The organism is Bradyrhizobium sp. (assembly GCF_049519115.1).
Lineage (GTDB): Bacteria > Pseudomonadota > Alphaproteobacteria > Rhizobiales > Xanthobacteraceae > Bradyrhizobium.
In genome coordinates this window covers 1-57,201 of record NZ_JBEKRB010000030.1, presented here as the reverse complement: position 1 = coordinate 57,201, position 57,201 = coordinate 1, and the positions used below count along the sequence as shown (strand labels likewise).

51 protein-coding genes are annotated in these 57,201 nt (G+C 61.1%); 35 read left to right on the top strand and 16 right to left on the bottom strand.

Annotation, left to right across the window (positions count from 1 at the left end; translation table 11 throughout):
• The first annotated feature begins 40 nt into the window (after positions 1-40).
• Positions 41-211 carry a hypothetical protein gene (locus ABSE61_RS21520; protein ID WP_423873153.1) on the top strand — a complete coding sequence of 57 codons (171 nt, stop codon included), beginning with the start codon at positions 41-43 and terminating at the stop codon, positions 209-211.
• 373 nt (positions 212-584) lie between these two features.
• Here ABSE61_RS21520 and ABSE61_RS21515 read toward each other — a convergent pair whose 3' ends face one another.
• Positions 585-821 (bottom strand): helix-turn-helix transcriptional regulator, encoded by a 237-nt coding sequence (locus tag ABSE61_RS21515; RefSeq protein ID WP_423873152.1) that lies wholly within the window; start codon positions 819-821, stop codon positions 585-587.
• Between the two features lie 469 nt (positions 822-1,290).
• Positions 1,291-1,980: a Crp/Fnr family transcriptional regulator gene (locus tag ABSE61_RS21510; RefSeq protein WP_423873151.1), complete on the bottom strand. Its 690-nt coding sequence runs from the start codon at positions 1,978-1,980 to the stop codon at positions 1,291-1,293.
• Between the two features lie 1,004 nt (positions 1,981-2,984).
• On the opposite strand from ABSE61_RS21510, the gene ABSE61_RS21505 reads away from it, so the two are divergent.
• Entirely contained in the window at positions 2,985-3,116 is a 132-nt protein-coding gene (locus ABSE61_RS21505; protein WP_423873150.1) for a hypothetical protein, read from the top strand.
• Between the two features lie 30 nt (positions 3,117-3,146).
• On the opposite strand, the gene ABSE61_RS21500 is transcribed toward ABSE61_RS21505, so the two are convergent.
• A complete protein-coding gene (locus ABSE61_RS21500) occupies positions 3,147-3,332 on the bottom strand; it encodes a hypothetical protein (protein WP_423873149.1) in 186 nt (61 codons plus the stop codon).
• Between the two features lie 1,253 nt (positions 3,333-4,585).
• On the opposite strand from ABSE61_RS21500, the gene ABSE61_RS21495 reads away from it, so the two are divergent.
• Positions 4,586-4,717, top strand: coding sequence for a hypothetical protein (locus tag ABSE61_RS21495; protein ID WP_423873148.1), 132 nt, complete (start codon positions 4,586-4,588; stop codon positions 4,715-4,717).
• Between the two features lie 79 nt (positions 4,718-4,796).
• Entirely contained in the window at positions 4,797-4,961 is a 165-nt protein-coding gene (locus tag ABSE61_RS21490; protein WP_423873147.1) for a hypothetical protein, read from the top strand.
• A gap of 445 nt (positions 4,962-5,406) precedes the next feature.
• Here the strand turns inward: ABSE61_RS21490 and ABSE61_RS21485 are convergent, their stop codons facing one another.
• The 3 genes from ABSE61_RS21485 to ABSE61_RS21475 form a co-directional block, all read right to left on the bottom strand.
• On the bottom strand, positions 5,407-5,784 hold the full coding sequence (locus ABSE61_RS21485; protein ID WP_423873146.1) for a hypothetical protein: 378 nt from the start codon (positions 5,782-5,784) through the stop codon (positions 5,407-5,409).
• A gap of 56 nt (positions 5,785-5,840) precedes the next feature.
• Positions 5,841-6,500 carry an HK97 family phage prohead protease gene (locus ABSE61_RS21480; RefSeq protein ID WP_423873145.1) on the bottom strand — a complete coding sequence of 220 codons (660 nt, stop codon included), beginning with the start codon at positions 6,498-6,500 and terminating at the stop codon, positions 5,841-5,843.
• Between the two features lie 205 nt (positions 6,501-6,705).
• Entirely contained in the window at positions 6,706-6,969 is a 264-nt protein-coding gene (locus ABSE61_RS21475) for a hypothetical protein (protein ID WP_423873144.1), read from the bottom strand.
• 651 nt (positions 6,970-7,620) lie between these two features.
• Between ABSE61_RS21475 and ABSE61_RS21470 the strand changes: the two genes are divergently transcribed.
• From ABSE61_RS21470 to ABSE61_RS21455, 4 genes are all read left to right on the top strand, one after another.
• On the top strand, positions 7,621-8,424 hold the full coding sequence (locus ABSE61_RS21470) for a UDP-2,3-diacylglucosamine diphosphatase (RefSeq protein ID WP_423873143.1): 804 nt from the start codon (positions 7,621-7,623) through the stop codon (positions 8,422-8,424).
• 60 nt (positions 8,425-8,484) lie between these two features.
• Entirely contained in the window at positions 8,485-9,540 is a 1,056-nt protein-coding gene (locus ABSE61_RS21465; RefSeq protein ID WP_423873142.1) for a glycosyltransferase family 4 protein, read from the top strand.
• Between the two features lie 72 nt (positions 9,541-9,612).
• Positions 9,613-10,602 carry a threonine/serine dehydratase family protein gene (locus ABSE61_RS21460; protein WP_423873141.1) on the top strand — a complete coding sequence of 330 codons (990 nt, stop codon included), beginning with the start codon at positions 9,613-9,615 and terminating at the stop codon, positions 10,600-10,602.
• Between the two features lie 89 nt (positions 10,603-10,691).
• Entirely contained in the window at positions 10,692-10,994 is a 303-nt protein-coding gene (locus tag ABSE61_RS21455; protein WP_423873140.1) for an EthD family reductase, read from the top strand.
• A 26-nt stretch (positions 10,995-11,020) separates the two neighbouring features.
• Here the strand turns inward: ABSE61_RS21455 and ABSE61_RS21450 are convergent, their stop codons facing one another.
• The gene (locus tag ABSE61_RS21450; protein ID WP_423873139.1) at positions 11,021-12,193 is read right to left on the bottom strand and encodes a hypothetical protein; all 1,173 of its coding nucleotides are present in this window, start codon (positions 12,191-12,193) and stop codon (positions 11,021-11,023) included.
• 174 nt (positions 12,194-12,367) lie between these two features.
• Here ABSE61_RS21450 and ABSE61_RS21445 point away from each other — a divergent pair, with 174 nt between their 5' ends.
• Positions 12,368-13,732, top strand: a complete 1,365-nt coding sequence (locus ABSE61_RS21445) for an MFS transporter (protein WP_423873138.1) — start codon at positions 12,368-12,370, stop codon at positions 13,730-13,732.
• Here the strand turns inward: ABSE61_RS21445 and dgcA are convergent.
• Positions 13,702-14,697 (bottom strand): N-acetyl-D-Glu racemase DgcA, encoded by a 996-nt coding sequence (dgcA, locus tag ABSE61_RS21440; protein ID WP_423873137.1) that lies wholly within the window; start codon positions 14,695-14,697, stop codon positions 13,702-13,704. The two genes, ABSE61_RS21445 and dgcA, sit on opposite strands and share 31 nt — an antisense overlap.
• Positions 14,698-14,841: 144 nt before the next feature.
• On the opposite strand from dgcA, the gene ABSE61_RS21435 reads away from it, so the two are divergent.
• From ABSE61_RS21435 to ABSE61_RS21420, 4 genes are all read left to right on the top strand, one after another.
• Positions 14,842-15,975 (top strand): MlaE family ABC transporter permease, encoded by a 1,134-nt coding sequence (locus tag ABSE61_RS21435; protein WP_423873136.1) that lies wholly within the window; start codon positions 14,842-14,844, stop codon positions 15,973-15,975.
• Between the two features lie 2 nt (positions 15,976-15,977).
• On the top strand, positions 15,978-16,790 hold the full coding sequence (locus ABSE61_RS21430) for an ABC transporter ATP-binding protein (RefSeq protein WP_423873135.1): 813 nt from the start codon (positions 15,978-15,980) through the stop codon (positions 16,788-16,790).
• Positions 16,791-16,896: 106 nt separating this feature from the next.
• Positions 16,897-17,775, top strand: coding sequence for an MlaD family protein (locus ABSE61_RS21425; protein WP_423873134.1), 879 nt, complete (start codon positions 16,897-16,899; stop codon positions 17,773-17,775).
• 132 nt (positions 17,776-17,907) lie between these two features.
• Entirely contained in the window at positions 17,908-18,309 is a 402-nt protein-coding gene (locus ABSE61_RS21420) for a hypothetical protein (protein ID WP_423873133.1), read from the top strand.
• A 104-nt stretch (positions 18,310-18,413) separates the two neighbouring features.
• On the opposite strand, the gene ABSE61_RS21415 is transcribed toward ABSE61_RS21420, so the two are convergent.
• Positions 18,414-23,213 (bottom strand): apolipoprotein A-IV repeat region-like domain-containing protein, encoded by a 4,800-nt coding sequence (locus tag ABSE61_RS21415; RefSeq protein WP_423873132.1) that lies wholly within the window; start codon positions 23,211-23,213, stop codon positions 18,414-18,416.
• 419 nt (positions 23,214-23,632) lie between these two features.
• Between ABSE61_RS21415 and ABSE61_RS21410 the strand changes: the two genes are divergently transcribed.
• On the top strand, positions 23,633-24,010 hold the full coding sequence (locus ABSE61_RS21410) for an Hpt domain-containing protein (RefSeq protein WP_423873131.1): 378 nt from the start codon (positions 23,633-23,635) through the stop codon (positions 24,008-24,010).
• Positions 24,011-24,126: 116 nt separating this feature from the next.
• On the top strand, positions 24,127-24,447 hold the full coding sequence (locus ABSE61_RS21405) for a 2Fe-2S iron-sulfur cluster-binding protein (protein ID WP_423873130.1): 321 nt from the start codon (positions 24,127-24,129) through the stop codon (positions 24,445-24,447).
• Between the two features lie 7 nt (positions 24,448-24,454).
• Here the strand turns inward: ABSE61_RS21405 and ABSE61_RS21400 are convergent, their stop codons facing one another.
• Entirely contained in the window at positions 24,455-24,907 is a 453-nt protein-coding gene (locus tag ABSE61_RS21400; RefSeq protein ID WP_423873129.1) for an acyl-CoA thioesterase, read from the bottom strand.
• A gap of 162 nt (positions 24,908-25,069) precedes the next feature.
• Between ABSE61_RS21400 and ABSE61_RS21395 the strand changes: the two genes are divergently transcribed.
• Both ABSE61_RS21395 and ABSE61_RS21390 read left to right on the top strand, forming a co-directional pair.
• Positions 25,070-26,098 carry an NAD(P)/FAD-dependent oxidoreductase gene (locus ABSE61_RS21395; protein WP_423873128.1) on the top strand — a complete coding sequence of 343 codons (1,029 nt, stop codon included), beginning with the start codon at positions 25,070-25,072 and terminating at the stop codon, positions 26,096-26,098.
• Positions 26,099-26,257: 159 nt separating this feature from the next.
• Entirely contained in the window at positions 26,258-26,833 is a 576-nt protein-coding gene (locus ABSE61_RS21390; protein WP_423873127.1) for a DUF2147 domain-containing protein, read from the top strand.
• 35 nt (positions 26,834-26,868) lie between these two features.
• On the opposite strand, the gene ABSE61_RS21385 is transcribed toward ABSE61_RS21390, so the two are convergent.
• On the bottom strand, positions 26,869-27,966 hold the full coding sequence (locus ABSE61_RS21385) for a lysylphosphatidylglycerol synthase transmembrane domain-containing protein (protein WP_423873126.1): 1,098 nt from the start codon (positions 27,964-27,966) through the stop codon (positions 26,869-26,871).
• A 372-nt stretch (positions 27,967-28,338) separates the two neighbouring features.
• Between ABSE61_RS21385 and ABSE61_RS21380 the strand changes: the two genes are divergently transcribed.
• The 3 genes from ABSE61_RS21380 (at position 28,339) to ABSE61_RS21370 (ending at position 31,501) form a co-directional block, all read left to right on the top strand.
• On the top strand, positions 28,339-28,845 hold the full coding sequence (locus ABSE61_RS21380; RefSeq protein ID WP_423873125.1) for a YciE/YciF ferroxidase family protein: 507 nt from the start codon (positions 28,339-28,341) through the stop codon (positions 28,843-28,845).
• Between the two features lie 246 nt (positions 28,846-29,091).
• Positions 29,092-29,985: an acyl-CoA desaturase gene (locus ABSE61_RS21375; RefSeq protein ID WP_423873124.1), complete on the top strand. Its 894-nt coding sequence runs from the start codon at positions 29,092-29,094 to the stop codon at positions 29,983-29,985.
• A 103-nt stretch (positions 29,986-30,088) separates the two neighbouring features.
• A complete protein-coding gene (locus ABSE61_RS21370; protein ID WP_423873123.1) occupies positions 30,089-31,501 on the top strand; it encodes an MFS transporter in 1,413 nt (470 codons plus the stop codon).
• A 31-nt stretch (positions 31,502-31,532) separates the two neighbouring features.
• Here the strand turns inward: ABSE61_RS21370 and ABSE61_RS21365 are convergent, their stop codons facing one another.
• A complete protein-coding gene (locus ABSE61_RS21365) occupies positions 31,533-31,967 on the bottom strand; it encodes a hypothetical protein (RefSeq protein ID WP_423873122.1) in 435 nt (144 codons plus the stop codon).
• A 52-nt stretch (positions 31,968-32,019) separates the two neighbouring features.
• On the opposite strand from ABSE61_RS21365, the gene ABSE61_RS21360 reads away from it, so the two are divergent.
• Positions 32,020-32,454, top strand: a complete 435-nt coding sequence (locus ABSE61_RS21360; protein ID WP_423873121.1) for an anthrone oxygenase family protein — start codon at positions 32,020-32,022, stop codon at positions 32,452-32,454.
• Between the two features lie 36 nt (positions 32,455-32,490).
• Positions 32,491-33,075, top strand: coding sequence for a hypothetical protein (locus ABSE61_RS21355; RefSeq protein ID WP_423873120.1), 585 nt, complete (start codon positions 32,491-32,493; stop codon positions 33,073-33,075).
• Between the two features lie 134 nt (positions 33,076-33,209).
• Here ABSE61_RS21355 and ABSE61_RS21350 read toward each other — a convergent pair whose 3' ends face one another.
• The gene (locus tag ABSE61_RS21350; RefSeq protein ID WP_423873119.1) at positions 33,210-33,635 is read right to left on the bottom strand and encodes a universal stress protein; all 426 of its coding nucleotides are present in this window, start codon (positions 33,633-33,635) and stop codon (positions 33,210-33,212) included.
• 296 nt (positions 33,636-33,931) lie between these two features.
• On the bottom strand, positions 33,932-34,474 hold the full coding sequence (locus ABSE61_RS21345; protein WP_423873118.1) for a SixA phosphatase family protein: 543 nt from the start codon (positions 34,472-34,474) through the stop codon (positions 33,932-33,934).
• 99 nt (positions 34,475-34,573) lie between these two features.
• On the opposite strand from ABSE61_RS21345, the gene ABSE61_RS21340 reads away from it, so the two are divergent.
• The 8 genes from ABSE61_RS21340 to ABSE61_RS21305 all read left to right on the top strand — a co-directional run bounded on the left by ABSE61_RS21340 (position 34,574) and on the right by ABSE61_RS21305 (position 47,721).
• Positions 34,574-36,031 (top strand): NAD(P)/FAD-dependent oxidoreductase, encoded by a 1,458-nt coding sequence (locus tag ABSE61_RS21340; RefSeq protein ID WP_423873117.1) that lies wholly within the window; start codon positions 34,574-34,576, stop codon positions 36,029-36,031.
• Positions 36,032-36,155: 124 nt separating this feature from the next.
• Positions 36,156-36,656 carry a peptide-methionine (R)-S-oxide reductase MsrB gene (msrB, locus tag ABSE61_RS21335; RefSeq protein WP_423873116.1) on the top strand — a complete coding sequence of 167 codons (501 nt, stop codon included), beginning with the start codon at positions 36,156-36,158 and terminating at the stop codon, positions 36,654-36,656.
• 269 nt (positions 36,657-36,925) lie between these two features.
• On the top strand, positions 36,926-38,764 hold the full coding sequence (locus ABSE61_RS21330) for a flagellar hook protein FlgE (RefSeq protein WP_423873115.1): 1,839 nt from the start codon (positions 36,926-36,928) through the stop codon (positions 38,762-38,764).
• Positions 38,765-38,797: 33 nt separating this feature from the next.
• Positions 38,798-40,669, top strand: coding sequence for a flagellar hook-associated protein FlgK (gene flgK / locus ABSE61_RS21325; RefSeq protein ID WP_423873114.1), 1,872 nt, complete (start codon positions 38,798-38,800; stop codon positions 40,667-40,669).
• Between the two features lie 12 nt (positions 40,670-40,681).
• Positions 40,682-42,643: a flagellin gene (locus tag ABSE61_RS21320; RefSeq protein ID WP_423873113.1), complete on the top strand. Its 1,962-nt coding sequence runs from the start codon at positions 40,682-40,684 to the stop codon at positions 42,641-42,643.
• A gap of 303 nt (positions 42,644-42,946) precedes the next feature.
• Positions 42,947-44,581, top strand: a complete 1,635-nt coding sequence (locus ABSE61_RS21315; RefSeq protein ID WP_423873112.1) for a hypothetical protein — start codon at positions 42,947-42,949, stop codon at positions 44,579-44,581.
• On the top strand, positions 44,571-45,818 hold the full coding sequence (locus ABSE61_RS21310; protein WP_423873111.1) for an ATP-grasp domain-containing protein: 1,248 nt from the start codon (positions 44,571-44,573) through the stop codon (positions 45,816-45,818). Before ABSE61_RS21315 ends, ABSE61_RS21310 begins: the two co-directional genes overlap by 11 nt.
• Positions 45,819-45,984: 166 nt before the next feature.
• A complete protein-coding gene (locus ABSE61_RS21305) occupies positions 45,985-47,721 on the top strand; it encodes a CocE/NonD family hydrolase (RefSeq protein WP_423873110.1) in 1,737 nt (578 codons plus the stop codon).
• Positions 47,722-47,755: 34 nt separating this feature from the next.
• Here ABSE61_RS21305 and ABSE61_RS21300 read toward each other — a convergent pair whose 3' ends face one another.
• Positions 47,756-49,357 (bottom strand): ABC transporter substrate-binding protein, encoded by a 1,602-nt coding sequence (locus ABSE61_RS21300; RefSeq protein WP_423873109.1) that lies wholly within the window; start codon positions 49,355-49,357, stop codon positions 47,756-47,758.
• Between the two features lie 237 nt (positions 49,358-49,594).
• On the opposite strand from ABSE61_RS21300, the gene ABSE61_RS21295 reads away from it, so the two are divergent.
• From ABSE61_RS21295 to ABSE61_RS21280, 4 genes are all read left to right on the top strand, one after another.
• On the top strand, positions 49,595-51,154 hold the full coding sequence (locus ABSE61_RS21295) for a tetratricopeptide repeat protein (protein WP_423873209.1): 1,560 nt from the start codon (positions 49,595-49,597) through the stop codon (positions 51,152-51,154).
• Positions 51,155-51,262: 108 nt separating this feature from the next.
• Positions 51,263-52,042: a hypothetical protein gene (locus ABSE61_RS21290; protein ID WP_423873108.1), complete on the top strand. Its 780-nt coding sequence runs from the start codon at positions 51,263-51,265 to the stop codon at positions 52,040-52,042.
• Positions 52,032-53,291: an ATP-grasp domain-containing protein gene (locus ABSE61_RS21285; RefSeq protein WP_423873107.1), complete on the top strand. Its 1,260-nt coding sequence runs from the start codon at positions 52,032-52,034 to the stop codon at positions 53,289-53,291. The genes ABSE61_RS21290 and ABSE61_RS21285 overlap by 11 nt, the downstream gene beginning before the upstream one ends.
• Entirely contained in the window at positions 53,288-54,769 is a 1,482-nt protein-coding gene (locus tag ABSE61_RS21280; protein ID WP_423873106.1) for a pyridoxal phosphate-dependent decarboxylase family protein, read from the top strand. The genes ABSE61_RS21285 and ABSE61_RS21280 overlap by 4 nt, the downstream gene beginning before the upstream one ends.
• Before the next feature lie 40 nt (positions 54,770-54,809).
• Here the strand turns inward: ABSE61_RS21280 and flbT are convergent, their stop codons facing one another.
• A complete protein-coding gene (flbT, locus tag ABSE61_RS21275) occupies positions 54,810-55,241 on the bottom strand; it encodes a flagellar biosynthesis repressor FlbT (protein WP_423873105.1) in 432 nt (143 codons plus the stop codon).
• Positions 55,242-55,582: 341 nt separating this feature from the next.
• Here flbT and ABSE61_RS21270 point away from each other — a divergent pair.
• On the top strand, positions 55,583-57,201 hold a 1,619-nt coding region (locus tag ABSE61_RS21270), incomplete at its 3' end, for a DUF1522 domain-containing protein (RefSeq protein ID WP_423873104.1).

The window sequence follows — 57,201 nt, the reverse complement described above, 5'->3', positions numbered from 1 at the left end:
TTGTCGCAGGCAAAGATGGGCCCGGCTGTGGTCGTCCGACGTGTCATCGGCTGCAACGCGTCAGGCGATAGCGGCCTGTGATGGCGACGTGCGCGCCGCGCTCAAGGCGATGATCGTCGCCAACGAGTTTCCGGAATCGGAAGTCTGCGAATTGATGCAGGCCGTTTCCCAGGCCTACGTGCGGGGAAGGTTCAAAACTTACAATGGTTGACGCTTAGCAATTGCTGTGCAGTTGACACGAATTCCTCGATCTCGACTGATTTGCCCGTCGTGTTAATTCGCCGCAGATCACGCGATTGATCGTTTCGTCAAATCACCGGCAGAATCACCGCCGTCTGACCCGAGAGAGGGACGTTGGCTATCGTCACGAACGTTGGGCGGGATGCGGTGGACGCGGCAGCGTCGCAAGACGGGCGACTCTGAAGCGGACGGCGAAGTCGTGTGGTCCTGATTGTCCAGAACTTTTTCACCGATCATAAATCAGATAAAACGTATAAATCTCAATCCATTATCGAAACTTGTATTCTAAAGAAAAAGCCTGCCCAAAATCGGCAGGCTCTAATAGGCACTAATTTTCCAAGCAGTCACCGGCTTTCAGTTGCCTTCATCTGGCTGCGGCGTCGGCCATTGATCTCTTTTTGCCAAGTCGCAATTTCATCCTCAAACCATATCCTGCGGTCCGGGCTGATATAGGTCGATCTCGGAAATTCGCCGCGCTTATCCATTCGATAAAGCGTCACGGAGCTATAAGGGACGATCTCAAGCACCTGTTTTTCATTGAGCATGCGGCGTGGTCGCGAGCCCGTTTTGTGATCATCCATTTCGCACTCCGTTTCAATTAGCGTCCCGCATGTGACCGTCATCGATGCAATCAATTGTAAGCCATTCCCCGATAAACCCGGTGCTGCCAAAGTGTCTACGTCGTTTTGGCAAGATAAATATCTATCCCGTATAATTTCCATTGGTGTTTTGCAGACACTCCACGCCGCAGAACCGCTGCCTTGTCCCGTTCAATAGTTTTGCCGAGTAAGATCAGGCAGCGGCGTGAAGGCGCTGATCGCTGAAGATTGCCGTCGCAACCAGTCAAATTTTGCAAGTTAAGTTTGCCACAACCGTCCGGTTGGATTCCCGGCGCGACGGATTCCAAGCGAGTTCATAATTCGTGAATTGCATTATGCTTTTACAGATGCCGGTGATGTGAGGTACACCCAAGTGCCCGACATACTTCTCAATATAGAACACCCCTCTGAAATTATTTCGATCTGTGGAACGCTGGTTGGCGGCGGACCATTACTCGTCCTCACGTATCTGAGGTTTGTCCCGCAACACGGCGTCCAAAAGCGAGCGACGAACCTCGATTTTTCCGTTGTAATTTATGAAACCTTTTTTTCTAAATTTGTTCATGAAGAAGCTCACTCGTGATCGAGTGGTCCCGATCGTTTCCGCTAGCGTTTCTTGGCTGAGGGTCACCGGGATAGGCATTGGACCGCCTTCCTTGCCGAAGTTCGCCAAAAGCAGAAGAAGGCGAGCGAGGCGTCTTTCGCTAGAATTGAACAATTGGTCGATCAGATCGTCCTCGATCCGGCTGTTTCGCGCCAACAGATAAGTCAAGAAAAACGTCGAAAACTTCGGTTCTTTCGCTAAGGCCGCAAGCATTGCGGTCCTTGTTATGGATGTGATCACGCACTCTTCCATGGCGTGGCTCGTTGCGCCGCGTAATTTCGACCCGTCAAGACATCCTTCTCCGAAGAACTGTCTCTCTGTCAAAAAGCCGATGACGGCTTCCTTCCCGTGTTCGGATAAGACTGTGATCTTGACCTTGCCGCTACGAATGAAAAAGACCGCATCTGCAACGTCTCCTTGACTGAAAATCTTCTGATTTTTTCGGTATCGCTGGATTGTCCGTCCAGCCGCGGCCTTACTAAGAAAGGCTAGCGGATCGAACTCCTTCGAACCTTGGACATGTGGGGAGATGGACACCGTGCTGCTCCGTCATTTAAGGCGGGAGCACAACACTCTCTGTCACCGATGGAATACCGTGAACAGGGCGGCGATGTACGACAATACCGCTCTCGCGGAAAAGTTCCGATTATCCTACCGAAGCCCGACGGTGCCGCTTCGCTCAATATCGGGCGTGAAGGCCACTGTGATGTTAAACGGAGTTACCAGTCACGGGAATAGTCCGTTCGGTGACGGAGCCTCATCCCATGCGCTGGACCGTCACGGTAGTCACCAATGGTCGCGGTACGCGATACGATCCCGCGACGAACAGACACTAGGATAAAATTCTTAATCGATGATTCCGGTTAGTTTGAGGTTGGCCGAAGTGCGGGTGCGGCACGGTCCGTGCTTCCGCTTGACGAACCTCCTGCCGAAGGCGGAGCAATTCGGCGTACCTGACAGTTAAACTTTCCGTCTCTTCGGAGTTTGGTGTTGGGATCGGACTTTCTTTGGCAGCCACCGTCTCGCTCCTTTTTACCTGAACTGGTTGGTTGTCGTAACGAGCCGCATCCGGGTTCATGTTGGCCGTAAGCAAACCCTTCGCCGATGACTAGAGTTACTTCAGCGGTGATGAACGGCCGCCGCAGGAGCGGTTCATCTTCGGTACATTCTTGGCTCGAATTGGTCGGGGCCGCTTGGGTGTGGGGGAACACCCAGCGACCCCTCTCGCGGAAATCTGAAAAATGGCCGGTGACGGGGGGAGTCAGTCGGTCAAGATCGACGCGAGAAATTCACGATAACGTGCAGCCGCGACGGCACAATGAAAGCCACGCAGCGAGGCGCTGCGACTGTTACGACGCCGCCGAGATGCTGGCGTCCCTTTTTGTGCAGGATCGATCCCCGATTTCGTGCTTAAATCCCCCGGTGCTGCATCCAAGGGAGTTGCGTATGCGTCGGGGTTGGACCCCGTCAATCGTGCTAAACGGTAACGATCAAACCGTCTACCTCGTGCTCTGCGATTACGGCCCGTTGGGCCAATCCTATTGCGAGACCAACCCGAGCGGGCCGATCTGGAAACCACGATCACCGACCTGCTCTCAGGGCAATACGACAACCCTGTCAGCGTGGTCGCCTTCAACACGGCCGAGCGGTGGGCCAACCCGATGAGACAGTGAGATTTTGCTTCGATTAGTCGCCGCTCGGATTTACGCGTCTCCGGCTTGAACTCGCTGCGCGATAGTCGCCTCGATCTCGGTAGCGGCGGCACGAAGCTGGGCCGCCAATTTCTTGAATGCCTCGCGCTTGGCCGCGTTGGTGGCCAATCTGCCGATGAGGTCGCAGTCCTCAACATCGGTCAGGAGCTTTTCCAGCTGTATCTTTAGGTCTTTCATGTCGCGTGTTTACGAAATGATGGATGCATTGTCGCGCGTCGCCAATGGTCGCTCGATATCAGCGTTAACTCGGCATTCGTTTTTGCCCGTAAAAATACGGGTGCCGCTTGAACACCGGCATACCTCACTGGTTACGAAACCCCGCTCGACCACAACCCGAGCGGGGTTTTTCGTTGTCCTATTCTGCCTTCGGCGCGGAGAGGATGAGAGCGAATAAACCTCGTCATGCGCCACCGTTCCAAACAACTGTCGCTTAAAGACCGGCTCGCGCTATACGCAAATGAGGTTCGCGAGAAGGCTTTACTTTTGCCTCCGGGTGAAGAAAGCGCTGCTCACGAACGCACGTCAGGCGGAGGTCGCCTCCCATCTCGACGATTGGGCCAATTCCAAGGGATTAGAGCCGCCGGAATGAGGGTCGCCTCATTCGGAATTCTTCTATGCATCGCGTCGGATATTCTCCCTAGGCTTTGCGCAAGTGAAACGCTCCCGTGTGTGCACTGGTTTACATAACAAAGTCGGCTTTATTTGCCGACACGAGCAAAATTGAACAGGCGGACTTCCTAAAGCCCGTCTTAAGTTAGTGATGATGAAGATTCGTGGCCGGAGAAGCGAAAATGCTTACCGATGAAGAGTTCGCGTCGCTGCTTTTGATTGCTGCACCCTCTACGTACGGCGCCGCCCCGGCGACCCTCCCGAACATAGCGTCCGGCTGATCGCACTGGGCTATCTGGCCGATAATAAGGGCAGGTTCCGCATGACCACGCCGGGCCGAAACCGCTTAGCCGCTGAAATGTCTACCACGGAAGCGCAGGCCACCCTTTGAGGGTGGAACTTCCACAATCCTATCGACCCAAACTATGCTGGATTGCCTCCGCGTTTTCATGCACGGCCTTGTTCGCGAGGCTAATGAAGATCGGGATAGCGGCGATCAATAGTAAGCCCATCACTACACGCGGACGGCTCACAAGGCGCTTGGGGGGCTCGGGACGCGCGATGTAATGGACGTTTGAGCGGTCTGGGTTCTTTTCGTTTTCCATCGTTTCAGCCGTTGTAGGGTTTAAATCTTCCCCGAGCGTAGGCATGCGATGCAGCCTGCAGCGGATGCTGCTTGAGCAGCCCGAATGTAGGTAGTTTCCGAAGCTATCGTCGAATCCGCTTTTAGACGAGGCTTCGATCTCAACCTTGAAGACAAGGCCACTTTCGCGGTCTCGTTCGACCGAAACTCCGATCTTATTTGGTCGCGGAGATTAACAATGTCCGATGATGCTCTTGTTCACGTACAAGGCGATATAAATGGAAAGCTTGAAGCGTTCAATATCGCTTGGCTAAAGCTTGCGACCGCAGATTTCGAGCCGGAAGAACGACAAAAATACGGGACGGAATAACAACGGATGAGGATCAACTCATGGATTTGCTAGAGCGCAAGCTCACTCTTCGACGGAAGTAAACCTTCGAGGTCCGACCATGGAGCGTTATATTCACGAACAAAATCTTATCCACTACCGCAAGGTTTTGGCTGAGACGACCGATGAAACGAAGCGGCGTACTGTTTTGAAGCTACTCGCTCACGAGCACGCTAGGGTCTGGCCGCAGACGGCTCAGCTCGATCAACATTTCGGGGTGGATTGATCTCGGTGACCACCTTGTCGACGTGATCGCAATTGACGCCAACAAAGGTGTGCAACTCCCATCCGACCAGTGAGGGTTTGATGCTTGCCAAGACCATCGGACCTAAGCACTTGGGACAGGAGCGCGCCCTGATCGCAATCAGGCTCGGATCAGAAAATACTTGAAAAGTTGGCATAGGCTCATCTTCCGTTTTTTTATTGTTGAATTGGTGTGACCAGCAGCTCGTTGTCGTATGCGATGCGCTATGGGCTTCCTTCTTACTGGGTTGAGCCGGAAAGCTTGATTCAGGTGAAGTCATGATGCCTCGTCGCAACAACGACCCACCGGTCAATTTTGCTCACTTTCTCCACAACTCACAAAACGTTGCGTCGCTCAAAAGTAGTACGTCCGGCTGCCGAAATGAGGATTTCGCTGTGAAGAAAGCGATGAGCCAAAACTGGTTCCCTTAACCGAATGTCAGCGTGATCGCGTAATTCAACGAATCGCCTTGATTTAAATTTTTTAAAGGGAAGTCAGCATAGACATCCATAATGCCGCCTGTCGGTGGGCTACCCGTTCCTGCGGAATCGAAAATCCCGACCTCGCTGATGGCTACGCTTTCCAACGCTGTGATGGTCGCGCTGAAGGTGATGGTGTCGTCGATGGCGACCATCGTGCCTTGCACAGTGGCAGCCTGAACACGTGCCTCTGTCGTGCCAACGACGGTGACCGTATCGGCTGTCTTGGCAGCACCAACGCCGGTGCCCCACTGCATCCACCACGGAAACGTAAGCAGCTCAGCTGTGAGGCGAGCTAAGCCAGAATTTTGAAGTTGCTGAGCCACGTGGCTTCATTTTGCTTTCGGATGCGAGCGGGTGCGTCGGTTTGGTTTTAAAAGCGTCATTGCAGGTCGCCGATATCGCGGTAGAGAAGCGACATGCGGTCGTGCATCCTTTGGCGCGCTCCCATCCGCGCGCGAATATCCTCGATGGTGTTTGCATTAGCGTGTGGCTCGTCGCGAAATCCACTGCCAGAGTCGGCTGCTATGTTCACACAGGAGCACTCCAAAAGCTCCCACCGTTCGGCGATGAACGTTAAGTGATCGCCGTCGTTCCAATATGTGTTCTCTGCATCGATTGTTTCGCCATTGTCGTTTTTGACACGCCAGCGATTAACTCGATATCCAGCGCTGACGCCGTTAAGTTCACCACGACGGATCATACCGAATGCAAGATCGCCTTGTGGTGTCTCATTCAGTTGAAGCCGACCCCATAGCGCGCCTGACTTGATCCAAGTCTCGGTGACAATACCAAGCGCGGCGCCGATGCTTCCGGCCTGATGCGAATCTAAAACCGGACACAAGCCAGAGACCACTCGGCTAGTGTCAATCGCAGCCCGCGATATTTCCAATAATTCGATGCCATAAAAACGGACGACCGGCGCGCCCGTCGAGATGATGCAGGAAACGGACCGTGTCTCGGCATCAACACTGGACGGTGCGACGGCGACGTATCGCTTGAGGAACGTTGAAGGCGACCAACTTGGACCTGATAGCGTCATGATCGACGAACCTCTCCACGATATGCAGGAGCGTGGGTCGGAGTGGTGTAAGTGAAATGATCTTTCGGAGGCACGCGGGCGGGCGGTGTCGCCGCGATTACCTCCGGCTTTCCGATTCTAATCTGCTGCTCACCGCGAGCTACTGTGTCAACGGCGGATTTTAGATCGTCAAGTACCACGCGCAATCCAACTTCGGTCTCAGCCGCTAGGCCATAGACCTTGCTACGGGCATCCTCAACCGTGAGGTCTCTGGATTATTGACGCCGAGCCACGCGGTACGCTGCTTGCCGGTCTCCCGGTCGGTAAACTTGAATGAGAAGGTCGCCGCGCCGCCGCTGGTGACGCTGAGATAGAGGCCGGGACACTTGCGGTCGTAGGTCTTGGTCCGCTTGGCGACCCTTGTTTCGCACAGGCGGTCGGTCAGGATGACGCTGCTCTTTCGTCCGCCAGTCGTGATGTTGTCCGCCATTGTTTTAGCTCCTCAGTGATTTGAGCAAAAGTGCCCGGCCCTAGATTCGCGAAGTGTGATGAAGCCGCCCGAATCAGGTAATAACGAAAACCCCTTATTTTAACGGGCTTTGTTGCCTTCTCCGGCCTTCACCAGCCACTGCCAGACATCAATATATGGCCGTGTGGTCCTGTCATCTCGACGCTGATGTCAACTTGGTGACGATGCTTTGCATTGCGCGGGGACGGTGGCAACAAAGCCCGATCACCAAGAGCGCGGAGCAACCGTTAAAACCATTCGCGCAGGGAAGGCCGGGGATTTCCGGTGAACCTATGGTGACTAACTTGCGTGTTTTCCACTTTTACACGCAAGGCTGCGGGTGCACTGGGCACCCGGCTTTCCCTGCGCCCTCTGTTCTCGGAGTGGCTTAATCTGTGTGCAGAACTCGGGCGCATTGTGTCGCGGGAAGCGCGGATTCGTGGCTCTGATCGGGCGAGCGCGGCGTTAACCGTGTTTGATTGAGTGGAGCCTCGTCGATGTCGCCTCACTGTCGCAAGCGGCTGTTATCGCAAGTCATAATCAGCAACGTTTCGATTCGGTTGGGACACCGGATGGAAGCAGTCATGGAAGTGTCATCGGAATCTGGTAGGCGCGCGCATGGGAAGTGACCTGATGAGTGAAGACCAGCCGGAGCGGCGTTTTCGCACCCTTTTTATTTCCGACGTGCATCTCGGAGCGCGCGGTTCGCAGGCCGACAAGCTGCTGGATTTCCTGCGCGTCCACGACGCCGACACGATCTATCTCGTCGGCGACATCGTCGACGGCTGGGCGCTGAAGTCGAGCTGGCACTGGCCGCAATCGCATAATGACTTCGTACAAAAAATGCTGCGCAAGGTGCGCAAGGGCGCTCGCGTCATTTACATCCCCGGCAATCACGACGAGTTCCTGCGCAACTATTACGGCACGCATTTCGGCGGCATCGAGGTGCTGGAAAACACCATCCATACCGGCATCGACGGCCGGCGCTATCTCGTCATCCACGGCGATATCTTCGACCTCGTGGTGCAGAACGCGCGCTGGCTCGCCCATCTCGGCGACAAGGCCTACGACTTCGCGATCCAGATGAACCGCCTGGTCAACTTCTTCCGCCGCGCTTTCGGCGTGCCCTATTGGTCGCTGTCGCAATGGGCGAAGCAGAAGGTCAAGAATGCGGTGAACTACATCGGCGCGTTCGAGACCGCGCTTGCCGCCGAAGCGCGCCGCCACAGCGCCGATGGCGTGATCTGCGGTCACATCCATTACGCCGTCATCCGCGACAACTATCACGGCATTCGCTACATGAATTGCGGCGACTGGGTCGAAAGCTGCACCGCGTTGGTCGAGCACGAGGACGGTCGTTTCGAAATCATCACCTGGACCGATCCGATGAGCCGGACCGCCCCTGTTCCTTCGGTCGCGGCGCGCGCCGCGGCTTAGGTTTTTGATGAGCATGATCTCCTCGGAAAACCGCTTCACACTTTTCCGGATCATGCTCTGATGAAAATCCTCATCGCGACCGACGCTTGGCACCCGCAGGTCAACGGTGTGGTGCGGACGCTGGCGATGACGGCGGAAGCGGCGAAGGCGCATCACGCCGAGATCGCGTTCCTCACCCCGCAATCGTTTCGCACCTTTGCGATGCCGAGCTATCCGGGCCTGCGCCTCGCGTTACCGTGGGCTGCGAAAGTCGCCCGCCTGATCGAGGATGCGCATCCCGACAGCATTCATATCGCGACCGAAGGCCCGATCGGGCTTGCGGTGCGCCGCTATTGCCGAAAACATAAACTGCCGTTCACGACCAGCTTCCACACCCGCTTTCCCGACTACGTCTCGGCGCGGCTGCCGGTTCGCGAATCCTGGGTCTGGGCCATGCTGCGGCGATTTCATCGCGATAGTGCGGCCGTGATGGCGGCCACGCCGGCGCTGGCGAACGAGTTGCGCAGCCGCGGCTTTCGCAATGTGGTGCTGTGGCCGCGCGGCGTCGACACCACGCTGTTTCATCCGCGCGAGGCCGATCTCGGTTTGACGCGCCCGGTGTTTCTCTGCGTGGGTCGCGTCGCGGTTGAGAAAAATCTCGAAGCGTTTCTCGATCTCGATTTGCCGGGCACCAAGGTCATCGTCGGCGACGGGCCGGCAAGGGCGAGCCTGATGCGCAACTATCCGCAAGCGGTGTTTCTCGGCGCGCAGCAGGGCGAGGAACTGGCCAAGAGCTATGCCGCGGCCGACGTGTTCGTGTTCCCGAGCAAGACCGACACGTTCGGCCTCGTGCTGCTGGAGGCGCTGGCGAGCGGCACGCCGGTGGCGGCTTTCCCGGTGGCCGGTCCGCGGGATGTGATCGGCCAAGCGCCGGTCGGTGTCTTGAACGACGATCTCCAAAAGGCCTGTCTTGAGGCGCTGCGGATTTCCCGGCAGGACTGCCTGGAATTTGCCGCTCGTTATACCTGGGAGGCGTCAGCCCGCGCCTTTATCGAGAACATGGCCGATTTCAACGGCTTTCGACCGCAATCCGAGGCCATGCCTGTGCTATCGGAGGAGCCGCGCTTCGTGGCATAGGGGAACAGCTAGGTAGTGGAACACAAGGGTGTGCCTTGCCGTCCTCGTGCGAGAAGCGTTAAAATTGCGCTCATGAACGAACCTCTGTCTCATCTGCCCGTGAGTTCCGCAGATATCGACGCTGCGGCCAAAGCCATAGCGCAATATGCGGTTCGAACGCCGCTATTGTCGCCGCCGGTGCTTTGCGAGCGCGTCGGCGCCAAGGTATTCTTGAAACCGGAAATCCTGCAACGAACCGGCTCGTTCAAATTCCGCGGCGCTTTCAACAAGTTGTCGTCGATACCGCAAGACGCGCGCAAGGGCGGCGTGGTGGCGTTTTCCTCCGGCAATCACGCGCAAGGGGTCGCGGCCGCCGCCAAAATCCTCAACATGCCCGCCACTATCGTGATGCCGGCGGATTCACCTTTGTTGAAGCGTGAGCGCACCAAATCCTATGGCGCCGAGGTCGTGTTGTACGACCGCGACCGCGAGGACCGCGAGGCGATCGCCCGCGATATTGCCGGCCCGCGCGGTGCGACGCTGGTGCCGCCGTATGACGATCCGAAGGTGATCGCGGGGCAGGGCACCGTGGGACGCGAAATCTGCGAGGACCTGGCCGCGCTCGGCATTGCGCCCGATATCGTGGTGGCGCCGGTTTCCGGCGGCGGCCTGATTGCGGGCGTTGCGACCGCGGTGAAAGCGCGCTTTCCGCAGGCCCAGGTGATGTCGGCCGAGCCCGAAGCGTTCGACGATCACGCCCGCTCGCTGCGCGCCGGGCGGCGTGAGGCCCACAAGGCCGAAGGGCGCACCATCTGCGACGCACTGATGGCGGCGATCCCCGGCGAGATCACTTTTGCCATCAACGGCAAATTGCTCGCCCAGGGCGTCACCGCGACGGAGGCCGAAGTCGGCGCCGCCGTTGCCTTCGCTTTTCGCGAGCTCAAGCTCGTGGTCGAGCCGGGCGGGGCGGTCGGCCTCGCAGCGCTGCTCGCCGGCCGCATCGACGCCAAAGGGAAGACGATCGTGATCGTTTTGTCCGGTGGCAATGTCGATTCCGATCTCTACGCGCGCCTGATCGGCTGAAGGCCGGATTGGTTACGGCTGCCTCCAGAAAGCCTCGCAAGTCTGCTATGGTCGTCTTTAAAGGCTCAGAAAAAATCGGGAGGTATGTCATGCACCGGCTGCTCGTTCTCTATAACGAACCCAAAGACCCTGCCCATTTCAAGAAGTACTATGTCGAGACGCATGTGCCGCTCGCGAACAAAATACCCGGCATCAAAAACGCCCGCTATTCGTTCGACGTGAAGCCGATGGGGCCTGGCAACGCGCCATACTTCTGCATCTTCGAGGCCGACTTCGAGAGCGAGGCGGCGATGATGGATGCGTTCGGGTCGAAGGAAGGTCAGGCGGTTGCGGGCGACGTGCCGAACTACGCCTCCGGTGGCGTCACCATGGTGCACTTCCCGATGAAGTGACGGCTGGTATGTTTGCGCTTTCCCGATCAGGAAAAGAACGCGATCTTCTCGGTCTGGCTCATGCGCCGGATCGGGGCGAGAGGATCGGGTCGCGAGGCGCGTGGCCGCGTCACGATGCCATTGGCGAGCAGGCTTGAGCCGAGCGATGGCTCAAGCTCGGGTTCAGGCTTCGTCGCCTCGAGCTTGGCTGTCTCGGTCTTGGCCGTTTCCGTCTTGGCAGCCTCGGTCTTGGCAGCCTCGGTCTTGGCAGCCTCGGTCTTGGCAGCCTCGGTCTTGGCTGTCTCGGGCTCCGGTTCGCCTTCGGGCGCAGGCTGAAGCAGCGTCACCACCGGCAAGGTTGTCGCCACGACCGGCTCGTCATCCGTATCGCCGGATTCGGGAAAAGTGACTTCGATCTCGTAGGCCGCCACGCTCTCGCTGACCGTTCCGTCACGCGATGCGAGAACTTGCGCTTCCGCGACCTGCATGTCGCTTATCTGGAGCTCTTCGAGATTGGTCTCGTAGGCTTCGTCCGTATCGGGCGCGGCCATCTCCATCGCGATCATGTCAAGCATGGCTTCGTCATTGGCATCGAAGGCATCTGCCGGCTCGCTCGACGCCTCGGCCATCGGCGTTTCTTCGGCCACGGCCGGATGGGCAGCGGCCGTCCCGTCAGCATCGAAACTTGCGATTTTCTCCTCGATCCGGTCAAAGGCCCCATGCAAGTCTGCGGCAAGATCGGCGGAGTTGAGTTTTCCGGCGGCGTTTTCGATGACGAGGACCTGGCTATCGATCAGGTCGCAGATCCGGCCGTCGGCGCCGATTTCGCGCAAACGCCAGGCGATCTCGCGGACGACGCGGGCGCCCTTGCGCACCGGCGCGAGATTTTGCTCCAGCGCCAGATCGCCGACGGCGGTCGTTGCGGCGTGTCGCGCTTCCGTCAGCGCGTCGCGGAACGATGTCAGCATCTGGTCGAGCAGGGGATCGCGCTCGGGCTCCGGTTCCGGCAGTTTCTGTGCCGCCAGCGTCCCCTCGATCCGCGCCACGGCGTCGAGCACCATTTTGGTGTCGGCGTTGCGGTTGCGTTTGGCATACTCGCCGAGGAACCAGCGTCCCCGCGAGGTCTCCATGAACGCCTCTTGAATGGCGTCGTAGTCCGCCTCGCTCGGCTGGGCCGCGCGCGCGGAGATCGGAGACAGGGCGAATGCTTCGTCGGCCATAGCTAGCTCATGCGCGCATATCATTGCGCTAGAGCATGATCCGGAAAAGTGGGACCCGATTTTCCGAAAAGATCATGCTCAGACAACAATCTTTATGCGCGATAGTGATTCGACTTGAACTATCGCGCTAAGGCTTACGATCACCACGAACCCGCCCGAATCGCAATTGAATTGATGCCATCCGAATCACAAATCCCCATCACATCATCACGCCAGTCGAAGCGATTCGCGAGCCGGCTCGCATTGTTCTACGGGGCGATCTTCGCCCTGATAGGCTGTCATCTGCCGTTCTTTCCAGTCTGGCTGCGCGCGGTCGGGATCGATGCGGCCTGGATCGGCGTCATTTCGGCGGTCCCGGCCGTGACACGGTTTACCGTCCTGCCGATGGTTACGGGCCTTGCCGAACGCCGCGGCGCCGTGCGCGGCGCGATGAAGGCAACCGCGGTCATGACGACCTTCGGTTTTGCCGTGATCGGCACACAACATCTGCCGCTCGCCGTGTTCCTGGCCTATGCCGTCACCGCCGCGTCATGGACGCCGACAGTGCCGCTGACGGATGCCTATGCCCTGCGGGGGGTAGCAAAATACGGCCTCGACTACGGGCCGCTGCGGCTATGGGGCTCGGCGGCCTTTATCGTCGGCGCGCTCGGCTGTGGCCTGTTGGCCGGCATGATGGCGGCCGAGCACCTGATCTGGATCATCGTGGCGGCCGGCGCGCTTGCCGCGCTGGTTGGTTTCGGCTTGCAGCCGCTGGAAAGCCGTCAAGCGCAGGCCCCGATGCAACCCGGCACTCGTGCCCACTTTCCGAAGTTCGTATTTCGTCGCAGCGCGCACCTTTCACGAACTTCGGAAAGTCATGGGCACGAGCAAGCTTATAATTCTAGTGCCGCTTCTCGATTTGAAGTTCCTGGGGCGGATTCGCCGCTTGCGGTGCAGGAACTTCAAATCGGCGGCACTAGCGCATTGCTGCGCGATCCCCGATTCCTCGCCATCATTGCCGCTTCCGCACTGATTCAAGGCAGCCACTCCACCTATTATGTCTTCGGCTCGATCACCTGGCAGCTTGCCGGGCTCGGCGGCTTGACGATCGCAGCGCTCTGGGCCCTCGGCGTCGTGGCCGAAATCGCGGTCTTTGCGTTGTCGCCGCGATTCACCTTGCACCCCTCGACGCTGGTGGTGATCGGAGGCGTCGGCGCCATGCTGCGCTGGCTGATCACGGCGCAGGAGCCGCCGGTCGCGGTGCTGGCCGTGGTTCAGCTCGCGCACGGGGTGAGCTTCGGGCTGACGCAGGTCGGCATCATGGGACTGATGGTGCGGCATGTGCCGATGCCGGTGGTCACGCGCGCGCAAGGTTATCTGGCGGCCTGCGGCGGCATCGTCGCCTCAACCGCCTCCATTGTCTCGGGCGCGATCTATGCCCGCTACGGGCAGGGTGCCTACTACGCGATGGCCGTGATGGCGCTGTCGGGTGCGGCCGTGATGTGGTCGGCGCGGCGACGCATTAAGTCTCACCCCCAGAGTGCGGCTTCTGGCGGATAGACCAGACTGCCGTCGTAGCGCAGGCCGCCGTCGCGGTCGTGCTTGAGCAGCAGCGGGCCGTCGAGGTCGACAAAGCGGGCCTGCTGCGCCAGCAGCATGGCGGGCGCCATCGACAACGACGTCGCCACCATGCAGCCGACCATGATGTCGAAGCCTTGCGCTATCGCCGCATCCGCCATGGCGAGCGCTTCCGTCAACCCGCCGGTCTTGTCGAGCTTGATGTTGACCGCATCGTAGCGTTCACGAAGCGTGCCCAAGGAGGCGCGGTCGTGGACGCTCTCGTCGGCGCAGACTGCGATCGGCCGCTTGAAATGGGCGAGCCGCCGGTCCTGACCGGCGGGCAGCGGCTGCTCGACCAATGTGACGCCGGCGTTCGCACAGGCGGCCAGGTTTTGCTCGAGATTGGCCTCGGTCCAGGCCTCATTGGCATCAACGATGAGTTCGGAATCAGGCGCGGCCTTGCGCACGGCGGCAATTCGCATCCCGTCGCCATCGCCGCCGAGCTTGATCTTGAGGAGCGGCCGATGCGCGGCCTTCGCGGTGGCGGCCGCCATCGTCTCCGGCGAGCCGAGCGAGATGGTATAGGCGGTAACACAAGGGTGGGGGGCGAGGCGGCCGAGCCGATCCCAAATGCGGATGCCGATTTGCTTGGCTTCGAGGTCGAGCAGGGCGCAATCCAGCGCATTGCGGGCGGCCGAAGGCGGCATCGCCGCCTGCAAGGCTTCCCGGTTGAGGCCACGGCCGATCGCGTCCTTTATGCTGAGGATCGCGGCGAGCGTCGCCTCCGGCGTCTCGCCATAACGCGGGTAGGGCACGCATTCGCCGCGTCCGGTCGTGTTACCTTGGGTTACATCCGCCACGACCACGACCGCTTCGGTCTTGGCGCCGCGGCTGATGGTGAAGTTGCCCTCGATCGGCCAGCGCTCGATTCTCGCGTCAAGCGTTGGCACATTGCCGGAAGTCATTTTATTATATCTCGCCAATCTGAACGTGCCGCTTGCCCGCCGCGACCTATTATGTATGGCTGGGCCGGTTCTGTAAATTTATCAGAGCGTTGCTGGAATTTCCTCTTCTTCACCAACAGGCGAAGCAGCGCGGGAGTTGGAATCGTGAACGGCGACCCGACATTGGAGCGTATCGCACAGGGGAACAGTCTGGCGCTATCCGCCACAGGCCCCTGGATCGCGCGCTTTGCCTCCGAACTCGAGCAGATCGTCTCGGACGCCGAAAGGCTGAGGGGAAAGTCGTCGAACGTCTTCATCGACGTCTCGCGGGTCTCCAAGCTCGACACCTTTGGCGCCTGGCTGATCGAGCGGCTGCGCCGCAGCCTGACCCAGGGCGGCGTCGAGGCGAAGATCGCTGGATTGTCGGCGGATTACTCCAGTCTTGTCGATGAAGTGCGCCGCGTGAAGGCGATACCCGCGCCCGACGTCACCTCGGTGACGGTCACGGGTATTCTGGATCAGGTCGGTCGCACCATGGCCGGGATCAGCGGCACCATCCTCAGCCTCGTCGACATGCTAGGGGCGGTGCTGGCCGCAAGCTTCCGGGTCCTGATCCACCCGAGGAGCTTTCGCCTGACCTCGACCGTGCATCACCTGGAGCAGGTCTGCTGGCGTGCGGTGCCGATCGTCGTCCTGATCACGTTTTTGATCGGCTGCATCATCTCCCAGCAGGGAATCTTCCACTTCCGCAGGTTCGGCGCGGATATCTTCGTGGTCGACATGCTGGGCGTGCTGGTATTGCGCGAGATCGGCGTGCTTCTGGTTGCGATCATGGTCGCCGGGCGTTCGGGAAGCGCCTACACCGCCGAGCTCGGCTCGATGAAGATGCGGGAGGAAATCGATGCGCTGCGCACCATGGGTTTCGATCCGATCGAGGTGCTGATCCTGCCGCGGATGCTGGCCTTGGTGCTGGCGCTGCCGATCCTGGCGTTTCTCGGCGCGATCGCCGCGCTTTACGGCGGCGGGCTGGTGGCCTGGCTCTATGGCGGGGTTGATCCGGAAGCGTTTTTGCTAAGGTTGCGCGACGCAATCTCGATCGACCACTTTACCGTCGGCATCATCAAGGCGCCTGTCATGGCGGCGGTGATCGGGATCGTCGCCTGTGTCGAGGGGCTGGCGGTGCAGGGCAGCGCGGAATCGCTCGGTCAGCACACGACGTCGTCGGTCGTGAAGGGAATCTTCTTCGTGATCGTGATGGACGGTGTATTCGCGATCTTCTTTGCCTCGATCGGGATGTGACGATGGTTGGCCAGGCTCAAGCCCAAGTCTCAACTCAAGTCCCAGCCCAAATCCCGGATCAGGATGCGATCATCCGGGTGCGCGATATCTCGGTGCAGTTCGGCAAGACCAAGGTGCTCGACGGTCTCAACCTCGACGTCAGGCGCGGCGAAATCTTAGGCTTTGTCGGTCCTTCCGGCGCCGGCAAATCGGTCCTGACGCGCACCATCATTGGCCTCGTGCCGAAGACTTCTGGGCGGATCGAGGTGTTCGGCGTCGATCTCGATACGGCCAGCGCGTCACAGCGGCGCGCGGTCGAGCGGCGCTGGGGCATTCTGTTCCAGCAGGGCGCGCTGTTTTCCTCGCTGACGGTGCGGCAGAACATCCAGTTTCCGGTGCGCGAATATCTCGACGTCACCCAGCGCCTGCTCGACGAGATCACCATCGCCAAGCTCGGCATGGTCGGATTGCGCCCCGAGGTCGCCGATCGTTTCCCGTCGGAACTCTCTGGCGGCATGATCAAGCGCGTGGCGCTGGCGCGGGCGCTCGCGCTCGATCCGGAGCTGGTATTTCTGGATGAACCGACCTCGGGCCTCGATCCGATCGGCGCCGGCGACTTCGACGAGCTGGTGAGAACGCTGCAGCGGACTTTGGGCCTGACCGTTTTCATGGTAACCCACGATCTCGACAGCCTTTATACGGCGTGCGACCGGATTGCCGTTTTAGGGAACGGTAAGATCATTGCCGCAGGATCGATGGCCGACATGCAGGCCTCGCAGCATCCCTGGTTGAGGGCCTATTTCCACGGCAAACGCGCCCGCGCGGTGATGGGATAGTTCTTTGGGGTAGTTCTCGGGATCGTTCACGAACGCATTTTACGCCGCTTCTTTTGCTTCTCTTTTTACTTCTTGGGCTCGTTTTGGTCGGTTTCGGAGTTGGGTAATGGAAACGCGGGCGAATTACGTTCTGATCGGATCGTTCACGCTCGCCGTGATCGCCGCCGCGTTCGGATTCGTGCTGTGGTTCCAGAGCCTTCACACCACCAAATTGCGCAGCCCTTTGCGCATCGTATTCGAAGGTCCCGCCGCCGGCCTGCGGAACGGCGGTAGCGTCAATTTTAACGGTATTCGGGTGGGTGAAGTCATCTCAGTCAAACTCGACAACCCGCGTCGCGTGGTCGCACTGGCCATGGTCGAAAACAATACGCCACTCCGCAAGGACACCCTCGTGGGCCTCGAGTTTCAGGGCCTGACCGGCGTGGCCGCGATCTCGCTCAAGGGCGGCGAGGAGGCCGCGCCGCCGGTGCCGCTCGCCGAGGATGGCATCCCGGTGCTGACCGCCGATCCAAACGCGCTCCAGGACGTCACGGAGGCGATCCGCGGCACCCTGCAGAACATCAACCGCGTGGTCGCCGACAATCAGGAGGCGGTGAAAAACTCGCTGCATAATTTGGAGGTCTTCACTGGCGCCCTGTCGCGCAACGCCCAGAAGATCGACGACGTCATGGCCAAGGTCGATGGCGTGATGGGCAAGGCCGACAGTCTGATGGTGGGCCTCAACAGGCTCGCCGGCGGCAAGGATGGCGGGGAGTTGTTCCTGACCGTGCAATCGATCCGGGAACTCGCGGAAGACTTCGACAAGCGCTCCGGCGCGCTGATGTCTGACGGCCGCCGCACGCTCGGCGATATCAGCCGCGCGGTGAACAATCTCGACCGCAATCCGACCCGTCTGCTGTTCGGCGCGGGCAACTCGACTTCGCCGGCCGCGGCTTCCGCCTCGACGCCGACGCCTCCGCCGGCGGCGCCGCCGCGACGGCAATAGGGCGCCACTTAAGGGCGCCTCTGGATCGCTGGCCTCTACAAGCAAGTGGGATGAACCGGTCGCGTCACGGGTGCGACGAACCGTGATCGACGCTGCACTTCGCGCGTTCGCTTGCGGGAGGCATCGCTTCGCGTGGAAGTCATCAAACCGATCGCCATGACAGCACTGATCGTGACAATGATCGGCTTGATCTGCGAGATATTCTTACCCGCCTCCGGTCGTACGATTGATATTGGTGCCGGGATCCTTGCCATCGCAACCTGGATTGTTCCGCCGCTCCTGATGGCGCGTCCCCGGAATAGGAAGCCGCGATCGTCGCTGGCCGGTGTCGGCATCTTTGTCGGCATTTTTGTCGTGGCCGCCTGTCTCTCGGCGATCGGGATTTCGCTGGCGCTACTGACGCTCTTCTTCAGACCGGAAGCGAATTGGGCCTGGCCCGCCATCTGGGCCATCGGCGCCTTCTGGCTGTTCGGCTGCATCCTGTCCTATATCGCCAGCCGCTTCGCCCGGAAGGCAGAGAACACTTCGAAATAAGCCAAGCTTATCTCGAAGTGGTTTTTCCACAGAGACCGTGGTCTTTCCAAAACAAAACGAAGGCAGCGTGCCTCCGTTTTTCATTCCTTGCTGTCGCGCAAGTATTACCCCAGCCGACCCGCCGCATGCGCGAGCAGGGTGTAGACGAGGCCGGTCTCGGAGGTGAGGTGACCGCGCAACGCCTGCGGTCCGCGATCCTCGCGTGCGACCTCGTCGAGCAGACGCTCGAACTCGGCGATATAGCGATCGACCGTCTGCTTGAAGTTGCGGTCGCTGCGATATTTGCGCGCGACTTCGTCGAAGGCTTTCTGGCCCGACGGCGTATAAAGCCGCTTGGTGAACGCCTTGCTCTCGCCGCGCTGATAGCGATCCCACATTTCAGCAGCGAGGTTGCGATCCATCAGCCGGCCGATGTCGAGCGACAACGACTCCAGCGGATTGCCGCTGGTGGCGCTCGGCGCCGAACGGCCGCCGCGGGGCGGGGCAGGCGGGGGTGCGCCGGCGCTGCCATCGGTGCGGCTCAAGAGATCGGACAGCCATCCGTCGCGGCCCTGATCCGAACCTGCGGGCGCTACCGGCGGCGCTTCGGTGCGCCGCGCGGGCGGCGGCACACCAAGGTCAGGCGGCGGCAGGGTCGATGCGCTGGCGCGCGGTGCCGATCGCGGCGGTTCTGCACGGCCGCCGACAGCAGCGGCCAGCGCCGGCTCTTCCTCGCGATAGGCGCTGCTGCTGGTGCGGCTGGTGGAGACCACGTCCAGGCCGCGGCCGTGATGGGCGACGATGCGGTTGAGTTCCGCCAGCGCCTCGATCTGATCGACGATCACCTTGCGCATCTGCGCGGTCGAGTCGGCGGCCTCCTGCGGCATTTCCAGCACGCCGCGGCGCAACTCGTTGCGGGTCGCTTCCAGCTCGCGCTGCATCTCGCCAGCCATCTGCTTCATGCTGACGACCATGTTGCCGAATTTCTCGGCGGATTGCTTGAACATCGCATCCGCTTCTTCGGTGCTCTGCTGATAGATCTCGGCCATCGCGTCCGCAGTTTGACGGCGCTCGTCCTCGGCCGCGGCGCGAACCGCTTCGAACTGCCGGCTGATCGCAGCCGATCCCGCGCCGGCGGTTTCCGCCACCACGCGCGCGATATCGCGGGCGCGCTCTTCGGCGGCCGCAAGCGACTCGTCGAGCAGGCCGGTGAAGCGCGACAGCCGCTGATCCAGGTCGGTGGTGCGCAGGTCGATGGTGTTGACGAGCGACTCCAGCGTCGACTTGCGCTCGGCGAGCGAGGTGGAAGTCGAGCGGTTGCTCTGTTCGACGACGGCGGCCGCCTCGACGAGCGACCTGCCGTGAATCTCGAACTGGCCGGACAGCGAGTTGAGATCTTCAAGCGCTTTTGAGGTCTTGGAGTTGAAGACGGTCAACTGGTCTTCCAGCGTTTGCGTCGCCGCGCCGTTGCGCGTGGTGACGTCGTTCATCGCCGAGACGAAATCGGCCACGCGGGTGACCAGCGCGCGCTCGAGCGAGTTGAGGTTGTCGTGGGCGCCGGTGAGGACTTCCTGAAGCAGGATGTTGCCCTCGCGCAGCCGCTCGAACAGCGCGACCGTGTCGGTGCGCAGGATCTTACTGGTCTCCTGCATCTCGGTGACGGCTGCGATCGAGACCTGGCGCGACTGGTCGATCGCGTTGCGCGACGCCGCCTCCAGGTCCTTCAGCGACTTGTTGACCGTGGATGTCGCGAGTTCGCCGGCGGAGGTGATGTTGCGCGCCACCTCGGTCGAGTTGCCGAGCATGGCCTGCGAGAAGCCCTGGCCGCGGGTCTCGATCGAACGCAAGGCTTCCGCCGTGACGCGGTCGACTTCGGAAGTGAGCAGGCTGGTCTTGGCGCCGATGGCCTCGACCAATGCGCCGCGCTTGCTGTCGATCGTCTGCGACAGGCGATCGGTCTGCTGCTGCACGTAAGTGACGATTTCCTCGGTCTTGCCGGTCATGGCCGAGCCGAACGAACCGCTGGCGGCGAGAACCGAACGCTCCACGTCCGCCGAGGTCGATTTGACCTTCGAGCTGGCCTCGTTGGAGGCCGCGATAATCGCCTGCTGCGCGGTCTGCGCGGTGGCGACAATCCGGTCCGTCGTGTTGGTGGTCACCATCGACAGCGAGCGTTCGAGATCGCTCGAGATCGCCCGGATCTGGTTTGCGGAATCCGCCGAGGTCGCGGTGAGCGAGGTTTGGGCTTCGCGCGCGCTGCTCAGGATCGACGCCGCGGTGTCGGAGCCGACCGCCGTCAAGGTGCGTTCGACGTCGGCCGCAAGCGACTTGACGTGATTGGCGGCGTCAGACGAGGCGCCGACGAGGGTGGTCTGGACGTCGCGCGCGCTGGCCAGGATTGAGGCGGCGGTAGCGCTGCCGGCGGCCGACAGCGAGCGCTCGAGGTCGGAGGCGAGCGACTTGACCTGGCTCGTTGCATCCGCGGATGCCGTAACGAGCGTGGTCTGGGCCTCGCGGGCCGAGGCCAGGATCGAATTGGCGGCGCTGCTGCCGACGGCGGTCAGCGCGCGTTCGACCTCCGAAGAGGTCATCTTCAATTGAGCGCCGACGTCCGAGGAGACACCGAGCAGGGACTCCTGCGCCGCGCGGGCGCCGGTCTGGATAGTCTCGCTGGTATTGACGACAAGGTTGGAGAGCGAGCGTTCGGCGTCCTCGACATGGGACTTGATCCCGGCCGACAATTGTTCGACGCGCTCCACCAGGCTTTCGCTGGCCTGCCGTCCGCTGCTTTCGATGCGGCCGGCCACAGCTTCAATGCGGGTGTCCAACAGTTCCTCGAACTGCGACACCCGTGTGTCGATGTCGGTGGCGACTGAGCCGATGCGGGTCTCGATGCCCTGATGAATCTCCTGGAACCGCGCCGCGATGGTTTCGGTCAACTGGGTGCTGCGACCATCGATGGTTGCGGTGGCACTGGCGATACGCTGGTCGACCGCAGCAACGGCCTGCGCCGTGCCATCGGTGAGCGAGGCGGTGAGCGTGCCGAGCCGGCCGTCGATGGTCTCGGTGACCGACTGGGCGCGGGTATCGAAGGTCTGCTCCAGCGACTTGAGGCGGCTGTCGATCGCTTCGTCGAACGACTTGATCTTGCTGTCGAGCGAAGTGTCGAGATGGGTGACGCGGGTCCCGAGCGTGGTTTCGAACTGCACCAGGCGCTGATCGAGCGACGCGGTGATCTCGCCGCCGTTCGAGGTCAGGCGGGTGTCGAAGTTGTCGACATAGCTCTTGAGCGTATCGGCGATGTCGCTGGTGCGCTGGCCCATCCGTTCGACGATCTCGCCACCGAAGGTTTTGACGGTGCGGTCGAACTCGGAGATATGGCGGGTGATCAGCGCGCCGAGCGTGCCGGAGTCGCGGGCAAACTTTTCCGCAAGTTCCGAGCCCTGACCTTTCACCAGTTCGTCGAACGAGCTCATCTGCATGGAAAGCGCATCGTGCGCGCTTTCGGTCTGGCTGATGACCTTGGCCACCAGCGAGTTCACGGTCACATCGAGCGCGTCGCTTGCCTTCTCGCCCGAGGTGAGAATCTTCGAGGCGAGGCGGTTGCCGGATTCGTCGATCTTGTTGACGAGATCGCCGGAGCGCAGCTCGAGCTCGAGAAGCAGCGAGTCCGAAGAGTTCTTCAAGGAGTCGTGGACCTGTTCGGTGCGGTCCGAAATGCCGTCGACGATGGTGGAGGAGCGCTGTTCGAAATCGGCGGTGACACGATCGAGACGCTCGTTGAGCATGTCGTGGACGCGGTCGGCGAGTTCGACGAACTCGTCGTGGACGTGGCCGGTCTTGAAATTCAGGCTGGTGGTCAGCCGTTCGGAGGCATCGAGCACCGCGCGCGTGGTCTCGGCGCTGGCTTCCTCGAGCCGGTCGAGCAGGTCGCCGCCACGCTCGCCGAGCGCCAGGATCATGTTGTCGCCGGCGTTCGCAAGCGCGCTCGTGATGTGCGCGCCGCGTTCTTCCAGCGCGCCGGTGATGCTCTTGGCAACCTCGTCGACGCGCGAGGCAATCGCATCCGAGATCAGCGCAATGTCGTGACGCAGGTCGATCTGCACGCCGGAAATGGCGCTGCGCACCTGTTCGGCCTGACCGACCAAGTTGTCGCGCTGATGGGCGATATCCTGCAGCAAAGCGCGAATCCGCACTTCGTTGTCGCTATAGGCGCGCTCGAGTGCGGAGACCTCGTTGGCAACCAGCGTCTCGAGTTCGCCGGCACGCGCTATCGCGCGCTCGATGCCATCGCCCATCGCCGCGACTTCGCGGCGAATCGCTTGTCCAACCGTCACCATGGAGTCGCTGGCAGCGCCTTCGGGTTCGGAGAAACGCATCGCCACTTGCGCCATCGATTGCGCAATCGACTGCAATTCGCGGCCGCGCGACGACAGGTTCGCCATGAAGAAGAACATCAGGGCCGGCGCGGCCAACAACGCAATCAATCCGGCCAGCGCCAGCACGCCGCCGGCGCCCTGTCCGATCGCTGCTGTTATCGAAGACCAGAAGCCGACGACGAGCAAGAAGCCGGCAATGATCCACACAAGGCTGGCAAGCGCGGCGTAGGTGAGGGCGCCGCGGCCGGCGCGGCCTCTCTGGATCGCCTGCAAGGCCTGACCGATGGCTTCGCGATCGTCATTGGCGGCGCGGCGCGTGGCGCGCGGTTCTTCGATCGTGTTGAAAGCGGGCCGGTCGTTATTCGGCCTTGTGTCGAACGAGGATTCGTCAAACGAAGACGCGCCGGTCATCACGTCGGGCGCATTATCCGAGCGGGTCGAACCCCTGATGTCGCCAGTCGAGCCGTCGGAAATGTTGAGGGCTTCCTGAATGGCAGAAAGCGCAACTTCCGTCGGGTCTTTGACCTTTTTCGGGGTGTTCGCCATGTTCAGTCCGAGCCCTCGTGTTACTTCGTACGCAATGTCCAGTAATGGTGCTGCGAATGCCCCCCGCAGTCCAAACGGTCATCATCAAAATGCCGCGCGCAGCCGCCTTGCAGAGGTCGGCTTGTCCCGCTCAAGTCCGGCGAACATCCTATTGGTTAGACGTCACGAATGAAATGGTAGGATTAATACAATCTTAATCATCGTTAACAGCGTCGCGCCGTAAGGCCTTACAAAGCTTTGAAATTCCGTTCGGCAGGGTTAATTGCGGCGACACTTAGCTTAAAACAAGGCGAAGGTGCGGCGCGAAAGAACCCGCTGTCCACAGCGTCGAACGATCCGTTAACCAATTCCATGATTGGCTCGCTTCAAAGCCATGGCCGACGAACGGCAAGGTGACGAACGATTCGGACGCTTAAGCCATGTCGCTTCATTTGGACCGGATGGAATGGATGCCATCGCCCCCGCTCGCTCCCGATGACGGCCCGATCGACTTCGCGCATCTGCGGCGGATGACGCTCGGCGATGCCGCGCTGGAGCGCGAAGTGCTGGGCATGTTTTCCGCCCAGGCACCGCGTCTGGCCAAAGCGCTTGCAGGGTCGCCGGCCGATGCGGCGGCGTTGGCGCATACGCTGAAGGGCTCGGCGCGGGCGGTCGGCGCTTTCGCGGTAGGTGACGCGGCAGCGCATCTCGAAGCACTAATCAGAAACGGGTCCGATCGGGCGGACGCCTTGAGCGAGCTTGATGACGCCATCATACAGGCCCGCAGCGCGATCGAGGCCATGCTCGACCAACGCTGATCGACGGGGCTGCCCGAATTCCGGCAAATCTTCTCCCAATTAGCTGCACTAGCGCTGGCCGGATCGACCCGTTATAGGTCTGCCCGGACACTTTTTTTCCGGCAATACGAGCGAACATGGCCAAGATTCACTTTGTCGACCATTCCGGCGAAACCCGCATTATCGACGTCGAAAATGGCGCCACCGTCATGGAAGCGGCGATCCGCAACGCGATCCCGGGCATTGAAGCAGAATGCGGCGGCGCCTGCGCCTGCGCGACCTGTCACGTCTATGTCGACGAAGCCTGGCGCGAGAAAGTCGGCCCGCCTTCGCCGATGGAAGAAGACATGCTGGATTTCGGCTTCGACGTTAGGCCGAATTCGCGCCTGTCCTGCCAGATCAAGGTATCCGACGAACTCGACGGCCTCGTGGTATCGACGCCGGAGCGGCAGGCGTAGCGATTTTCTAAACTTGCACGCCGCGGCGAAGCCAAGGCTGAAATTTTTCGATGATCTCCGGCGTCAGCGGCGTGGGTTTGCGCGTGGCCAGATCGATCAGCACGGTGACCGACTGCGCGGATGCGACGCAGACACTTTCCGAAAACACCACCTGATCGAAGGTCACTGACGTTCGGCCGAATTTTGCAACTCCCAATCCCATCTCGATGGTGCCCGGCCAGTGCAATTCGGCGCGGAAGTGAATGTCGAGCCGCACCATGATCCAGGTCAGGCCCTCCGGCAGTTGCCAGTAGCTCTTGTCCTTCATCAGCGTGACGCGCCCGGTCTCGAAATAGGTCGCATAGACCGCGTTGTTGACGTGACCATTGGGATCAAGATCGGCAAATCGCACATTGTCGGTGAGGCGGTAGGGGAAATCCTCTAACCGCGGCGGGGAATCGGATGGTGTGGGGGCATTCACGGGGAGTGGTCTCCGAAATCGCTGCCGTTACAGCCTAGTTGTGGAGCGGCGGCAAGGGGTTGTCGCGGTGTCCGCAACCCGTATTATGGCTTTCCTCCCCCTGCGGCGTTGGCTAGAGAAGCATCAACCGTCCCGCCAAGGTTCAACCGAAAAGATAGCGACATGAGCGAAGCGATCAAAACCGACGTGCTGATCATTGGCGCGGGCCCGTGCGGGCTGTTTTCCGTTTTCGAACTCGGCCTGCTCGATATGAAGGTCCATCTTGTCGACATTCTCGACAAGGTCGGCGGCCAATGCGCCGAGCTGTATCCGGAAAAGCCGATCTACGACATTCCCGGCATTCCCTTTGTCACCGGCCAGGGCCTCACCGAAGCGCTGATGGAGCAGATCAAGCCGTTCAATCCGACCTTCCATCTCAACGAAATGGTCGAGAAGATTGAGAAGATCGGCGATCCCGCTTTTCGGGTCACGACCGATGCCGGCAAGGTGTTCGAATGCAAGGTGGTGGTGATTTCGGCCGGCGGCGGCTCGTTCCAGCCGAAGCGTCCGCCGGTGCCCGGCATCGAGGCCTATGAAGGCACCTCGGTATTTTACGCCGTGCGCAAGATGGAGCAGTTCCGCGACAAGGACATCCTGATCGTCGGCGGCGGCGATTCCGCGCTCGACTGGACGCTCAACCTGCATCCGATCGCGAAAAGCGTCACGCTGCTGCACCGGCGCGACGATTTCCGCGCCGCGCCCCACAGCGTTGAGCAGATGCGCGCGCTAGTCTCGAGTGGAAAGCTCGATCTTAAAATCGGACAGGTCACGGCGCTGGAAGGCGAGAGCGGCGCGCTCAAGGGCGCGCACGTCAAGGGCAACGACAACACGATGTCGAAGGTCGACTGCGATACCCTGTTGCCGTTCTTCGGCCTCACTATGAAGCTCGGACCGGTCGCGAACTGGGGCATTGCGCTGGAGAACAATCTCGTGCCGGTGGAGACGTCGGCGTTCGAGACCAGCGTTCCCGGAATCTTCGCCATCGGCGACATCAACACCTATCCGGGCAAGCTCAAGCTGATCCTGTGCGGCTTCCACGAGGGCTCGCTGATGGCCCAGAAGGCGCACCGTTATGTCTATCCGGACAAGCGCCTGGTCTTCCAGTACACGACGTCGTCCTCGAGCCTGCAAAAGAAGCTCGGCGTCAACTGACGGCGCCGGGAGTCGGCAGAGCCGGGCGGAAAAAATAACGCTTTTTCAATGTGTTACCGGTGATTTGCTCACGTGGCGGGCGAAGGTGCGACGTCGGGCGCACTGGCCGGGTTCGGCAAATAACCGTAATCTTCCCGTGTCTCCGATCGGGTGATGACGATGGCGGGTTCCAGGTTGCGGCGGTGGTTCTGGATCGCAAGCGGGTTTGCGATCTTGTTCGCCACTCCCCATGCCGGGCGCGCCGCCGAACCGACCGCCGCGGGTCTTTGGCAGAAGATCGAAGATGGCCAGCCGGTGGTGTGGGTGCTGGTGGTCGATCACCATGACGGCGTGTTCGAAGGTGCGATCGCCAAGAAGTTTCCGAAGCCCGGTCAGCCCGAGCTCATGACCTGTGCCAAATGCACCGACGACCGCAAGGATGCTGCGATCCTCGGAATTTCCTTCATTCGCGACATGAAGCGCAACGGCCTCGAATATGAAGGCGGCAACATCCTCAATCCCCGCGACGGTCAGGTCTGGAAAGCGAAAATGGCCGTAAGCCCGGATGGACAGCAACTCACGCTGCGCGGCTATTTGCTCATGCCGGCTCTCGGCAAGGACGAAATCTGGCAGCGTTTGCCGGATTCGGAGATCGCCACGCTTGATCCCACGGTCATCGCCAAATATTTGCCGGGGCAGGCGGTCGCGGCCAAGCAGACGGCAGGCAAGAAGCCCGCTTCGCCTTCCAAGCCATAAGTTTTGGCAAGAACTCTGAAAAGTGCGAATTCGCTTTAGCGGCGGGATCCGGCGCGCGAGCGCTGTGGGAAAGGCAACGTCGCCTTCACCTCGACGACCTCGACCGTCTCGGTGCGTCTCTCCGAACCGATCCCGGCCTGTTTGCGCCGCTGCTGCCACGGTTGCACCACGCTGAGCCAAAGCTCGCGCGTGCCCATGATCGAGATGGCGATGCCGAACGGAATCATGAAGTAAAGGATACGGAACACCACCAGCGTCGCCAGCAATTGCTCCTTGCCGAACTCCGGCAGCGCGACCAGCATCGCGGCATCGAACACGCCGAGCGAACCCGGCGCGTGGCTGGCAAAGCCGAGCAGCGTGGCCAGAATGAACACCACGGCGAGCGAGATGAAATCGATGCCCGGTTGGGCGGGCATCAGCAAATACATTGCTAGCGCACAGAAACCGAGATCGACTACGCCGATCAGGATTTGCACGAGCGTCAACGGCGCCGACGGCAGCCTGACTTTCCAGCCATTCTGCCCGAGCTCGCGCCGTTCCTCGCCAAGGCTGAGCCAGACGAAATAGGCGGCGATCGCGCCGAGCACGCCGAGTGCGATCAGCCGGTTGATTGCGGGGGGCAACTGGTCCATGGCGGAGGCAGCCCAGGGGTGCCAGGCCATGCCGATGCCGAGCACGAAGGTGTTGCCGAGCCAGAAGGTCAGGCCGGAAAGAAAGCAGATCTTGGCGACGTCGACGGCGCTTAGACCGTAATCCGAGTAGATCCGGAAACGAATGGCGCCGCCGGTAAAGACCGTGGCGCCGATGTTGTGGCCGATCGAATAGCTGGTGAAGCTCGACAGTGCCGCAATGCGGTAGGGCACATGCTTCTTGCCGATGGTGCGCAGCGCAAAGAAATCATAGAACGTCAGGGTGCAGAAGGCGGCCACGACACATAACGCGGCGAGCACGATGTGGTGGAGCGGAATGTCGGTCAGCGCCACCAGCATGACGCCGGTATCGATGCCCTTCAGGGTGCGAACGAGGGTCGTGATCGCAAAGGCGATAATGACGAGGCTGGCGGCAATTCCCACCCGTTTCCAGCCTATCCGTTCCTTGAAGCCATGCCGCAGCATGGCCAATAGCCGAACCATTCATCCTCCCGGCAGGGCCGCAACGGCGTTGCCGGCCTCCCAAAGCGATCATAGGCATCTGATGCCGATCGCCATCGTAAACCAGACACATACGGCAAAAACCTTTGCTTGTGCAGTCCTTGACAAAGCGACGGACTGTCGCGCATCGGCCTCAGCCATACCCTTCACCGGGCTACGGTATTTCCGGATTGGGCCGGAATGACGGTCGTGAGGCCCGTAAAAGTTCCGGATGTTTCCGAGCATGAGGTTTTCACCTCACTTAGGAACATCACGCGCATCCATCGGTTAGCGAACGGGGGTAAATCGAACATGTCGGCGCGTGCGAAGAGGGCGCGCGATGGTGTTCCCCAGAACGAGAAGGATTAAAAAACGATGGGACTCTTTACCCGCGACATCAAAACCATGAACGATCTGTTCGTCCATCAGCTGCAGGACATCTATTACGCCGAGAAACAACTCGTGAAGGCGTTGCCGAAGATGGCCGACAAGGCGACGGACAAAGAGCTCAAGCAAGGCTTCTTGACCCATCTTGAGGAAACCAAAACCCATGTGCAGCGCCTTGAGGAGGTCTTCCGGATGTGGGGCACGGAGGTGAAGGCGGTCGATTGTCCCGCGATCGACGGCATCATCGAGGAAGCCGACGAGGTTGCTGGCGAAGTCGCCGACAAATCAGTGCTGGACGCAGCCTTGATCAATGCAGGCCAGGCGGCGGAACACTACGAGATCGCCCGCTATGGCAGCCTGATCGCCTGGGCCCGCCAGCTTGGTCGCAACGACTGTGCGAGCCTGCTCCAGAAGACGCTCGATGAAGAGCGGACCACCGACAAGAAGCTGACCTCGCTCGCCGAGGGCAAGATCAATCTTCGCGCGGCAAGCTAAGCTACCCGCTACAACGAAGCGCCGCGGTGGATTTTCCGTCCGCGGTGCTTTCGTCTGGAGCCGAGAAGAGGGAACCGTGAGGGAACTGTAGAACCGTCCTAAAGCCCGTTTATTGCTGCAAATTTCATGTAGTGTGGCCTCGCGAACGGCCGGCAATTGTGTAAAAAATATGCCCTGATCGACGGGGCGCGAGGTATTTTGGAAGAGCCACTTCAAACCACTCTGACTTGCCCGCTCGCGAGAGCTGTGGCGCTGCCGCTTCCGCTCGGCGCCTGCGACCGGCGGATCAATTGGCGATATGCGGCCGCGGTCGGCACCTATCATCTGCTGGCGCTGTTGGCATTCGTGCCCTGGTTCTACTCGACCACGGGCGCCGTGCTCGCCTTTGTCGGGATCTATGTCTACGGCGCATGCGGGATGAACCTCTGCTATCACCGCCTGCTCACCCATCGCAGCTTCAAGTGTCCGCTCTGGTTGGAGCACGCCTTTGCCGTTCTCGCGGTCTGGTGCGTGGAGGATACGCCGGCGCGCTGGGTCGCGACGCACCGCATGCACCATCATCGTTCGGACGAACGCGCCGATCCGCATAGCCCGCTGGTCAGTTTCTTCTGGTCGCACATGGGTTGGCTGTTTCTGGAAAACACTGACCTCGGCCGTCAGGTCGCCTATGACCGCTATGCGCGCGACATCCTGCGCGACGGCTTCTATCGTTTTATCGAGCGTCATGTCGTGTGGATCACGCTCGTTCAGTCCGTGATCTATTATGGGATTGGCTTCCTGATCGCATTGGCAATCGACCGCGACCTCATGGCGGCGGTTCAGTTCGGCGCAAGCGTGTGGCTGTGGGGGGTGGTCGTGCGCACGGTCGTGGTCTGGCATATCACCTGGAGCGTGAATTCACTGACCCATGTGTCGGGCTACCAGAACTACGACACCGGCGATCAAAGCCGCAACAACGTGCTGGTGGCGATCCTGGCTAGCGGCGAGGGCTGGCACAACAATCACCACGCCGAGCCGAACTGTGCCTGCAATCAGCGGCACTGGTGGGAGATCGACCTGACCTATCTGCTGCTGCGGCTTTTCGTAGCTGTCGGACTGGCCTGGGACGTCCAGCTGCCGACGCGCCGCCCGGGCGCGTAAAACGCATCTTTTGCGAATAGCACACTTCGGCACTGATCGAAGTATTGAGCTGAACCGATAGCTATCTCTCACGTTGGGCCTGCGGCACTTACGGAGATAGCCTATGACCAGAGCAGCCATCGAACTTCAGCCGGTTCCGGCCGCGACTTTTGCGGAACAACAACCCTCGCAAGGCCTGTCGGCATCGCTGACGCTGCTTGCCATGAGCCTCGGTTATGGCGTGGTCCAGCTCGACGTCACCATCGTCAACACGGCGCTCGATCGCATCGGGACCTCGCTCGGCGGCGGCGTGTCGGAGCTGCAATGGGTCGTGAACGCCTACACGATTGCGTTTGCCGCCTTCATTCTGACGGCGGGCGCGCTTGGCGACCGCATCGGTGCCAAACGGGTCTTCATGGCGGGCTTTGCGATTTTCACGTCGGCTTCGCTTGCCTGTGCGCTCGCATCCAACTCGGCCGTGCTGATCGCGGCGCGCGCAGTGCAGGGATTGGGTGCCGCCGTTCTGGTTCCGAATTCGCTGGCGTTGCTCAGTCACGCCTATCCCGATCAACGCGGGCGCGGCCGCGCGGTCGGAATTTGGGCGGCAGGTGCCAGCCTCGCGCTCACGGCGGGACCGCTGGCCGGTGGCGGATTGATCGCGCTGATCGGCTGGCGATCGATCTTTCTGGTCAATCTGCCGATCGGCATTGCCGGGCTTTGGTTGAGCTGGCGCTACGCCACGGAGACCACGCGCAATCAACAGCGCGAAGTCGATTTGCCCGGCCAGGTTCTGGCGATCGCAGCACTTGGTGGTCTTGCTGGCACGATCATCGAAGGAGGTGCGCTCGGTTTTTCCAACGCCTTCGTGATTGCAGGCTTTGCGGGCTCGGCGCTACTGACATTGTTGTTTGTTGCACAGGAAGCGCGCTCGTCACATCCGATGCTCCCGCTATCGCTGTTTGCGCATCGCCTGTTCGCATTGACGTCGCTGGTCGGCCTGCTCGTCAACATTGCCTTTTACGGGTTGATCTTCGTGTTCAGCCTGTATTTCCAGCGCGTCAACGGCCTGTCGCCGCTTCAAACCGGCCTCGCCTTCGTTCCGATGATGGGCATGGTGCTGCCATCCAATCTGATCGCAGCACGCGTTTCCGAGCGTATCGGCGCGCCCGCAACCATCGCCGCGGGCAGTGTGTTGACCGCGCTCGGCTGCCTGATGCTGCTCGCCATCGAGCCGGGCACATCGTACGTCAAGACGATGGCGCAGCTCATGATCATCGGCGGCGGGCTTGGCCTGTTGGTGCCGCCGCTTACCGCGACGCTGCTCGGCAGCGTGGAGAAGTCACGCTCCGGGATCGCGGCCGGCGTGCTCAACGCGACCCGGCAGACCGGCAGCGTGCTCGGCGTCGCACTTTTCGGCGCGCTGGTCGGCCAGCCGGATACGTTTATGCGCGGTGCACATCTGTCGCTGGCGATTTCGGCGACGCTTCTTGTTGCGGCAAGCGTCGTGATCTGGCGCGGCGCGGCAAGAACTGACTGAAAAAGGCCTGCCTGACGTCAAGGCGAAGACGTCACGCCTTGCGGAGTGCGAAATGAGCGCCGCAAAACGCCATCGCCGCGCCAAGGCCAAGGGCCGCGAGCCCGGTCAGGACGCCGGCGACGGTCGGAATCGCGCCCGGCCCGGAAGCGGCCTGGCCTGCGCCCGCGAGTACAAGTACGCCGACCGCAATCAGGAAATACTGCATCCGTTGCGGAATCTGTCCCGCTGCCGCGCTGTGCATCATCGTTGCCGTGAAATAGCCGCCGCAAAAGCCGACCGTTGCAATCAGCCACCACGCCAGCGCAGCTCCTGCAGGCATGAAGTTGCTTGTATCGGATCGCCACAGGCCGCCGAGATCGAGCCCCAACCTTGCCCCGAGCATATGGACGGCAAGCGCGAGCAACACACCGGAAATCGCAGCGGCGGCGACGATCAGGCGGCTTGGAAATGGGGTCGTCTCAGGCATGATGCGGTTGTAGAATAGGGCAGGCGATCGGCGCAACTACTAAGGTTTAGCCATGACGTTCGGCCTTCTCGCACTAATCGCCTCGGCGATATTTGCCGGCGCGGCGTTTTACGTGAACGTCGCCGAGCAACCGGCGCGGCTGACGCTCGATGATCGTGCGCTACTCACCGAATGGAAGCCGGCCTACAAGCGAGGCGCGGCGATGCAGGCGCCGCTCGCGGTTGTAGGCTTCCTTTTCGGGATGCTGGCGTGGTGGCAAATTTCCGGTTCCGCTTTCCTGGTCGGCGCCATTCTGATCATTGCGCCGTGGCCCTGGACATTGATTGTCATTAAACCGGTCAACGATGCCTTGCTGGCGACGGAGCTGGACAAAGCCGGCCCGCCATCCCGCGCCCTCATCGTCAAATGGGGCGCGATCCATTCGGTGCGAACGGTATTGGGTGGGCTCGCGGCAGCGGCATTTTTCTGGGCGTGCCTTTCTCACTAGCTTCATTTTGGCCGAAGAAAGGGTAGTTCGCCGTCGATGTCATCAGCTTTGCCCGATCAGATCGGTCGCCATTACGCCTACAAGGCTTCGCTGATCGGCTCAGCCCATCAGTTTGAATTGACGGAGCAGGGACTGTCGTGGCGTATCGCCGGCCGCTCCGGACTTTGGCCTTATCTGGATATCGCCAACGTGCGGTTGTCCTACCGGCCGGTGTCGATGCAGGCGAGGCGGTTTCGCGCCGACATCGGCAAGATCGATGGGGGGCGGCTCGCCATTCTCTCGACCAGTTGGCAGACCGCAGCGCTGATGGCGCCCCAGGACAAGGGCTATCGCGACTTCATCGTCGAATTACATGCCCGCATGGCAAAGGCAGGAAGCCAGGCCGTGCTGACCGGCGGTCTTGGCCCACGGGTCTATGCAGCGGCGATCGTGTGTGTGGCTTTGCTGGCGATTGCGATGAGTGGGCTGTTGTTGCGCTCGATCATATCGGGCGAATGGGCGGGCGCATTGTTTCTCATCGGCTTCGCCGCCTTGTTTGCCTGGCAGGTCGGTGGCTTCATCGCGCGCAACCGGCCGCTCACCTATGCGTTCGGCGATTTGCCAAAACCGTTGCTGCCTTGAGCGCGATGTCTTCTATTCGGTCGAATGGAAATCCTCCTCCTTGGCGTTCAACATTCCCGCAAGGGTACGCAACCCCGCTTCGAGTTGTTGACGAACTCGCGGGCCACAATGATGCGGACTTCTGAACCGCCACACTAGTGCCGCACCACCAGCACCGAGCATTTGGCGTAGCGCACGACATGGCCGGCGTTGGAGCCAAGGAAATAGGTGCGCATCGCCGGCCGGTGCGAGGTCATGACGATCAGATCGGCTTTCACCGCGGCGGCCTCTTCGAGAATCTCGTGATAGATGCCGCCCTGTCGCACGGCGGTCGAAATACGCGCGGCATCGATGCCGGACTCGCGCGCAACGATGGCGAGCGCTTCCTCCGACGTCTCGCGCTGCTGCACATCGAAATCGGCCGGGACATACTCGGCCAGCATCACCGGCGTCATCGGCAGGACGTTGAGAAGTCTTACCTTGCCGCTCCAGGTTTGCGACAGCGTGGCTGCCGTGGCGATGGCGGGCCGCGCCAGATCGGTGTCGGCAAGATCAAGCGGCACGAGGATGGAGCTGAACATCTGCGCCTCCCAGTCAGGATACCGGATCGCGCCTCTAGAATCGATTCCAAGGCGCGCTCGGTCATAAGTAGCTTAGCATAGTTGCAGAAGGCGCCGGACGCCGAAAGGGCTTTGCGCGACACTCGTGGTCCGATTCTAACATTTGCATGCCGGTGTGGCGGACGCTTTTGCAAATGTTAGAATCAAAGGACCACTAGCAAATATAGGTTTCTAGTGGAGTTTTGGATTTGACGTTCGCATCGCGAATTCGCGGCAACGAGCAGCGAATTCAAACCCACTCCACTAGCCATCGACGCTCAATCGCCCGAGGCCTGCTTCAATAGTTTCGGGCTGATGAACGTCTCCAGGCGGCCGCGCCTAATTCCGACATCGGTCCAGTCATCGATGTCGAAATCGAAAATCGCAAGACCAGCCGTCGGTAGGTTTTCGGCCAAAGCGCCGCGCCCGGCGGGATCGCCGTGGCCGGCCAGCGCAACCGCGAGCTCATGCATTCCGGGATTATGTCCGACCAGCATCAGCCGTTTCGGATCGACAGCGGAGGCATTGCGAACGGTTTCGAGCAGCTGAGAGATATCGGCGCCGTAAAGTTCCGGCATGAGTTCGACCTGCGGCACAGTCGCAAGCTCCTTCATCGCTTCCCAGGCGATTTCCCAGGTCTGCAGCGCACGCACCGCGTGAGAAACCAGCACGAGGCTCGGGAAGGGTGGATTGCGGCCGATCCAGGCGCCAATCTCGGCGGCATCAAGGCGGCCCCGGTTATCCAGTCTGCGGTCCTGATCGCGGCCGCTCGGCGCATCATTTTCGGTCTTGGCGTGCCGAAGCAGCATCAAACGGCGCATGACGGTTTCCGACGTGATTCGAACCTCACAGAATTAATCTACTGTGTCGCGGGCAAGGACAAGGTGACAAGCGCCAGACCGATCCCTTAAGACAACGCTATGAGCGATATCCTCACAGGCGATACCGGGGTCGGCGATGCCACCCGCGCACGGCTGACTTTTGACCTCGATGCCGACATTTGCGTGGTCGGCGCGGGGCTTGCCGGCCTCACGGTCGCGCTGGAGGCGGCACGCCTTGGCGCCAGCGTCGTCGTGCTCGAAGGCCGCCATGTCGGCTGGGGCGCCTCGGGCAGCCTGCTCGGTACCGTGATGCCGGGTTACGGTCTGGCGCTGAAGGACCTGATCGCGCGCATCGGCCTGGAAGACGCCAAAGAGCTTTGGGATTTGTCGAAAGAGGGCGCCGAATATGTTCGCGCCCAGGCCACCGAACAACTGATGCCGGGGATTGCGGTCGCTGAGGGAGCCCTTGAAGTCTCCAACATCGATGTCGGCGATCGCCTGATCAGCGAAATGCAAATGCTGGGCGAAGATTTCGGCACTGAAGTCGAGGGATGGCAGATCGATCAGGTCCGCGCCCAGCTGAAGACCGATCGCTATTTCCACGGCGTCTACTTCCCGAGAGCATTCCAGGTCGACGGCCGCCGATACGTGCATGGCCTGGCGACGTTGGCGAGGCGGGCAGGCGCGCGGATTTTCGAGGAAACGCCGGTGGTCGGCATCGACGCATCGGGAATCCGCAAGCGCATCGTCACGCCGTCGGCGCGGTTGCGCGCCTCGCACATCGTTCTGGCCGGCAACGTTCATCTCGGCGCGCCGTCGCGGCGCCTGTCGGAGACGCTGCTGCCGGTCTGGCGCTATGCCGGGATCACCGAGCCGCTCGGCGATCGCCTGTCGGAGGCGATCGCCTTCAAGGGATCGGTGATCGATAGCGACGGCGTCGATCAGTTCCGAATCGTTGACGGCGACCGTTTGATGTGGGCGAGCCCCGAGACCACCTGGGACGCCCGCCCTCAGCGATTTGCCTCCAGCATCGCGCGCCGCATCCGCACGATTTTCCCGCAGCTCGACAGGGTGCAAGTCACCGACGTGTGGGGCGGGGCGATCGGCCAGACCGTGCATGGCATGCCGCAGATCGGCCAGTTGCGCCGGGGTCTTTGGGTGGCGAGCGGCTTTGGCCGGCAAGGACTGGGTACGAGCGCGATGGCGGGGCAACTGATTGCCCGCAGCATTCTCTGGGGCGACGAACGCTGGCGGCTGTTTTCGCCGTTCGAACTGGTATGGGCGGGCGGCCCCACCGGGCGGGTCGCCGGCCACCTGATTGGAATGTGGGAACGCGGAAGCTCTGCGGCGGCCGGTGCGCTCGCCCGTTATCGCGAGCGGCTGCGCAGGCAGGAGCGAATCCGCGAGGCACGGCTGGCCGAAGCCAACCGGCTTGCGGGAACAGGGCCGTCGCGGCCCCGGCCGCCGCCGCGCCCAAATCCAGATCATCGCAACCGCACCTCGGCCGAGCCTGCGGAGCCATCGGTTGCGGCAAGCCCTACCGAGGGGGGCTCCTGATACCGTCTTTGCTGGCCCAACTCGCAGGAAAGTGAGAAATTGTCCGTTTGATGGGTGTAACTTTCCTCTCCGCGGCCCGTATTTGCCAACAGAACGTATTTTACGCCTTGCACGGAGATGTCAGATGATCGATCGCCGTATCCTGCTTGCTACCACTGCCGGTCTGTTTGGTTTTGCGGTGCTGCGCTGGCTGCGCGGCGAACCTGCGCACGCCGCGGAAAAGTTCGAGGTCGAAAAGACCGACGCGGAGTGGCGCGCCCAGCTCACGGCCCAGCAATATGAGATCCTGCGTAAAGAAGGCACCGAGCGCCCGTTCACGAGTCCGCTGCTCAAGGAGCACCGCAAGGGCACCTTCGCCTGCGCCGGCTGCGACCTGCCGCTGTTCTCGTCGGAGACGAAGTACGAAAGCGGCACCGGCTGGCCGAGCTTTTATCAGCCGCTGGACAATGCGGTGGGCAAGCGGGAAGACCGCACCTTCGGCATGCTGCGCAGCGAAATTCATTGCCGCCGTTGCGGCGGCCATCTCGGCCACGTCTTCGATGACGGTCCGAAGCCGACCGGCTTGCGCTACTGCATGGACGGTTTTGCGCTGCAATTCCATCCGGCGACGGCGACGGCGAGCTGAGTTTCCACTTCGCGCTGGTTTTGACGCGTTTTCCTCACGCGAACCGGTTCCCACTTCGCTCGAAAACGCTATTCAGGAACTTTGCTCTCGGCAATTGTTGCCCGCCCGGCAATTGTGCCCCGGTCCTTGGACCGGGGCTTTTTCATTTAAGTGCCTGAAATAACTCGCCTCTCGTGTTTGGCACGGCGATTGCGATGTCTCCTTCGAGCAAGGCCATGCGTGGGCAAACCGCCCGCGCGGCCTGACGGATCGAATGTGGAGATAAAGTTATGGGTATCTTCGACGCGCTTACGACGGCGGTGAGCGGCCTGCAGTCTCAGTCCTTCGCGTTGCAGAACATATCGGGCAACATCGCGAACGCCTCCACCATCGGCTACAAAGGCATCGACACCAACTTCGAAGATCTGATCCCGGACGCGCTGAACCCGCAATCGCAGGTGGCCGGCGGCGTTAAAGCGCTCGCGCAACAAACCATCACCACGCAGGGCACGGTCTCAGCTTCGACGGTAGCGACCAACATCGCGATCAACGGCGATGGCTTCTTCGACGTGCAACAACCGTCCGGCACGACCGACGGTAACCCGACCTTCAACGGCGTCACAGACTATACGCGCGCCGGCGATTTCCAGGTCAATGCGCAAGGGTATCTGGTCAATAGCTCTGGCTACTACCTGATGGGTACGGCGGTCGATCCGAAAACCGGCAACCCGCTCGGCAGCGTGCCGACGGTCTTGCAATTCAATAACAACTTCGTTCCGGCGCAAGCGACGACGGCGATTCAATATGCCGCGAACCTGCCGACCGTGCCGGTGACGACGGCAAGTCCGAACGCGCCAACCGGATCGATCACCGCCAAGGGCGGTCTTAACCCCGCGGATTTCAGCCAAAACCCGGAGGTCTTGGGCACAGCGGCACCGGCGTTCGGCAATTCATCCGTGGTCGGCAATCAGGTCGTCATCGGCGGGAGCCCGATCACCAGTTCCACGGCACTGAACTCGCTGCCGACCAGCATTGCCGGCGAATCCATCACCGTTGATGGGTCCGTGATTAACTTCTCGGCCACCGCTGCGACCTCGGCGTCGTTCACGGGCGGCGGGCCCTACACCATCAATGTCGGTCCGACAAGCGGCACTCCCGCAGGCGCCACGGTCGGAGATCTGCTTTCGGCCGTCGACACGATCAATGGCAATACCATTCCCGCTAACGCGAGCACCATTAGTACAAGCGGTACAGCCGGTGAGATCACCCTGAACACCGGCGTAGCCAATAATCTGGTGATTACAGACAACAATTCGAATGCGGTATTCTCGCAGCTCGGTTTCTCGGCGGACCCGGCAGCAACCCGTACGGGCGGCGGCGGCATTGGTACCGGCGCCGTGGCCGGCCCTGATGTGACGACCTTCGACAACGAGAGCATCAGCGGTGGGGCCATTACCGTCTACAATTCGGCGGGCACGCCGGTAAACGTTCAGCTCCGCTGGGCGATGACCGGCCCGAACACCTGGAATCTATTCTATCAGAGCGATTCGACCGCGACCCAGACGGGCCAGACGGCCTGGACCAACGTCGGTCAGAATTTCGTCTTCAACAGCAACGGCAACCTGGTGAGCCCCGCAGGCGGCGGCATCACCATCCCAAACCTCACGGTCAACAATCAGCAGGTCGGAGACGTTCAACTCAACATCGCCTCCGGTGCGCTGTCGCAATTTGCGTCCACGACCGGTAACGCGACCGTCGGCCAGATCACACAGAACGGCTTTGCCGCCGGTCAGCTCCAGTCGGTCGCCATCAATAACAGCGGCACGGTGGTCGGCACCTTCTCCAACGGGCAGAATATCGATCTTGCCCAGATCACGTTATCGCACTTCAACGGCACGAATTACCTGCAAGCGCTTGACGGCCAGGCCTATGCGGCCACCGAGCAGTCCGGTGCGGCGATCCAGGGCGCGTCTGGAACGATCTCGGGCTCCTCGCTCGAAGGATCCAATACCGATATCGCCGATGAGTTCACGAAGCTGATCGTGACCCAGCAGGCCTATTCGGCCAACACCAAGGTGATCACCACGGCTAACGACATGGTTCAGAGTTTGCTGAACGTGTTGCGTTGAAGGTCGTGATTTAGTCCAAGGCGGGCGATAAAGATGGGTTTGAGTGCTGCCCTTGCCAATGCGATGTCCGGCCTGACCGCCAATCAGGCCGCGCTGGCGATTACGTCGTCGAATGTCGCCAACGCCAACACGACCGGCTATGTCGCCGAGTCCGTCAACCAGATCGAGGAGCCGACCGGTGGTGCCGGCGCCGCGGCTCTGGTCACCGGCGTCAGCCGTGACATCGACACGTTCGTTCAGAGCCAGCTACGGACCGAGACCGGCGGCGCGGGTTTTGCCAATCAGACCTCGAATATCCTCACCCAGCTTCAAAGCATTTACGGCACGCCCGGAGGCACCGGCACGCTGGAAACGGCGTTCAACAACTTCACCTCCGCCATCCAGGCGCTTCAGACCTCTACGACCGGGTTGTCGGCGCAGACCACGGCGTTGAGCGCGGCGCAGACGCTTGCGCAGCAACTCAATACGACGTCGCAGGGCATCCAGACGCTGCGCAGCAATGTCCAGCAGGACATCGGCAACTCGGTGGCGCAGGCCAACACCGACATGCAGCAGATTGCTGCGATCAACACCAAACTCCAGAGCTTGAGTCCGACCGATCCTTCCGCAGCGACGCTGGAGGATCAACGCGACAGCGCCATCAACGACCTGTCGAACCTGGTCGACGTCAAGGTCACGACCGATGGTTCCAACCAGGCCAACGTATTTACCTCGACCGGCATTCAGCTCGTCGGCGCGGGGCTCGCCTCGCAGTTCAAGTTCTCCTCGCCGGGAACGCTGAGCCCGACGTCGCTGTACAATGCCAATCCGGCGCTATCCGGCGTCGGCTCGCTGACGATTTCGCTTCCGAACGGCGCGAGTCTCGACGTCGTCTCCAACAACGTGGTTACGTCGGGGCAGATCGCCGCCGATCTTCAATTGCGCGATACGATCCTGCCGCAGGCGCAGACCCAGGTCGATCAGCTTGCCGCGACGCTTGCAAGCTCGCTGTCGGACCAGACCACGCAGGGCACGGCGGTTACGCCCACCGCATCGACGTCCGGCTTCACGCTCGATCTGTCGAATGTGCAGGCGGGCAACTCGGTCAATCTGACCTACACCAACTCCTCCGGCGTTCAGCAGCAGGTGCAGATCGTCGCCGTCGACGATCCGAAAGCGCTGCCGCTGCCGAGCCAGCCGGGCGCCAGTCCGCAGGTGATCGGGATCGACTTTTCCGGCACCACCGCTTCGGTGGCGTCGCAGCTCAACGCGGCACTCGGCCAGGCTCACCTGCAATTCTCCAATCCATCCGGCAACACGTTGCAGGTCGTCACCAGCTCGGGCGACAACGTCACGATCAATTCGGCCTCCACCACGACCACAGTGACGTCACTGACCAGCGGCAGCGCGCAATTGCCGTTGTTCACCGACTCGGGCTCGCCCTATACCGGCGCGATCACCAGCAGTGGCTCCGAAATGACGGGGCTTGCGGGACGCATTCAGGTCAATCCGGCGCTGCTCGCCAATCCTGCGAACCTGACGACCTACAGCACCAATCCGCCGACGGCAGCCGGCGACAACACGCGGTCGGATTTTATCTATTCGCAGCTGACGTCTTCCACTTTCACCTACTCGCCGAAAACCGGCCTCGGTTCGACCACGGCGCCGTTCACCGGCACCATTACCAGCTATTTGCAGCAGTTCGTCAGCCAGCAGGCGGCCGCGGCGAGCTCTGCGACGCAGTTGCAGCAGGGCCAAAGTGTCGTCGTCAGTACGTTGCAGCAAAAATTCAACTCGACCTCGGCGGTCAATATCGACAGCGAACTGTCGAACCTGATCGCTTTGCAGAACTCCTATGCCGCCAACGCCCACGTGATGTCGGTCGTTCAAAGCATGATGAATACGCTGATGCAGGCCCAAGTGTAAGGTGATTTTCAGATGGCGATAAACAGTATCGGCTTCAATAATTCGCTGTTCGGCCAGGCGGTCCTGAATCTCAACAGCCAGTTGACAAACCTGTCGACGCAGCTCGCGACCGGGGAGAAGTCGACTACCTATTCGGGCATGGGCTCCGGCGAAGGCTTTGCGATCGCTGCGCGGCAGCAACTGTCCAACATCTCGGCGTTCACCACCACGATCACCAACGTCAACACCAGCATCGACGCCGCCAACACCGCGTTGCAGTCGTTGTCGGCCATCTCCACCACGGTGCAGAGCGACGCGGCTTCCACCCCGCAGGATATCAACAGCACCGGCCAGACCATCGGACAGCAGAACGCGCTGACCGAGCTTTCCTCAATGGTGGGCATTCTCAATACGCAGGCCGGCGACCGTTTCCTGTTTTCCGGAAGCGCCATCAATACGCCGGCGGTTGCCGACGCCAATTCGATACTCAACGGCAGCGGCACCCAGGCCGGTCTGAAACAGGTCATTGCCGAACGTGCGGTAGCCGACGGCACCACCGGCCTCGGCCGTCTCACGATCTCGACGCCGACCACCACGGGAACGGCGCCAGCGACGACGACGTCGTTCTCGGTCGCCGAGGATGCCGCCGGATCGCCGTTCGGACTGAAGCTGAGTTCGGTGACATCGTCGCTGACCGGTGCGACGGTAACTGGTCCGTCCGGTTCGCCGGCCGCGGTATCATTCAGCTTCGGCTCGACCAATCCCAATCCGGGCGACGCGGTGACGCTCAACTTCAATCTGCCGGACGGCACGACATCGTCCGTGACGTTGACGGCGTCGAGCACCACGCCGGCGCCGGCCAACACCTTTGCCATCGGTGCAACGCCAGCGGCCACGGCTGCCAATCTTAATGCGGCGCTGAACACGGCGATCGGCACAGAGGCGAATACGGATCTGGTCGCGGCTTCCGCGGTCGCCGCCGGCAACGACTTCTTCGATCCCTCCAGCAGCGCGGGCGGCAGCGTCGCCAACAACCAGCAGACGCCGGCGGCGCCGATCACGAGCGCAACCGCGCTGTCGGGCACAGCGCCGTCGGATTCCCTCACCGCGGGTTTTCAAAACGGCGACAGCATCACCGTTGACGGCACGCCGATTACGTTTTCAAACAACCCGACCTCCTTGACGGGGCCGAGCTACAATATCAACCCGGCCAGCGGCACGGTCGGCAACCTGTTGTCGGCGATCGATTCGATTACCGGCACCACGACGCCTTCCAGCATCGACGGCGGCGCCGTCACGCTGAATACGCCGAACGCCGCCGGTTTTTCGATCACGGCGTCGTCCTCCGATCCGACCGCGCAGGCGGCGCTGGCGGCATTGGGCTTTGGGACGGGCAATGCCAACACCACCACCAACGCGTCGGGCACCACCATCTCCGCGCCACAGCCGCCGCTGCGCGTGCCATCGCCGGCGGCCACCGCGACCACGCTCGTCAACGGCTCGGCCGACACGGTCGCCTGGTACACCGGAAACTCCTCCGCCAATCCGCGCAGCTCATCGAACGCCCAGATCGATGCGGGGATCACGGTCAATTATGGCGCCCAGGCCAATGAGCAGGCGATCCGCCAGCAGCTCCAGGGCGTTGCTGTTTTCGCAGCAGTCACTTTTTCGCCGACCGCGACCAATTCATCCGCGCAGGCTGCGGCCCTTTCCTCTCGCATCGCGACCAACCTGACATCGCAGCCAGGGCAGCAGACGATTGCGGATATTCAGACCGATTTTGCCGCCGCGCAGACCCAGATGCAGGCCGCTACCGCACGGCAGACCCAGACCCAGACCCAGCTCCAGAACCTCGTCGACAGCACCGAGACGATATCCACCGATCAGGTCGCAAGCGAGATCCTGCAACTACAGACGACCTTGTCGGCTTCCTACCAGACCACCTCGATCCTGGCCGGACTGAGCCTGACCAAATTCCTGGTGCCGGGCGGCTAGCGAGGGAGCAGCGGCGAGGGCGCCATAAAGCTTTCGTTAACCATAGCTGTTTACTTCTCTTAACGCGGGTTAACGCCGCGTTAGCTCCCAATGCCGCTCTTTTACCGCAACGCCCGGGCTGAAGGCGTGAGGTCTAGTGCGGCGAATTTGAAGTTCCTATCAGTGCAGCGGCAAGGTCTTTATAGGAACTTCAAATTCGAAGCCGCACTAGAATTAGTAAGTTGCTAGAGCTCCTTTGATCCCGAAGTTCGCATCAGAGGTTGCCGCGATAGCCAGCGAACTTCGGGATCGGAGCTCTAGTTGATGCTGAAAGGTAGCGTTCGATTCCAGGTGTCGGAGACGGAAGGCCTCGCGGGTCTGCCGCGATCGGCCTCCGCCATGGCGGAATTGTTCGCGCCGCTCGATTTGCTGCTGGCGGCCGGCGGCGATACGCGCCTGACGATCGACCCGGCGAGCGGTCTGAACGAATATGGCTGCCGGCCGTCGCCTTGCCCGGACACGCTGAGTTTTTCATCGAGCACAGCGACGTCGATTTCAGCACGCGCCTATGATCGCGCGAAAGCCGCGCGCGACGCCTTGATGCGATCGGCGATCGAGGTCGGGATCGAAGCCGCGTTCGACGCCCGCGTCGAGGCGATGCGGGACGAACTGAAGGCTCATCTTGGTCTCGCGCCTGATCTGGCCGACGTTGTGTTTTCTCCGTCGGGGACGGATTCGCAACTTCAGGCGCTGTTTCTCGCACGCGCGCTGCTCGGACCTCAACTCGTCACGATCGTGGTCGCCGCCGACCAAACCGGCAGCGGAACGGTCAACACGGCGCGCGGTTGCCATTTCAGCGTGGCAACGGCGAATGGAAACCGAGTTCAAAAAGGCGAACCGATTGCGGGCTTGGCCTCTGATGTGACGAGCGTCACGCTCCCGTTGTTCGATGAAGCCGGGCGGGCCCGCTCGCCTGCCGCCAACGATTCAACGGTGTTCGACGCGGTTGAGCGCGCGGTTGCAGGCGGCAGCAAAGTTCTGCTTCAGGTGATGGACTCCTCGAAATTCGGCTGGCGGGCGCCGAGCGATGAATGCCTTGAAGCCATCACGGCACGCTGGCCCGATGACGTTCAGGTCGTGGTCGATGCCTGCCAGATGCGGCTTGGCCGGCCTCGTTTACGAAAATATCTCGCGCACGGTTATCTGTTGATCGTCACGGGATCGAAGTTTTTCACCGGGCCGCCTTTCAGTGGCGCATTGCTGGTGCCGGGCCAGTTCGCTGGCCCTCTCAACGCGACCAGCGCCGTTCCGGATGGCCTTCTCGAATATATCAGTTGCAGCGACTGGCCGCAGGCCTGGCCGCTTCTGCGCGCGCGCTTTCCGGTCAGGAAGAATTTCGGTCAATGGCTGCGCTGGGAAGCCGCGATCGAGGAAATCGGCGCTTATTATCGCGTGCCGGATTCCTTTCGCAAAGCAGCACTCAAGACTTTCGGCCAAGCTGTCGAACACCTGATCGCCGCATCGCCCTCGCTCGAGCTCTTGCCCCGCGGACGGCGGGCAAGGGATGTTGCCGATGAAGAGATGGCCGAGCGCACGATCTTTTCGTTTGTGATCCGGCGAGGCGAGGGCATTGCCTCGCTTTCCGAATGCCGGACGTTATATCGCGCGCTCGCCGGCCATGCTGCGGCGGGCGATTTGAAGCCGGCGGCGCAAGCCTGCCTCATCGGCCAGCCGGTTGCCTTGGGAGTTTCTTTGGGACGCAATTCCTCGCCGTCCGCCGCACTTCGGATCAGCGCAAGCGCGCGGTTGGTCTCGGAGGCCTGGTCTTCTGACGCCAAGCTCGCCCATCATAACCTGCAACGCGCCATCGATCAGGCCGCGACTGCGATCGCCAATCTTGGATCCCTGCTCGTCGATCTGGACGGGCTCAAACCAATGGATGCATCTCATGGACGGTGAGAATATCGCTGCCGGTCTTGCGCGCTACCCAACCGCGGATCGAATCGGCTTTGCCAGGTTGACGACGATGGCATTCGAAGGCGCCGATCTGCGTCCTTTACGAGACCAACTGATCGGAAAGCTTGCCGACGGCACCGCAGGAGCGGGCGAGGGCCTCGACCTGTCGTTGATTGCGCAACTTCTCGGCGACAAAAAGACCGGAATGGCGATGCAGGCGGAAGTTCTCGCCTTTCATCAGCTGTATCGCTCGCCGTGTTCGTCGCAACAGCCGAAATTGCGGGTGCTGGCGCTGGCGGCCGCGATCGACATGGGCGGTAACACCCCGATCGAATTTCTCCTTGAAAATTCCGGCATTGAACTGCAGACGCTTTATGTCGTCGCCGGCGTCGATTTGCCGATGCCGCTTCCCGACCATGATGTGGCGATCGTGATTGCCTCGGATTCGGAAGAATGCGCCGACGCCCTGCGCAAGATCGATTCGATGGCGCCGCGCTGGCCGCGGCCGCTGCTCAATGCGCCCGGTTCTGTCCGTAACCTCGATCGCGACAAGCTGCACGGTCTTTTGCGCGGCATCGACGGGATCGAGATTCCGGCCACCCACGGCGTGGCGCGTGCCGAGCTGATGGCGATCGCCCAATCGCCGGACGATATTTCCAATATCGCGCCCGATTTAAAATTTCCGGTCATCGTGCGGCCGCGCGGTTCACATGCCGGCGTCGGACTGGTCAGGATCGACGATGGCGCGGCGATGACACGATATCTTTCCGAGCGGAGTGAAGAGGCGTTTTTCGTCTCGCGCTTTGTCGACTATTCCAGTCCGGACGGCCTGTTCCGCAAATACCGGGTCGTCTTCATCGACCGCAAGCCCTATGCCTGCCACATGGCGATCGCCGATCGCTGGGACATCTGGTATCTCAATGCGGGCATGACGCAGAGCGCGGAAAAGCGCAGCGAGGAAGAGCGCTTCATGCGCGACTTCGATTACGGTTTTGCGTTTCGCCACAGAAACGCACTTGCCGCTGTCGCTGGCCGTGTCGGCCTCGATTATTTCACGATCGACTGCGCGGAGACCAAAGACGGCGAGCTTCTGATTTTCGAGGCCGACAACACGGCCGTGGTGCACAACATGGATTCACCGGAAGTGTTTCCCTACAAGCCGCCGCAGATGCGCAAGATCTTCGATGCGTTTGCGGCTATGCTGGTTCGCGCCAGGCCGCGTCGCGAGCAGGCGGCTTAAGCTCCTTCGATCGAGCTACTCCCCAAACTCGCCTGAAAGTTACCGGCGAGGGCCGGAAAATCGGCCTTGCCGGTTGTCTTGCCGGTTGAAGAGATCCCAATCCGGCGCTTTGATCCCTTCGGTCAAAATCAAAAGCGGTCGTGAAGACCGCTGAAGGGAGCGCGTTATGACGGAGCCCGTCGAACAAGACAACATGTGCATCGACTGGGACGTCGGCATCGCCATGGACGACGGCGTGGTGGTCCGCGCCGATGTGTTCCGCCCCTTGACGCCGGGAAAATATCCGGTGCTTCTGACCTATGGTCCCTATGCCAAGGGATTGGCCTTTCAAAAGGGCTATCCCAGTGCCTGGCAGAATATGATCGCCGGTCATCCCGACGTCGCGTTCGGATCGACCAACAAATACCAGAACTGGGAAGTGGTGGACCCGGAGAAATGGGTGCCGCACGGTTATGTCTGCGTGCGCGTGGACTCCCGCGGCACCGGCCGATCGCCCGGTTACGTCGATCATTTTTCGCCGCGCGAGACGCGGGACTTTTATCAATGCATCGAATGGGCCGGCGTTCAGCCCTGGTCTAACGGCAATGTCGGCCTGAACGGCGTGTCTTATTATGGCATCAATCAGTGGCACGTCGCGTCGCTCCAGCCGCCGCATCTGAAGGCGATGTGTATCTGGGAGGGCGCGGCCGACTGGTATCGCGACATGACGCATCACGGCGGCATCGTGTCGACGTTCTGGGCCAACTGGTACGACATGCAGGTCAAGACCGTTCAGTATGGTCTCGGCGAAAGAGGACCGCGCAGCCCCGTGACCGGCGCGCTGGTCTGCGGCGACGAAACTTTTTCAGATGAAGAACTCGCACGCAACCGGTCGAGCTTCGGCGACGAGATTCTCGCCCATCCGCTCGACGATGATTACCACAGAGCGCGGTCGGCCGATTGGAGCAAGGTGACGGTGCCGTTTCTGTCGGCGGCGAACTGGGGCGGGCAGGGCTTGCATCCGCGTGGCAATTTCGAGGGATTTGTCCGCGCGGCCTCGAAACAGAAGTGGCTCGAATGCCACGGGCTCGAGCATTGGACGCATTTTTACACCGACTATGGCCGCGAATTGCAACGCCGGTTTTTCGATTTCTTTCTCAAGGGTGAGGCGAACGGCTGGGGCGACCAGCCGCGGGTTCAGCTTCAGGTTCGTCATGTCGGCAAATTTGTCGAGCGGCATGAGACCGATTGGCCGTTGCCCTCCACACGCTGGACAAAATTTTATCTCGAGCCGCGCCATCAAACGCTTTCCCTTGAGCCGCCGTCTGAAGAAGCCGACATCAGCTTTGCGGCCGATGGCGATGGGCTGACCTTCCTGTCGCCGCCGCTTTCGGAAGCGACCGAGATCACCGGGCCATTGGCGGCGAATTTGCGTATTTCTTCCAGCACCGAAGATGCCGATATTTTTGCCGTGTTTCGCTTCTTCACGGCGGACTTGCGCGAGATCACTTTTCTCGGCGCGATCGACCCGCATACGCCGGTCGCACAAGGCTGGCTGCGAGCCTCGCACCGCAAACTCGACGAGAAACTGTCGAAGCCCTATCGACCTTACCATAGCCACGACGAAGTGCAGCCGCTTGTCCCGGGCAAGCCCGTCGACCTCGCGATCGAACTCTGGCCCACCTCGATCGTCGTGCCGAAGGGATTCCGGATCGCGTTGAGCGTCCGTGGCAAGGACTATCAGTGGCAGGCGACCACGGGCGCCAAGCTTTCCAATTTCAAGAATGAATTATTGGGATGCGGGCCTTTCCTACACGATGATCCCCGCGATCGGCCTCGTAAAATTTTCACGGGAACGACCACGCTGCATATCGACCGGTCCGGCACCTGCAACATTCTGTTGCCGGTGATGCCGCCTCGATAGATTGAGGCGGGCGCAATCGCGGCCTCTGCGACTTTTATTGCATGCTGACCAGCGTCAGATCGATGAACCATGATTGCGGCGAGACGAATCCCTTGACCTTGGGGCTCATCGCGCGCGGGTTGAGATCGTGGACGATGTAAAGCCAGGGCGGATTGTCGACCAGCCGCTCATGGGCTTTGCGAAGCGCGGTTGAAATCGTCGCCGGGTCGCTCGCTTCGGCCAGCGTCGTCAGCGCGTCGTCGAAGGTGTCGTCTTTCCATTGCTCGAAGTTGAAGCCGTTCGGCGAAAAGTTGGCGGAGGAAAAATAGCGCGCCATGACGCCGACGTCGGAAGAGGGCGACGAGACGTTGATCACCATCGCGCCCTTCAGGTTCGGACTGTCGGGCGTGGCCCGCCCCGCATTGAGCAGGATCTGCCACTCGACGACGTCAAACGTGACGTCGACGCCGCAGGCCTCTTTGAGATTCTGCTGAAGGAATTCGTTCATCGGCAACGGCGACATTTGTCCCGAACCCGAGGTCGAGATCATCGCCTTGAAGGCGAGGGGTTTTTCCGGCGTGAAGCCTGCTTCCGCGAGTAGATTCTTGCCTTTGGTCGGATCGAACGTGTAGCGATTTTGCGGCGTCCCGAAATTCGGATCGCTCGTTTTGAGCCAGCCCGCGGAGGGCTCGGCCGTGCCGTTGAGGAGTGTCACGAGGCCGTCGCGGTCGATGCAATAGTTCAGCGCCTGCCTCACGCGCACATCCTTGAATGGGCTTGCTGCCGCGCCGATATTGTAGAACCACGGCCAGACATGCGGATAAGAGCCCGTCGTGATGTTGAAGCTGGCGGCTTTCAGCGACGCAATTCCGTCCGCCGGCGGCACCTCGATCCAGTCGACCTGGCCGGAGCGCAGCGCGGCAAGCCTTGTATTGGCTTCGGGGATCGGCATCAGCACGAGATGATCGAGCTTCGCCTTCTTGCCCGCATCCCAATATCCATCCCAGCGGTCGAGATCGACTTCCTGTCGCGGAACGACCTTGGTGATACGGAACGGCCCGGTGCCGGCGGCGGGCAACGTCGCGACCTTGCTCCAGTCGTGTCCAGCTTTCTCGAACGAGGCCGGCGACGTGAAAAGGATGTAGACCGCCATATAGGGGAAGTAGGAAGCCGGTTTGGTCGTGGTGATCGCAACGGTGCTGTCGTCGACCTTCTTGTAGGACGCGAGCAGGGGCGCGCGGGCGCGCGTGATCGCGGCGCCCGGTAGCTCGTATTGCGGGCTGTCGTTCTTGAAGTAGCGATCGAGATTCCAGATCACGGCGTCGGCGTTGAAATCCGTGCCGTCATGAAACTTCACGCCGCGACGCAGATGAAAGATCCAGGTCTTGTTGTCGTCGGGCGACTGCTCCCATTTCTCGGCCAGCCCCGGGCGCAGATCCGCCAAACGATCGGTGCGGGCTAAGTCCCACAGCACGAGGCCCTCGAAAATCGGATAGCCGAGGAAACGCATGCCCTCGAAACCGTTGTTGGGCATGCCCGTCGTCGTCGGGATGTCGGAGGCGGTCATGGCGATGCGAAGGGTGGTTTCGGCACTCGCGGGTGGCGAGCCGATGAACGCCAGCACGGTGGCGACAGGGAAAATCCGGAAAAAACGCATGGGCCTCACCTGTTGTCATGGGAGTGTTACGGGCGTGCGATGCAAGTTGCGGACCAGATAAGCGACAGCGGCCGGTTGGTTCGGCGGCGCGCGCGGTGCCAGCCGAATGAGTCCGAAAATGATAGCCTTCTCAGCGGCAAATGATTCGAAGGCCGCGGTCGCGCGTTGCGAAAGCCGCTGAATGTTTGATGCCGGAGGGTTACCTTGTCTGCTCAATGGAAAAGCGCCTTGGCGCGAATGCCGAACCTGGCGCGCTTGCAGCGGCAGGCGGTCAGTGCGTTCCAGCAGGGTCATTTCGACAAGGCCGAAAGGTTGTGTGCCGCGATACTCGAATATCGAGGCGACGATTTCGACGCGCTGCATCTGTCCGGCTTCATCCAACTGCAACGCGGCCGGAATATCGAGGCCATCGGCTTTCTGACGAAAGCCGTGAAGGTCAATGGCACCTCGATCGACGCGTTGTCGAACCTTGGCCTCGCACTCCAGAATGTGGGGCGCTTTGAAGAGGCCATCGCGCACTATCGCAACGCGCTGGCGCTGGTGCCGAGTCATCCCGAAATTCTTTACAATCTCGGCAACGCGTTTCTTGCGCTGGATCGCATCACCGAAGCGCTCGCGAGCTACGATGAAGCGCTCGCGGTCAACCCCTCGCATGTCGGCGCGCGCGTCAACCGCGGTAACACGCTATTGCGGTTCAACCGGCCGGCGGACGCGCTCGCGAGTTACGACAGCGCGCTCGCGCTGATGCCCGACCATCCGCAAATCCTGACCAATCGTGGTCATGCGCTGCGTAGGCTTGACCGGCCACAAGAGGCGCTGATCAGCCTTGAGGCGGCGCTCGCCAAGAGCCGGGATTTTCCCGAGGCTCATTTCGAAGCAGCGCTCGCACATCTCACGCTCGGCGACTTCAAGGCGGGCTGGAACGCGTATGAGTGGCGCTGGAAGACCGGCGCATTTGCCGACAAGCGCCGCGCGTTTCGTCAGCCGCTGTGGCTCGGCAACGCGCCGCTGGCCGGCAAGACCATCCTGCTGCATGCCGAGCAGGGGTTTGGCGATACGATTCAATTCATCCGCTATGCGCCGCTGCTCAAAAATTCCGGCGCGCGCGTCCTTTGCGAGGTTCAGCCGGAACTGATGTCGCTGCTGGCGCCATTCGACGGCATCGATCTCGTCGCCAAAGGCGCCGCGCTGCCGCCTTTCGACCTGCATTGCCCGTTGCTTTCATTGCCGCTCGCCTTCGGTACTGAGCCTGAGACCATCCCCGCGGAAGTTCCTTATCTCAGCGCGCCGGCAGAGCGCGTCGCGTACTGGCGCGACCGCCTTCCGCCGGGATGCTTGCGCGCCGGCTTTGTCTGGTCCGGCTCGCGCGCCCACAAGAACGACGCCAATCGCTCGATCGCGCTTTCGCGGTTCGGTCAGCTGTTTGCGAACCTGCCGTTCTCTTGCTTTAGCCTGCAACGCGAGATGCGCGATGCCGACCGTGAAGTCTTGCAGCGGCTGCCGGGCCTTGTCGATCTCGGGCCTCAGCTTTCCGATTTCGCGGAGACCGCCGCTGTCATCTCGTTGCTGGACATCGTGGTTTCGGTCGACACCGCGGTGGCGCATCTGGCCGGCGCGCTCGGCAAGCCGGTCGTGATCCTGCTGCCTCACGCAGCGGATTTTCGCTGGATGCGCGACCGTGACGACACGCCCTGGTACCGAAGCGCGAAACTGGTGCGGCAGCCGGCCTTTGGCGATTGGGACGGCGCGATCGGCCGGCTGGCCGATGAATTGCGCGGGATTTTGTTGCAAAAATAGGGGAGTCCGGAGCCATTAGGATTTCGTTAACCACGTCTGTTTACTGATTGGTGACGATTGCGGCCATGAACGTAGCCCGAAGTGGGCCCAAGCCGCAGGGAGCGCCTCATGACCGAGCAAATTCACCTTGTGGTGGCCACGCCCTGTTTCGGCGGCCAGGTTTCCACCATCTACGTCAATTCCATCTTCGCCTTGCAGCGCGCGGTGCGGTCGCTGTCGAATGTGCGACTCAAGATCGAACTCCGCGACGGCGATGCGTTGATCACGCGCGCCCGCGCCAACCTGATGACGTCGTTTCTCGACGATCCCACCGCCACGCATCTTCTGTTTGTCGACGCCGACATCGGCTTCACGCCCGACCAGGTATTCCGCCTGATCGAGTCCGCGGCGGATGTCGTGGCCGGTGTTTACCCGATCAAGCGCGTCAACTGGGAGAAGGCGCAGCGCGCTTTTGCGGCGGGACGGCCGAATGTGCCGGCGGCTTCGCTCGACTATGTTCTCGAGATCAACGATCCCGATCATGTCGCTGTCGTCAACGGCTTTACGCGGGTCCGCTACGCCGGGACCGGCTTCCTGATGATCCGCCGTCACGTCTTCGAAAAGATGTGCGCGCATCCGGACTATGCGCCGCTGCAATTCCTTCGCGAGCATTCGCTTGACGCGTTGGCTGGAAGCCCGAACCGCTTTGCGCTGTTCGAATGCATGATCGATCCAGCGACCGGCACGTATCTCAGTGAGGATTTCGCTTTCTGCAAACGCTGGACCGATATCGGCGGTGAAATCTGGGCCGATCTTCAGAGCTCCCTCGATCATGTCGGGCCGTCTGTATTTCGGGGCAATGTCGCCTCGCAGTTTGCAAACCCGGCGCAGGCGAGCGATGCAGCCTGAAGCAGCACTTTCACCTCGAACCGGCGTTCCCAGGCCGCGCCATGCCGAGCATATCGGTCTTGCCAAACTGACGAGAGCGTTCGAGGCCGGGCATGACCTTCGCCCGTTATGGCGGCGATTGATTGCGCGCCTGCTCGACGGCAGCATCGAAGCCGGGGAGGGGCTCGATCTCGCGCTGATCGCGCAACTGCTCGGCGACAAGGAAGCCGGCCTTGCCATCCTGCAGACGATCCTCGCTTCGCATCAATTGTTCCGATCGCCCTGCGCGGCAAGACCTCCGCGTTTGCGGGTTCTGGCGCTGGCGGCCGTCACCGATATTGGCAGCAACACGCCGATTGAATTCTTGCTCGAAAGCAGCGGCATCGAATTGACCACGCTTTATGTGATGCCCGATATCGACTGGCCCGACTGGCTGCCCGATCACGACGTCGCCATCGTGATCGCGTCCGACTCGGACGATTGTCGTATCGCGCTGGAAAAAATCGCTCGCGCGGCGACGAACTGGCCGCGGCCAATCCTCAATCCGCCCGAGCTCGTCGGCCAACTCGATCGCGACAAGCTGCACGGTCTGCTTCGTGGCATCGACGGGCTTGAAATACCGCAAACGACAGGCGTGGGCCGCGCGCAGCTTTTGCAATTATCACAATCAGCGCTCGCACTGTCCGACGTCGCTTCCGATCTTGCTTTTCCGATCATTGTGAGGCCGCGCGGCTCGCACGCCGGCAAAGGTCTTGCAAAACTCGACGATATGAGCGCGATCGAACGTTATCTCGGCGAACATGCGGAAGACCTGCTTTTCGTGTCGCGCTTTGTCGACTACTCTAGCGACGACGGTCTGTTCCGGAAATATCGCATCGTCCTGATCGATGGACAGCCCTATGCGTGTCATCTTGCGATCGCCGATCGCTGGGATATCTGGTATCTCAACGCAGGCATGGCCCAGAGCGCGGACAAGCGCCGCGAGGAACAGACGTTCATGCAGGCGTTCGATGCCGGCTTTGCGCAACGTCATCGCGCGGCGCTGTCGGGTCTGTCGAAGCGCATCGGGCTTGACTACTTCACCGTCGATTGCGCCGAGACCAGAGATGGATCATTATTGATCTTCGAGGCCGACAACACGGCGATCGTCCATGACATGGACCCGCCGGATGTCTTTCCCTACAAGGTGCCGCAGATGCGAAAAGTCTTCGATGCATTCGCTGCGATGTTACACCGCCGCGCCGGACGCTCCAACGAGGCGGCGGCGTGACCACGTCGCCGGCGGAGCGATCGCCAACGGTCGGGCCCAGCGAAACGCTCGATCCATCGAACTGGGACGATGTGCGCGCGCAAGCGCATCGCATGCTCGATGAGGCGATCGACGCCATCGCCAATATTCGAGAGCAGCCGGTCTGGCGCCCGATCCCGGACGACGTTCGTGCGCGGTTTCGCGCCAAAATTCCGAGCCAACCTTCCGATCTCGGCGAGATCTATCGCGAATATTCGCAATTCATCGCGCCCTATGCGACCGGCAACGTGCATCCCGGCTTCATGGGATGGGTGCATGGCGGCGGCACGGTGGTCGGCATGCTGGCGGAGATGCTCGCGGCCGGGTTGAACGCCAATCTCGGCGGCCGCGATCACGTGCCGATTGAAGTTGAGCGTCAGATCACCGAATGGACGCGGACGCTGCTCGGCTTTCCGGAAGGCGCGAGCGGCGTCTTCGTGACGGGAACGTCGATGGCGAACCTGATGGCGGTGTGGGTGGCGCGGACGGCGGCGCTTGGACCTTCCACGCGCGCGAGCGGTGTCGGTGGCGAGGGCGCATTGCTGACGGCCTATACATCCAAAGCCGCGCACGGCTGCGTTTCCAGGGCGATGGATCTCGCGGGCTTCGGCACCGACGCGCTGCGAAGTCTGCCGTTCGATCGTTCGCATCGCGTCGATGTGGGAGCGATGCGCGCGCAGATCAAACGAGATCGCGAGATCGGCTTGCAGCCTTTCCTCGTGGTCGGTTCGGCCGGCACCGTCGATGTCGGCGCGATCGACGATCTCGCTGAATTGAGCGCGCTGTGCCGCGAGGAGAAACTCTGGTTTCACGTCGATGGCGCCTATGGCGCGCTCGGCGTTCTCTCGCCGGCGTTGGCGCCGCGTCTCGCCGGATTGGAGACTGCGGATTCCGTCGCGCTTGATTTCCACAAATGGGGACAGGTGCCGTACGACGCCGGCTTTCTTCTGGTTCGCGATAGTCAACGTCATCTCGATGCCTTTGCCGTTCCTGCGGCCTATCTGCGGCGCGAGACCCGAGGACTCGCCGCGGGCTCGCCATGGCCGTGTGACCTCGGGCCGGATCTGTCGCGGGGATTCAGGGCGCTGAAGACCTGGTTCACGCTGAAGGCGTTCGGCACCGAAAAACTCGGCGCCATGATTGAGCGCACCTGCCGGCTGGCGCATTACCTCGAAACGAAGGTTTCAGCGGAGCCGCGGCTCGAACTGATGGCGCCGGCTCAGCTTAATATTGTCTGCTTCCGTTATCGCGCGGAAGACGCCGATGGCGTCAACAGCGAGATCGTGGCTGATATCCACGAGTCCGGCATCGCGGCGCCGTCGACCACAACGCTTAACGGAAAGCTCGCGATCCGCGCCGCCATCGTCAATCACCGTACCGACACCGGTGATCTCGATGCGCTTGTTGCGGCTGTGCTTGAATTCGGCGCGCGGCGCGCTTCGGATAACTGCGCGGCGTGAAGCCGGCGGCGTTATGCCGCCAAAACCTCAGTCCATCATATCAGGCGGAGCGCCGCTCTTCAGCGATAGCGTCGTCCTGCTTGTCGCGCGCCGAATCCAGAAGCGTCTTCTCATAGGCGACAAGCTTCTTGGCTTCCTTGAGCGCGTGATAGAGTTCGCCGTTCAGGATGTTGGTGTTGATGTTCTCGATCAGCGGCCACGTAGTCGGGGCGACGGTGACGAGTTCGCGCATTAGGTTGAAATAAGTGCCGTGATCGACCTGCGGGTCCGGCGAAATGTACATCAACTGCACCGCCAGATAGATCAACTTGGCCGGTGTGTCGGCGGTTTCCGGGGTCAGAATGTCTTTTTCGCGCAGGATCGGGATCTTCTCGCCGTCGATCAATAGCCGGGCGCGTTGATCGGTATTGGTGATCACGCAATTGCCGATGATGATCCGTTCGTGTGGCTTGAGCTCGACCTTCAACGCCATGCCTGTTCTCCGCTGTCGCCTGTTGTGATTGGATTTGCGCGATCGGACGCTCTCAACGCACCAGCGACGGACTCCAAACGATCGCGGCCGTATCCACTCTTCCCGAGTCGCTATTAACAAGTCGTAAACGCGATAAAGCCTTCAAAAAATCTTTAATTTTATCAATGGCTTGCCGGACGGGCCGGATGGTAAAAAAAGCGTTTTTATCGTTGTTTTTCAAGCATTTGGTTGAATTTTGGATATCCGATTCATGTTTTGTTAGATGGCTTGCTCGCACGTTGCCTGGGTAATCCGGCCTGAAGGGTCGGAATGCGTTTGATAAAACCAGAAAGGTAACAGCTATGTCCGGTATCGTTCTTTCGGCGTCAGTTCGCCAAAACCTCCTCTCCTTGCAGTCGACGGCAGCACTGCTCGCGACGACCCAGAATGACCTCGCCACTGGCAACAAGGTCAACTCGGCCCTCGACAACCCGACCAACTTCTTCACCTCGCAGTCGCTGAACAACCGCGCTTCCGACATCAGCAACCTGCTCGACAGCATCGGCAACGGTGTGCAGGTGCTTCAGGCCGCCAACACCGGCATCACCTCGCTGGAAAGCCTGGTGCAGAGCGCCCAGTCGGTTGCCAACCAGGCCCTGCAGACCACGGTCGGCTATTCCTCGAAGTCGAGCTTCACGGTGGCGCTGGGGTCAGGCGCGACCGCAGCCAACCTGTTCGGCGGTTCCACGTTCTCGGCCTCGACCCTGACCGGTCTGGCTGTTGACACCACCGCGACGACCGCGACCGCGATCACGGGTACGACCTCGCTGACGACGGCGAGCAACTCCAATGCCATCACCGCGACGATCGCCAATGGCGACACGCTGACGGTTGACGGTCATCTCATCACGTTTGCCACGGGTGCACCTCCGACCACGGCGACGGTGACGGCGGATTCCGGCGTTGTGGCCGGCAACACCAACGTCACCACCGACGGCAATGGCGACAGCACCATCTATCTCAACAGCGGTGCAGCCAGCATCGGCGACCTCTTGGAGGCTGTCGATCTCGCCACCGGTGTCAAGACAGCGACGATCTCGGGTGGTGCTGCCACCGCGACCACCACGACCGGCGATACCGCCGCAACGGTGGCTTCCGGCAAGCTCACGATCTCAACCGGTACGACCTCCGACCTGACCATCAGCTCGAGCAATACGAGCCTGCTGGCTTCGCTCGGCATCGGCAACGGCAGCGCGACCACGAGTCTCGCACGTACGGCCGCTTCGGGCTCCAGCCTTGCTTCCGGCACGGTTCTGGACATCGCCGCGGTCGGCGACGGCACGGCGACCAACATCACGTTCGGCACCGCCGCCAACCAGGTCAGCAACCTCAACCAGCTCAACACCGCGCTGGCGGCGAACAACCTGCAGGCAACGCTGGATGCCAACGGTAATCTGACCATTCAGACCGATAACGACAACGCCTCGCAGACGATCGGCTCGCTCACGGGCAGCACCAACATCTTCTCCGGCCGGACCGCTTCGGCTCCGGTTGCGGATCCTGCCGCACAGGCCACCCGCGCCGGCCTGGTGACGCAGTACAACAACATCCTGTCGCAGATCACGACCACTGCGCAGGACTCTTCGTTCAACGGTGTCAACCTGTTGAACGGCGACTCGCTGAAGCTGGTGTTCAACGAGACCGGCACCTCCACGCTGAACATCACGGGTACGACGTTCAATGCGGCGGGCCTCGGCCTTGCCAACCTGACGGCTGGAACCGACTTCATCGACAACGCCTCGACCAACGTCGTGTTGACGTCGCTGCAGAACGCCTCCAGCTCGCTCCGGGCGGAGGCTTCGAACCTCGGTTCGAACCTGTCGGTGGTGCAGATCCGCCAGGACTTCAACAAGAACCTGATCAACGTGCTGCAGACCGGTGCGTCGAACCTGACGCTGGCCGATCCGAACGAGGAAGCGGC

What these genes read in the sequence shown, in the direction of transcription:
- ABSE61_RS21315 (WP_423873112.1), top strand. Translation starts at nt 42,947, where the DNA reads ATGCTGAAAGGTAGCGTTCGATTCCAGGTGTCGGAGACGGAAGGCCTC.
- ABSE61_RS21465 (WP_423873142.1), top strand. Translation starts at nt 8,485, where the DNA reads ATGAAAATCCTCATCGCGACCGACGCTTGGCACCCGCAGGTCAACGGT.
- ABSE61_RS21330 (WP_423873115.1), top strand. Translation starts at nt 36,926, where the DNA reads ATGGGTATCTTCGACGCGCTTACGACGGCGGTGAGCGGCCTGCAGTCT.
- ABSE61_RS21305 (WP_423873110.1), top strand. Translation starts at nt 45,985, where the DNA reads ATGACGGAGCCCGTCGAACAAGACAACATGTGCATCGACTGGGACGTC.
- ABSE61_RS21385 (WP_423873126.1), bottom strand. Translation starts at nt 27,966, where the DNA reads ATGGTTCGGCTATTGGCCATGCTGCGGCATGGCTTCAAGGAACGGATA.
- ABSE61_RS21300 (WP_423873109.1), bottom strand. Translation starts at nt 49,357, where the DNA reads ATGCGTTTTTTCCGGATTTTCCCTGTCGCCACCGTGCTGGCGTTCATC.
- ABSE61_RS21455 (WP_423873140.1), top strand. Translation starts at nt 10,692, where the DNA reads ATGCACCGGCTGCTCGTTCTCTATAACGAACCCAAAGACCCTGCCCAT.
- ABSE61_RS21515 (WP_423873152.1), bottom strand. Translation starts at nt 821, where the DNA reads ATGGATGATCACAAAACGGGCTCGCGACCACGCCGCATGCTCAATGAA.
- ABSE61_RS21415 (WP_423873132.1), bottom strand. Translation starts at nt 23,213, where the DNA reads ATGGCGAACACCCCGAAAAAGGTCAAAGACCCGACGGAAGTTGCGCTT.
- ABSE61_RS21490 (WP_423873147.1), top strand. Translation starts at nt 4,797, where the DNA reads ATGGAGCGTTATATTCACGAACAAAATCTTATCCACTACCGCAAGGTT.
- ABSE61_RS21410 (WP_423873131.1), top strand. Translation starts at nt 23,633, where the DNA reads ATGTCGCTTCATTTGGACCGGATGGAATGGATGCCATCGCCCCCGCTC.
- ABSE61_RS21460 (WP_423873141.1), top strand. Translation starts at nt 9,613, where the DNA reads ATGAACGAACCTCTGTCTCATCTGCCCGTGAGTTCCGCAGATATCGAC.
- dgcA (WP_423873137.1), bottom strand. Translation starts at nt 14,697, where the DNA reads ATGACTTCCGGCAATGTGCCAACGCTTGACGCGAGAATCGAGCGCTGG.
- msrB (WP_423873116.1), top strand. Translation starts at nt 36,156, where the DNA reads ATGATCGATCGCCGTATCCTGCTTGCTACCACTGCCGGTCTGTTTGGT.
- ABSE61_RS21425 (WP_423873134.1), top strand. Translation starts at nt 16,897, where the DNA reads ATGGAAACGCGGGCGAATTACGTTCTGATCGGATCGTTCACGCTCGCC.
- ABSE61_RS21295 (WP_423873209.1), top strand. Translation starts at nt 49,595, where the DNA reads ATGCCGAACCTGGCGCGCTTGCAGCGGCAGGCGGTCAGTGCGTTCCAG.
- ABSE61_RS21430 (WP_423873135.1), top strand. Translation starts at nt 15,978, where the DNA reads ATGGTTGGCCAGGCTCAAGCCCAAGTCTCAACTCAAGTCCCAGCCCAA.
- ABSE61_RS21320 (WP_423873113.1), top strand. Translation starts at nt 40,682, where the DNA reads ATGGCGATAAACAGTATCGGCTTCAATAATTCGCTGTTCGGCCAGGCG.
- ABSE61_RS21390 (WP_423873127.1), top strand. Translation starts at nt 26,258, where the DNA reads ATGGCGGGTTCCAGGTTGCGGCGGTGGTTCTGGATCGCAAGCGGGTTT.
- ABSE61_RS21370 (WP_423873123.1), top strand. Translation starts at nt 30,089, where the DNA reads ATGACCAGAGCAGCCATCGAACTTCAGCCGGTTCCGGCCGCGACTTTT.
- ABSE61_RS21290 (WP_423873108.1), top strand. Translation starts at nt 51,263, where the DNA reads ATGACCGAGCAAATTCACCTTGTGGTGGCCACGCCCTGTTTCGGCGGC.
- ABSE61_RS21350 (WP_423873119.1), bottom strand. Translation starts at nt 33,635, where the DNA reads ATGTTCAGCTCCATCCTCGTGCCGCTTGATCTTGCCGACACCGATCTG.
- flbT (WP_423873105.1), bottom strand. Translation starts at nt 55,241, where the DNA reads ATGGCGTTGAAGGTCGAGCTCAAGCCACACGAACGGATCATCATCGGC.
- ABSE61_RS21360 (WP_423873121.1), top strand. Translation starts at nt 32,020, where the DNA reads ATGACGTTCGGCCTTCTCGCACTAATCGCCTCGGCGATATTTGCCGGC.
- ABSE61_RS21450 (WP_423873139.1), bottom strand. Translation starts at nt 12,193, where the DNA reads ATGGCCGACGAAGCATTCGCCCTGTCTCCGATCTCCGCGCGCGCGGCC.
- ABSE61_RS21470 (WP_423873143.1), top strand. Translation starts at nt 7,621, where the DNA reads ATGAGTGAAGACCAGCCGGAGCGGCGTTTTCGCACCCTTTTTATTTCC.
- ABSE61_RS21365 (WP_423873122.1), bottom strand. Translation starts at nt 31,967, where the DNA reads ATGCCTGAGACGACCCCATTTCCAAGCCGCCTGATCGTCGCCGCCGCT.
- ABSE61_RS21310 (WP_423873111.1), top strand. Translation starts at nt 44,571, where the DNA reads ATGGACGGTGAGAATATCGCTGCCGGTCTTGCGCGCTACCCAACCGCG.
- ABSE61_RS21340 (WP_423873117.1), top strand. Translation starts at nt 34,574, where the DNA reads ATGAGCGATATCCTCACAGGCGATACCGGGGTCGGCGATGCCACCCGC.
- ABSE61_RS21475 (WP_423873144.1), bottom strand. Translation starts at nt 6,969, where the DNA reads ATGGCGGACAACATCACGACTGGCGGACGAAAGAGCAGCGTCATCCTG.
- ABSE61_RS21345 (WP_423873118.1), bottom strand. Translation starts at nt 34,474, where the DNA reads ATGCGCCGTTTGATGCTGCTTCGGCACGCCAAGACCGAAAATGATGCG.
- ABSE61_RS21395 (WP_423873128.1), top strand. Translation starts at nt 25,070, where the DNA reads ATGAGCGAAGCGATCAAAACCGACGTGCTGATCATTGGCGCGGGCCCG.
- ABSE61_RS21445 (WP_423873138.1), top strand. Translation starts at nt 12,368, where the DNA reads ATGCCATCCGAATCACAAATCCCCATCACATCATCACGCCAGTCGAAG.
- ABSE61_RS21405 (WP_423873130.1), top strand. Translation starts at nt 24,127, where the DNA reads ATGGCCAAGATTCACTTTGTCGACCATTCCGGCGAAACCCGCATTATC.
- ABSE61_RS21380 (WP_423873125.1), top strand. Translation starts at nt 28,339, where the DNA reads ATGGGACTCTTTACCCGCGACATCAAAACCATGAACGATCTGTTCGTC.
- ABSE61_RS21480 (WP_423873145.1), bottom strand. Translation starts at nt 6,500, where the DNA reads ATGACGCTATCAGGTCCAAGTTGGTCGCCTTCAACGTTCCTCAAGCGA.
- flgK (WP_423873114.1), top strand. Translation starts at nt 38,798, where the DNA reads ATGGGTTTGAGTGCTGCCCTTGCCAATGCGATGTCCGGCCTGACCGCC.
- ABSE61_RS21500 (WP_423873149.1), bottom strand. Translation starts at nt 3,332, where the DNA reads ATGAAAGACCTAAAGATACAGCTGGAAAAGCTCCTGACCGATGTTGAG.
- ABSE61_RS21285 (WP_423873107.1), top strand. Translation starts at nt 52,032, where the DNA reads ATGCAGCCTGAAGCAGCACTTTCACCTCGAACCGGCGTTCCCAGGCCG.
- ABSE61_RS21495 (WP_423873148.1), top strand. Translation starts at nt 4,586, where the DNA reads ATGTCCGATGATGCTCTTGTTCACGTACAAGGCGATATAAATGGAAAG.
- ABSE61_RS21355 (WP_423873120.1), top strand. Translation starts at nt 32,491, where the DNA reads ATGTCATCAGCTTTGCCCGATCAGATCGGTCGCCATTACGCCTACAAG.